The organism is Myxococcus sp. CA051A, from assembly GCF_013336705.1.
GTDB lineage: Bacteria > Myxococcota > Myxococcia > Myxococcales > Myxococcaceae > Myxococcus > Myxococcus llanfairpwllgwyngyllgogerychwyrndrobwllllantysiliogogogochensis.
The window spans coordinates 511,949-569,619 of the sequence record NZ_JABUMS010000002.1; the positions used below are offsets into that span (position 1 = coordinate 511,949).

Below are 57,671 nucleotides of genomic sequence, written 5' to 3' on the forward strand. Positions count from 1 at the left end.
TACGGCGAGGGACGCTCGGCGGAGGCCGTCGAGACGCTGACGGAGGCCCTGGCCGAGGCGCCCGCGGATTGGTCCCGTCGGGGCCGCGCGGTGGAGTCCCTGATGACGGCGATGTACGGCGCGATGCAGGTGGAGCCGTGCGCGAAGAAGGCGCTGGAGCTGTTGCCGGGCACGCCGCGCTCGCTGTCGTGGGCCAACGCCTCGATGATGGGCCTGATGTGCGCGCTGTCGATTCCGGACCAGGCCGCGAGCAAGGAGCTGCGCGTGGCCCTGGAGGCCAAGGTGGTCGAGGCCATGGGCGCTCCCATCATCGAGATGTCGGGGGATGACCGCTCCGGCCTCTACGAGATGCGGGTGGGCGCGCGAGAGCTGGAGAAGGACGAGGCGGGCGTGAAGGCGCTCGCGGGCGAGTGGCTGGCGTTCCTGGAGGCGGAGGCCGCCAAGGCGCCCAACCCCGACGCACGCTCCGTCTTTGATTCGCACCGCATGCTGGCGGCGATGAAGCTGGGCACGCCCGAGCGCGCCGTGCCCGCGCTGGAGCAGAGCGAGAAGGACCTGCCCCAGGACTACAACCCGCCCGCGCGGCTGGCCACGCTGTACCGGCTGCAGGGGCGCCTGGATGATGCGCTCGCGGCGAGTGACCGCGCGCTCGCGCGGGTGAAGGGCTCCCGCCGCATCAACGTGCTGTCCAACCGGGTCGACATCCACGTCGCGCGCAAGGACGTCGCGGGCGCCACGAAGACGGTGGAGGACGCCATCGCCTACGCCAAGACGCTGCCCGCCTCGCAGGTGTCGCCGCGCATGATGAAGGGGCTGGAGAAGAAGCTCGCCGGCCTCCAGGCGGAGGCCCAGCCCGCGCCGAAGTAGTCCTTCAGGTCAGCGCGCCGTCGCTCGTACGGCGGCGCGCAGACCCAGGTCGAACAGCTCGTACGCGTCGACGGGACAGTGGCTCATCCCGCCGTCGACGAAGACGAGCACCGCCTCCGCCGGGCCCGTCGCTGGCGGGGCACCGTGCGCGCAGTCCACCCGCGTGCCGTCCGTCACCAGGTGGCGCACCACCCCGTCGAGCGCCGTGCCCGAAGTGACGCCCATCAGCTCCCGGATGCGCTTGTCGCGGGTGTGTCCCACCACCTGGGTGAGTCCCGAGGGAAGCCGCCTGGGGTCGAAGCGCCGACGCGGCGTCTGTCGCGTGCGCTCGGCGTCCTCCGGCTTCGTGCTGGGGCGCTGGTAGAAGATGCCCGTGCCCTCGCCGCGCGCGGCGTCGCCCGGCTGGTGCAGGCCCGGCACCTCCAGCCGTCCGTGCGTCCAGGCCTCCACCGCCGCGTCCATCGTCGCGTTCAGCGCGTGGGCCACCGCGTCCGCGTCCGCGCGGCGCTCGGGGGCAAGGCCCGTCACGTCCAGGTCCTCGTGGGTGACGCCCGCATGCAGCACCAGCAGCCCGGGGCCCGCGGCGTGCGCGGTGCGAAAGCGCCGGACGCGCAAGAGGTGCTCCACCCAGGCGCGTTGGGCTTCCAGGAAGTTGCCGAAGTCGCGGGCCACCAGCTCGGCCGTGGGCACCTGGGGCCAGCGCGCCAGGAAGGCTTTCTCCCCGGCCTCATCGGTGAGGCCCTTCTGGTAGACGCGGTCCGCCTCCGCCTGGGCGACGGTGAAGCGGGCGTCGTCGAAGCCGGCCAGCTCTCCCACGCGGCCCAGGTCGTGGTTGCCCAGAATCAGGAGGACCTGGTCCGCGGGATGCGCGGCCAGCCAGGCCACCAGCGCGAGCGCGCTGTTCGCCGCGTGCAGGCGCTCCTCGGGACGACCCCAGTCGAAGTGGTCTCCCACCGAGATGAGCTGCACGTCGGGCAGGAGCCAGCCGTCCGCGCCCAGCAGTCCGTGGTGGTCGAGGATGCCCAGGACCTTGTCGAAGTCCGCCTGCGGGTCGCCCAGGGCGAGCCGTCGTCGGCGGGGGACACCGTCAGGGGGCGCGGAGCGGGGACCTGCCTCCACCGCCTGTCGGGCGCGAGCGTGGGCAGCCTGGATGCGGGTGGCTTGGGAGTCGTTCACCCGCTCATTGTAGAGTCAGGACGTCTGGAAGAAGCGGGCGATGAGCGCCGAGCGGCTCTCCACATGCGCCTTGGCCAGCAGGTGCGTGACGTGGACCTCCACGGTGCGCTCCGCGCAGCCCAGCCTGCCGGCGATGGACTTGTTCGTCTCGCCCTGGACGATGTGCGTGAGGACCTCGGACTCGCGCGCGGTGAGTGACCAGCGCGCGGCCAGGGCCTGCACGCGCGCGGCGGCGCTGGAGGCGGTGCCCGTGTCGATGGCCAGGTAGTGCGCGGGAAGCCCCGTGGTGCGCAGCGGCGTGAGCGTCAGCGGCCCCGAGCAAGGGATGCCCTGGGCGCCTCGGCGCAGCTGCTCCATCAGCTCCGGCTCGCCGCGCTCCAGCCACACCCGACCCGCGCTGTTGGCGTGAACCACCCGGCCGCTGCCGCTGACGACCCAGGCGGCGCGACCAAGCGCCTCCATCGCGACCTCCAGCGCGGTGGACATCAGGCCCGACTCGCGCAGGCGCGTCTCCATCGTCAGCCGCCGCTGCAGCGTGGGCGTCAACGCCTGGAGCACCCGCTGCTCGCGCTCGGTGAAGGGCTCCTCGCGCATCAACCCCAGCCAGCCCAGGAGCGACGGCCCCTCGCAGACCAGCGTACGAAGGAAGGCCATGCGCTCCATGCCCAATTGCCGGTACACCGCGCCGGAGCGGGTGTTGACGCGGTCTCTCTGGGCGTCCAGCTCCGCCTCGGTCAATCCCAGACGCCGCCCCACCTCATATGCGGGCAGGTCATGCAAGGGCATCTGCCGCGCCTCCGACTCCTGCAGCGAGCGGAAGTGCAGCGCCCGGTTGCGTTGGGCCGGCGCGGGACGGGCTGGATCATACCAACCCCAAAGACTCTCCCGGTCCGACAGGAAGGTCTCCAGGGCGTCGAAGACCGACTCCCCCTCCTGGGGGAAGCCCGAGTTGAAGGAATAGCTGACGTGGTAGCGGTCCGGCCCTACATCCACGCCGTAGGCCACCGCGCGCTCCGCCTTGAGCGTGTCGCGCAATGCCCCCAGAAGTGTGGGAAGGGACTCCGAACTCGGCTCCGCTTCGACGAGCAGGGCTTCCAGGTCCGCCAGGATACGCTGTTCCTCGGAATTCAAACGAATCACGATATCCTGAGTATACGCTGGCAATGAGTGACTCCCACTATCCCACCAACACGTCGAAGTTGTGAGTTGTTGAGCATTTATCGGCGACATGCCCTGGAGTCTGAGGCTTCCGGGTGGAAGCAGACATCAGGGCTTCCCCGCATGGAAATCGCAGTGCGTACCGCGCGACAATGAAGTGCAGGCCCACCGGGGGGGAGGGCCTTTCGCGGTAGGTTTCATGTGAGCGCGCGCCGGGGATCGACAGTCGATGCCCGGCGCGTCGCCCTTGTACCCCGCCCTTTCCCTACATCTGGCGCGAAGCCCGTGACGCACCCCTGGGACGTCCGCTTCGCGCTTTGATGCATGGCGTCATTCGCAAGGCCGCGAAACATCACTGTTTCGCAGCCGGCACGCCACTGGCTAACATATTCATGACAATGAATTCCTTCCGTGAGGCTGGACGGATGTCTGTCCATTGCTCGCGGCGAACGAATGCTCATTCAGGGGGAGTCTGAGATGACGATGATGCGCACCGGGAAACTTGCGTTGGGAATGGCCGTGTTGCTGGGCGTGACGGGGTGTCGGACGCCGGGGGCCACGGGGAGTGGAGGGATGAGCGCGTCGGAGGGGTCGTCCGACGGTTCGGGTTCGGGGTCGGGCTCGGGTGGCTCGTCGGACGGATCCGGGGATTCATCGAAGGGGTCCGGGGACTCGTCGAAGGGGTCCGGCGATTCGAGCAAGTCGGAGTCGGGCTCCAGCGAGAACTCGAACCACAGTTCCGAGGAGGGAGGGTCCAGCGAGTCGCGCTCCAGCAAGAGCGACACGGGGACCAGCGAGTCGGAGGGTGCAGGGGAGGGGAAGGACTCGCGCTCGGAAACGAGCAACAGCGAGAACAACGATGGGCGCGTGGTGTCGGCGACGACGGTGGCGGCCACGGTGATTGGCCTGGGGGTGGTCATCTGGCGGGTGATAGCGGCGGCCGAGCGGCGGCGTCAGGCGCCTCCTCCGCCGGAGGAGGTGGGGCGGGCCGCGCAGGTGTATCTGCGCTCCCGGACGCACCAGCTTCGGGAGGACCTGGCGCTGGGGGCGGGGCCCACGGTGGAGGACCTGGCGTCGGCGGCGAGCATCCGTCGGGAGAACCTGGGGACCTTCGGGCGGCTGCTGCGGGCGAACCGGCGCGAGCTGCTGGCGATGGCGGACACGCGCACCCTGACGCCCGAGCGGGCGCTGGCCTGGTTGGCGCGGGTGGGTGAGCTGGCGCGCACGGACCCGAGGCTCGACGAGGACCGGCGCGCCTTCCTCGCGGCCCATGGTGGGGAGGAGGCGACGGCGGAGGTGGTGGAGTGAGGCGCCGGCGGGCGGCGTGGCTGCTGAGTTTCGCGCTCACGCTGCCCGCGTGGGCGGAGCCCGGCGGCGCGCAAGTGACGGAGCAGGCCGAGCCTCCATCGCGAAGTGTGGCGATGGAGGACGAAGTGTGGCCGCGAGTGACGGACCCGGCCGAGTCTCCATCGCGAAGTGCGGCGATGGAGGACGAAGTGTCGCCGCGAGATGGCGCCCGAGTGACGGAGCAGGCCGAGCTTCCATCGAGAGGCGGGATGACGGAGGACACACGTCCCCTGAAGGAGCGCGTGTCCTCCCTGGAGCGAGCAGGCGTCCTGTTGCGAGGTGCCGCAGCGAGCGACGAGACCCTGGTGCGCGAGGTGGAAGCAGGCCTGAGTGCCCTGCCGCCCGCGATGCGCCGCTTTCCAGGAGGTCCGCTGGAGTTCGTCCTTCATCCCGAGTCCGCTCCACTGGGGCTGGGTGATGGAACAGCGGCACGTCCGGACTGGTCCGAGGAGCGCGCCCGCTTCCACCTCTACCAGTACGCACCGTCCTCGGAGCGTCGCGCGACGTTGCGACTGTCACGACTGACGGATGAGGAGTCGGCGCGGCTGTGGCGCCGCCGCGCCGTGGTGCACGCGGTGGTGCAGCGCTGGGACGACGTCTACCAGTGGAGCCGGTCCCAGAGCTGGCGCCGCCTGTCGGGCTGGATGAAGCCCTTCGAGCGCCCGTTGGTCTGGAAGGAGGAAGCGCGCCTGCACTACGCCGGAGCCTTCAGTCGCGCACTCGGACAGAAGAGCGCGTCGCAGGACCTGGTGACGTTCGCGGAAGAATACTTCGTCCCAGTGGAGTCCCTGCGCGAGGACGCGCTGTCCGTGGACGAGCAGGTGCGCTGTCAGGAGTTCTCCAAGTCGCGCGCGCTGACGGAGCTGGTGGAGGCTACGGGGCTCGGAGCGCCGCGCTCACGCGGGGACTGTCCGGCCTTCGACGCCTGGGCGGAACTCGACCTCCTGTCCCATGTCGAGGTCCTCCTGGTGGCGGCCACGGGACGTCAGCCCGAGTCTCTCTTCGGCCACCTGCTGCTGCGCCCCGTCTGGAGCGAGGGCGCCCAGGTGCGAGGCCCCTCCTTCGAGCGCGTCGTGCAACTCGTGGCGCTCACGGGACTGGAGCCCCGAGGCCTGGGCTACGTGGTGAAGGGGATGACGGGCAGCTACGACACCGTCTTCCTTACCGGGACGATGGGCGACCTCACCCACGAGTCGCTGGAGCTGGAGCAACGCACCATCCGCCGCTTCCGACTGCGCCTCACTCGCGGCGAGGAGGCGCGGATGCTGGAGCGCATCTGGGAGCTCGAGCGGCGCGGGTACATGGGCTACTACTTCTTCACCGACAACTGCGCGAGCGCGCTCCTCTTCCTCCTCAACGGAGTCCTGGAGCACGGGCGACAGGTGAGTCCCCCCGGAGCGCTGTGGGTGCTGCCCACGGCCACGTTGGACGCGCTGGCGAAGCTGGAGGTGCTGGGCAAGCAAGGCCCCGCGGGCCCTCTGCTGGAGTTGATTCCGGACGCCTTCGAGTCCACCGGAGACCGCGCCGTGCGCGCGGACGCGATACGAAGAGAGACCCTGGAGTCCCTCACGGGCCTGGTGGACACCTCCGCGCTGACGCGGCTGCTGCGCCTTCACGCCCGTCTTCAATCTCCCGAGCCCGACACGAGACGCGAGGCCTATGGAGAGCTGCCGGAGACGGTGAGCGGGGTGCTCGCCTCCGCATCGCCAAAGGCCCGGGCCTCCGTGCGCGAGACGCTGCATGCCTACGTGGCCCACGCGGTGCGGGTGGAGCGCGCGGCGTTGGACCGGCTGGAAGGAGAGCGGCTGCGAATCGAACGCCAGCGGTTGCTCGCGGTGAAGACACCCCTGAAGGGCTCCGCGGAGGCGGGAATCCGCGAGCGTCAGCGGGTCTTCGAGCGAGAGGACGCGCTGCAGCGGAAGCTGGCGGTGCTGGACCGGACGGCGCTGTTCCAGGAGGCGCTGGCCATGGCGCCGCGCCGCCCGCCGACGCCGAAGGAGCTGAAGGTCCTCGTCCGCGCGGAGCGCACCGAGGCCGCCTTCGTTCGGGCCACCGAGGCCCAGGGCGAGCTGAATGACGGCGTGCTGGCGGAGGTCGACGCGGTGGCGTTCCTGGGAGCGGACCGTCGTCGCAAGGTGGAGGCCGAGACACGCTGCGCGGCCTCGGCGCTGCGGGAGTCCGGCGCGGCGCGCACGGTGGTGAGCGTGGGCATGGACTTCCCCGACGTGGGCGCGGCGCGGCCCGTGGTGAGCGTGCGCACCGCGGGGATGGCGGAGGCGTTGGGGGACTCGCGCCTGCATGGCTTCCAGTCGAGCAGCGAGCTGCGGGTCCTGGATGGTGAGCTGTCGCTGGAGCCGCGCTGGGGTCCTCCGCGCGTGGTGTCCACGGACATGACGCTGGTGGGCTACCGCACGTTGCAGCGAGAACTGCCCCAGTTCCGCGAGTCCGCGTGGGACTCGCTCGGGTGGGGCGCGGAGGCGCGCGTGGCCTCGGACGCGGCGCGAGCGCTGCCCTACCGGGCCACCGTGCAGGCGGAGGCGCTGGTGGTGGTGGACGCGGGCGCGCGCTTCTCACGCTTCACGGCGGTGGGCGTGGGAGGACTCGCGCGGATGCACTGGAGCGAGCACGCCCTGACGCCCGCGGCGGGGCCTCGCCTGTCGCTGACACACCGCACGGGCCTGCCGGGCTCGGGGGCCAACGCCGTGCGCCTGGAAGCGGCCTATGCCCCCACCTGGCGCATGGGCGACGCCCGCCTCACGCACGAGGCGGGGGCCTGGCTCCAGGTGGAGTGGTGGCTGGGGCGCGCGGGGCCCTTCGGGGTGCTGCTCACTCCTCGCGCACAGGTTCGTTGGGAGGGCTCACTCGCTCCACAATCACTTCGCGAGTCACGGTCTCCGTCGTCGTGGTGGTCCGGTACGATGGACCGTCGGCTGGCACTGGGGTTGGAGCTGCGTTGAAGCCCTCGGTCAACAGCGGGCGACAGTAGGGGCCCGTGGCGGCGCCGATGAACGTGCCGATGACGTAGAGGGCCGTCCATCCCCAGAACCCCAGCCCGCCGAAGATGCGCAGCTGGGTGGGGCCGGCGAGGAAGGAGAAGAGCGCGATGAACACTGGCAGCGCGATGGAGCTGACGAGCGCCGCGCCGAGCGCGCGCTTCATGGTCCGCGCGTGGAACCCGCCGAACGCGCCACCAATCAGGCCGTTGAAGAGCGGCACGAAGAAGACGACGAAGCTGGTGATGAGCATCGTCGCCACGCTGACGACGAACCGGTTGTGCTTGAAGCGGATCTCCTCGGACTTCATCCCGATGCCCGCTGGAAGCTCCGAGTACCTGAGCTCGCGGTGCACATCCCGCGCATAGGGGGGAGGGTTGGTGGTTCTATCGGAGCGAATCATCTCGACCATGGCTTTCGAGCCTCCCAAGGGGCAGGTGTGGCGCTCCCGCCGTCCCTCAGGTGTGGGGTCGGCGACGGACATGTGGAAGGGCTGCTGCCCCCATCGGTGAGCGGGCCGCCCTGCGGCCCCCTGGTTCATCCCAGGGGCAAGCCGGGGAAAACGGGCCAGGCAAACCCAAGGGGGCGGGCGTGGGGCTTGGCGGCTCGCCGTCTGCGGCTATGCTGCCGCGCCCGTTAGTCCCCTCACGTCCGTACGGAATTCCCATGAGCCTCCGCCGAGCCCTGCTGACCGTCGTCCTGACCTCCACCTCGCTGCTGACCGCCTGTGCCCTGCGGCCGACCTACAAGGAGCTGGTGGCGCCGCCGACGAGCGCCGCTGGCGTCACCCCCGGGCAGACCGTGGCGCTGCGCGTGGTGGATGGCTCCGGCAAGCCCGTGGAGGGGGCCCGGGTACGCGCGGGCGAGGGCCGCACGCGCCTGAACGTCCTCAGCGACGCGGATGGTCTGGTGAAGCTGGAGGCGAACGAGGCGCTGCTGAAGGAGAACCCGCTGGTGGAGGTGGTGCTGCCCAAGGGCGTGAAGGAGTACCGCCTGCAGCTCGCGCCCTCGGGTGAGGCGCCCGCCGCTCCCGTGGAGACCGCGCCCCAGGCTCCCGCCGCGCCGGAGCAGGCTCCCGCGACGGAGACCCCGGCCACGGAGACCCCGGCCACGGAGACCCCCGCGTCCGGCACGCCGGCCACCACCCCGGAGGCGGCGCCCAGCCCCGTGCAGCAGCCGTCCGGTACGCCCGCGCCCACGCCCGGCACCTGAGCCGAGCGTCGTCCGTCCTCCGCGCGAGGCTCAGCCGAGCTTCGCGTGGAGGAAGTCCACGGTGCGCTTCCACGCCTGGCGCGCGTTCTGTTCTGCACCGGCGCGCGGATGCGCGTGACGTCCACGGTCTCCGGAGGAATCCCGTAGAAGGGGACCACGGCGTCGAGCCCCGGGTCATTGACTCCCGCCAGCAGGGTCAGCGCGCCTCCCATGCAGAAGCCCAGGACGGCGACCTTGGTGCCCGGCCCGCCGCGCTCGCGCAACGCATCCGTGGCGGCGCGCAGCTCCTCGCCGGCCTTGCCCCAGTCCAGTTGCGCCAGCAGCCTGTCCGCCTCCGCGGCGTCCTTCGTCGTGCGGCCGTGGTAGAGGTCCACCGCGAACACGGTGAAGCCCTCCTTCGCGAGCCGGTCGGCGACGCCCTGGATGTGCGCGTTCAGGCCCCACCACGAGAGCCCGCCAGTTCCTGGCCCTGCTTGCCAGTCAGCCTTGCCTGCCCTGCCATGCGCGCACCCCTTGAGTGATGGAGGAAGCGGCGTAGCTTGATCTCGGGGCCTTGAAGTGCCTCGGCTCGTGGAGGCGGGAATGTCGAAGGCGTTCACGAAGGAAGACTCGGGTGGAGACGAGGCGCTGGTGCCGCCGCGCCCGAGGTCCGCTTCGGGAGACAAGCGCTACATCACGCCCGAGGGCTACCGCGCGCTGCAGGACGAACTGGCGTCCATGCAGGGCCCGGACACGGGTGCGCAAGGGCTGACGCCGCTGGAGGCCGGGGTGCGGCGTCAGGAGCGAGAGCGAAGAGCGCGTCACCTCGCGGCGACGTTGGAGGAAGTGCGGGTGGTGGAGCCGGACGCGGCGCAGGCGGGACGTGTCTTCTTCGGCGCCTGGGTGGAGCTGGAGGACGAAGAGGGCGAGCGGGTGCGTTACCGCATCGTCGGCCTGGATGAAGCGGACGTGAAGGCCGGGAGGCTCAGCGTGGAGTCGCCGCTGGCCAGGGCGCTGCTGGGCAAGGAAGTGGGGGAGTCCGTGCAGGTGGAGCGACCCCGAGGCGCGGTGGAGTACACGGTGGTCGCGGTGGACTATGGTGCCTCTCCGTTTCCCGCACCTCTGTCCTTGTGAGTCCCCGACATGCGAAGCCTCCTGGCGGTCCTGGTCGCGATTCCTTCGCTGGCCCTGGCGCAGTTGAAGGATGTGGAGAAGGTCTCTGTGACGAGCAGTCCCGTCGCGGGCAACGTGCACATGTTGGTGGGCGCGGGCGGGAACATCGGCGTCTCGGTGGGACCGGATGGCCTGCTCATCGTCGATGACCAGTTCGAGCCCCTGGCGCCCAAGATTCACAAGGCCTTGGACAAGCTGAGCAAGGCGAAGATCGCTTATGTGCTGAACACGCACTGGCACGGCGACCACACGGGCGGCAACGCCGTCTTCGGCCGCGAGGGCCGCATCGTGGCGCATCGCGAGGTGCGCACGCGGCTGGTGGTCGGGCAGGACAGGGGGGACCGCGGAGTCGTCCCTCCGGCGAAGAAGGAGGCGCTGCCGGTCATCACCTACGACACGGGCATGTCGCTGTACTTCAACGGCGAGGAGATTCGCCTGACGCACCTGCCGGCGGGCCACACGGACGGCGACACGCTGGTGCACTTCACGGGCTCCAACGTGATGCACACGGGTGACCAGTTCTTCGTGGACGCCTTCCCGTTCATCGACGTGAACAGCGGCGGCTCGGTGGAAGGGTACGTGCGCAACGTGGAGAAGCTGCTCCAGACGCTCCCAGCGGACGTGAAAATCATTCCGGGCCACGGGCCGCTGACGGACCGCGCGGGCCTGGAGCGCTTCGTGGGGGCGCTGCGCGAGTCGGTGGCCCTGGTGCGCACCCGGCGTGAGGCCGGCAAGACGCTGGAGCAGGTGAAGGCGGAGGGCGTGCCGGAGCACCTCAAGTCCTTCGGCGAGGGCTACATCAAGACGGACGTGTGGCTGGAGACGGTGTACCGCGGCCTGGAGAAGGGCGCGGCGAAGGCGACGGACGGCAAGTAGTCAGCGCTTCGTCGCGATGACGGTGGCCAGGGGCGTGAAGGGCTCGGGGAGGATGCTGTCGCGAACCTCGACGGTGAACCCCTGGGCCTCCAGCAGTGCCCTGGCGCGAGGCACCAGGAACGTCAGGTAGTACATGACGAAGGGTGGCTTCCAGAGGGCGTTGCGCACGCGCATGGCGGCGTTGAAGCCTCGGGCCACCCAGTAGCCTGGACGCAGCATCGACGGTGGATGCCCGGTGACGAAGAGGAACCGGCCACCGGGACGCAGGGCGCGATGGATGCCTTGCAGCAGGCGCGGCTCGTCCGACTCGAGGATGTGACCGAAGGCGCCGAAGCAGGTGACGACGTCGAACTCGGCGTCGAAGGTCATCTCCAGCGCGTCACCCCGGACGAACTGGAAGGCGGCGGTGCCCGGAGCGCCGGAGAGGCGGCGGTCGGCTTCCTCGAGCATGCCCTGGCTCAGGTCGATGCCGACGACGCGCTCCCGGGCGAGTGGCCGCAGGTGGCGCATGGCGGCGCCGGTGCCACAGCACACGTCCAGGGCGGTGTCGACTGAGCCGGCAGGGCCCAGGGCGTCGATGGCGGCCTGGATCACGGGGTCTGGCGTGCGGAAGGGTGTGTAGTCGAACTTGGGGGCGAGCAGGTCGTAGCCGTGTTCGACGGAGGTCATGGCCTGCTCGGCCAGCTCGAGGAGGGTGGGCCCTTGGCGGTGGAACATGGTGAGGTTGGGTGTACCGCACCCGGGGCCGCGCCAGGACTGCTTCTGGCTGTCCATGTGCGCCATGAACGCTCGGCGGGACGGCCTGCTCGATTCCCGAGGAGCGGTGGTAATAGGCTGCTCGCTCATGCGCCGTGCAGCCGCCGTCGCCTTCCTGGCGCTCCTGGTCGTCGATTGTCGAGACGAGCGGCTCGTGCCCTCGCTTCCCGCTGGCTATCACGTCGACACGTACGCGCAGCGCCCTGCCCCCGCGGTGGATGTCCTGTGGGTGGTGGACGATTCGGCCTCCATGGCACCGCGTCAGGAGTCGCTCGCGCGCAACTTCCAGGCCTTCATCTCGCTGTTCCGCGAGGGGCGCGTCGACTACCGGATGGGCGTGGCGACGACGGACACCTTCACGCGGCCGGGGGCCCTGGTGGGCACGCCGCGAATCCTGAGGCCGGACACACCTGAGCTGGAGCAGGCCTTCGCGAACAGCGTGCGCGTGGGGACGCAGGGAAGTGCGTACGAGGCGGGCCTGGAGGCCGCGAACCTCGTGCTGGAGCAGGTGGCTCGGGAGAACGCACCGGTGCTGGAGGCCCGCGCGGCCTGTGTGGCGCGCTGCTCCACACAACCCTGCCGCGACGGTTGCGCGCTGGAGCACGCCGTGGACTTCCTGCGTCCGGGAGCGTGGCTCTATCTGGCCTTCGTGACGGATGAGGACGACCGCTCGCCGCATGACGTGCGCATGTATTGGCGCGCGTTCGAGCAGGCGAAGGGGCTGGGAAATGACGGGACGGTGGTGGCCTCCGCCATCATCGGGGACGTGCCCGCGAATGGCTGTGGCGCGGAGCCGGGGACTCGGTACGCGGAGCTGGTGACGCTGATGGGTGGGGAGCTGGGGAGCATCTGTGACCAGGACTTCGCGCGAGCGCTCCGCACGCTGGCGACGAGCGCGGTGGGCTTGCGGCGCACGTTCGCGCTGGAGCGTGTCCCTCGTGTGGACTCGTTGCGGGTCCGGGTGCGGTATCCCTGTGGTGCGACGCAGGACGCGCTGAGCGCTTGTGACGCGGTGGACCGAGAGGCGTGCGCGGGTCAGCCAGCCGAAGCGCTGGATGCCGTCTGCACACCCAGGGCCGGAGCCGTGGATGGCTGGGTGTACCAGCCCGAGCGAAGGACGGTGTTCTTCGCGGGGGACTCGGTGCCCGGGCTCGGGTCAAGGGTGGAGCTGGAGTACGTGGAAGAGGACGCGTCGTGAGGACGTGGGCGGCTCGCGGAGGGTGGTGGCTCGTCGTGGGCTGCTTGCTGACGGGAGGCTGCGGGAAGGATGTGCCTTCGCTGCCGGTGGTGCCTCGCTGGGTGGCGCCCGAATCCACGCTCGATTTCGGAGAGGTGCCCGCGCTGAACGAGCGCACGGTGTCCCTTCCGCTGGTGAACGCGGGGCGTGCTCCGCTGCGCGTGGTGGGTGTCTCGGTGCGGGAGGCGGACAGTCCGTTTCGAATCATCTCCGCGCCAGTGGAAGTCCCCGCGCAGGCGGAGTCCCCCGTGCTGTTGGCCTTCGTCCCTCCGCGCGAGTCTCCGTACACGGCGACCTTGGAGCTGCACACGGATGACCCGAGTCGTCCGTCGCTCGACGTGTCATTGCGAGGAGAGGGGCGTACCTCGGCGATTCTGGAGTTGGACGCGGAGCGGATCGAGTTCGGACGTGTCGCTGAAGGTGCCGCCGTGGTGCGTTCCTTCAAGGTGCGCTCGCGGGGCAACGCGCCGCTGGTGCTCGAATCACTGACCCTTGTCGGTGACTCGATACCGTCGGCCTTTCAGCTCGTGGGCTCCACGAAGACCCCGGCGGTCCTGGATGTGTCGAGCGAGGTGGAGCTGTCGGTCCGCTATGCGGTGCCTCTGGGTGCTGCCTCCGAGGAGGTGAGCGGAGGACTCCTGCTGCGGACCACGGACCCTGACCACCGAGAGGCGCGAGTGGCGCTGCACGGCGGGGTGAATCTGGCGCCGGTGCCTGTCATGGGTGCGATGGGAGACAGCGTACCTGGAGGAGAGGTGGTGCTGGACGCAACGGCCTCGACGGACGCGGATGGGGATGGGCCGCTCACGTACGAATGGGTGCTGCGGGAGAGACCGGTGGGTGCGCGGGCTCAGGTGATGGAGCCGGGGGCGGCCCGCACGGTGTTGCGGTTGGACCCGGTGGTGCCGGGGGCGTACGTGGTGGAACTCGCGGTGACGGATGCCGCCGGCGCTCGAAGTCCTCGTCCCGCGAGCGCGCGTGTCCTGGCGGTGCCCGCGCAGCGACTGTTGGTGGACGTGTCCTGGGACCACGCGGAGACGGACCTGGACCTGCATGTGTCGCGGGGCGTGGACGCGGTGCCGGGATCCGTGGACGACTGTCACTACGCGAATCCGCGTCCGGACTGGGGTGCGCCCGGCCTCGCGGAGGACCCGGAGTTGTTGAGAGACCGGCTGACGGGCTACGGCCCGGAGGTGTTCGGTTACGAGAACCCGGTGGCGGGGACCTTCCGGGTGGCGGTGGTGCTGGCGCGCGCGAATGGAGCAGTGGACCCGCGCAGCGAGGCGACGGTGCGCGTGTATGACCGGGGTGTGCTGAAGGGCGAGTTCCGTCGCACCCTGGCGAGTCAGGGTGAGGTGTGGACGGCGGCGGACGTGCAGTGGCCCTCGGGCGTGGTCACGGAGGTGCCGTGACGATGCGGTGGTGGCTCCTCGTGGTGGCGTGCTGTGTGCTCGCCTGTTCCTCCAAGGAGACAGTGCCACCCGTGCCGGATGCGGGGCCGAGCCCGACGTCCTGTGCGCGGCGCGAGGACTGCGAGGGAGGACAGGTCTGCACGCTCGCGGGTGTCTGCGGTGCCTGTGAGTCGAGCGGCCAGTGTCGGCTCAAGGAACGCTGCGACGATGAAGCGCGGGCCTGTGTGCTTCGTGAGGGCTGGGGCACGGACTGCGCGACGAACGAGGCGTGTGCATTCGGGCTGTGGTGCCGACAGGGACTCTGTCTCGGGAGGACGCAGGTGGTGCTCTGTCCCTCGGGAGCGAGGGGCGAGTGTCCCACCGGGCAACGATGCAACGGGTCCACGCTCGTTTGCGAGGAGGACCTGGGATGTGTCGAGGATGCGGACTGTGGTGCCGAGGAGCGCTGCAACGCGGGGCTGCATGCCTGTGTGGCCCGTTGCACCGAGGCCACCTCGTGCGGGGAAGGGGAGCACTGCGCGGAGGGGCTCTGCGTCCAATGTGACGCCGACACCGACTGCGCGGTGGGCTTCATGTGTGACGCGGCGGGACGGTGTTCATCGACACCGCGTTGCTATTCGGACCGGGACTGCGAGGTGCCTCGGGTGTGCCATCTGGCGAGCGGGGCGTGCCTGCCGGGTCTTCCACCGTGTGGCTCGGATGATGACTGCGCGATGGACCAGCTTTGCGACCTCGGCACGGGAACCTGTGAGCCCCGGGCTTGTCAGCCGGATGCGCTGGAGCCCAACGACATGGTGTCCACGGCGTTCCCCGTGAGCGCGAGTCGCTACGTGAAGTTGACGCTGTGCCCGGATGACGTGGACCACTACTCGCTCACCTTGGAGCGAGGGGACCAGCTCGGCGTGAACGTGGACGCGGAGGTGTTCGCGGAGTCGGTGTTCTCCACAACCCTTCAAGACGCGAGGGGCCGGGTGCTGGCGACGGGACGTTTCCGTATGTCCCATGTCGTGGCGGAGCGAGGCACGTATACGGTGCGCGTCGCCTCTCGTGACACGCTGCCGCGAGCCTATGACGTCGGCTTTCTCCTCTCGCGAGGCACGCCCTGTGATGACGATGTCCACGAGCCCAACGACACCGTCGATACGGCCACGGACCTGCCGGAGCGCCTGTCGCTGGAGGGGATGGTCTGCCCGGGAGAGCAGGACCATGTTCGATTCACTGTGCCCGCGGCCCAAGGCGTGAAGGTGTCGCTGTCGGGCTACGCGGCGGACCGTGGCTTGCTGCGCCTGTGTCTCTTGGGAGAGAGCGGAGGCGTGGAACTGGGCTGCTCGCAAGACGCGGAGGGCGCCATTGTGTCGCTGCCGGCTCCGACCGTGGCGGGCCAGCGGCTCACCGCGAGAGTCCTGGGTGATGACGCGCGCACGACGAATGGCTACACGCTCCAGGTGGAGTGGCTCCCATGAGGAGTTCCTCCTGGCCCGTCGTCGCACGTTGGTGCCGACGCCGAACGACCACCTGTCTCTGGGCGCACGGGCATGAATGACTACACGCTCCAGGAGGAGTGGCACCCATGAGGAACTCCTCATGGCCCAGCCGTCGCACGTCGGTGCCGACGCGAGCGACCACCTGCCTGGGGCACGGGCATGAATGGCTACACGCTCCAGGAGGAGTGGCACCCATGAGGAGTTCCTTATGGCCTGGTCGCCGCATGGCGGTGCCGACGGCGAACAACCACCAGCCTCCGGGCTCGCGGGAATCACGCGCGCCAAGCCCGGATGGCTTCGCGATGAGGGCTCCGGCCCGAGCGAGCACCCGCTTCTTCATCGCGCACGTCACCCGGGTGCGTATTGGCTTGGGGCGCGCTGCCAGGTGCTGCCACTTCTGGCCTGTCGAGCGACCTCTGCGTGGGTTCGTGCTGGGTCTGTTGGTCCTTGTCCTCGCGGCCTGCGGAGGCTCGTCCCGACCACCGGGCGACCTGCCGGACGCGGGTTCACGTGATGCGGGTGCGGAGGACGCAGGCCGCACGGACGCGGGGACTCAGGTCGATGCGGGGGCATCGGCCGCGCCCGTCATCCACTCGGCGCTGCCCACGCGGGGAGAGAGTGGGGGTAGAACCTGGGTGAGGTTGAAGGGCCGTGGCTTCGTGGAAGGGGTGGCCGCGACGCCCTCGGAAGCCGCGCTGCGCACGGAGGTGCGGATCGGCTCGCGCGCGGTTCGGGACTTCCAGCTCATCGATGACACCACGCTCGACCTGCGCACGCCTCCTGGCATCGAAGGTACGGCAGACGTCTCGGTGACGAACCCGAACGGCACGACGGTCTGCGCGGCGTGCTTCACGTACTTCGATGTCTTCGACTTCCGCGCTGTCTCGCCCGATATGGGGGCGCAAGGGGGCGGTGACACCGTGGCGCTGGTGGGCGCGGGCTTCCCTTCGAGCACGGGGCTCCAGGTCCTCTTCGGAGGCACGGCGAGTCCCTCCGTCACGCGCGTGTCCTCCTCGGAGCTTCGAGTCGTCGTTCCCCGGAGCACCACTGTCGGCTCCGTCGACGTGCGGGTGCAGGGCGCCGGCGTGGGTGACGTGCTGAGGCGTGCGTACCGCTACATCGCGGACACTCGAGTCACCGACATCGAGCCGCTCACGGGGACGATGTTCGGGGGCACGTCCGTCGTCTTCACGGGACAGGGCTTCGAGGGCACGACGGAGGTCTTCTTCGGAGACACGTCCGCGCCCTCCTTCCGCGTGGAGTCACCCACGCGCCTCGTGGTGGCCTCGCCACGGCACATGGACATGGAGACAGTCCCCGTGCGCATCGTCACCCCGCGAGGTGCCTGGACGGTGCGCCAGGGATTCACGTACGCGGACAGTCCGCAGGGCACCGTGTTCGGCGTGTTGGGAGTCTTTCCACGCGTGGGGACGCGAGAGGACGGCACGGTGACGCTGACAGGACTGGCGTTCGACTTTCCGGACCTCTCCGTCACTTTCGATGAAACGCCCGTCCAGATTGTCGCGGCGACCCGGTTCACGCTCACGGTCCGCGTTCCGCCGCGAGGCACGCTTCCGCGCACAGTCCCCGTGACGGTCAGCGCGGCCTCGCTGCGCAGTCACCTCCCAGGGGGCTACACCTATCGGCTCGCGCTCACGCGGGTGACGCCTGGAACGGGCCCCTCGGGAGGAGGAAGTCAGGTCCTCCTCGAAGGAGACGCACTGCCTCCGGATGCCGTGGTGCGAGTCGGCGCGCTTTTTTCTCCAGATGTGACGGTGCTGGGAACGACGGAGCTCCGCCTCACCACGCCGCCAGGTGGCGCGGGAGCGCACTCGCTCCATGTCTCCTCGGCGAGCGACCCGGAGAACGAAGCCCTGCTCCCGAACGCCTTCACCTACGAGCCCGCGCTCGTGCTCTCCCAGGTGGAGCCCGCGCGCGGTGCCATCGCGGGAGGCTCGCGAGTGACGGTGCGAGGGACCGGCTTCGTTGAAGGCATCCGCGTCACCTTTGGCGGAGAGCCCGCGAGCGACGTGCACGTGGTGGACGCCCACACCCTCACATGTCGAACTCCCGTGTCGCGGAGCCAGGGGCCCGTGGAGGTGGCCGTCATCCAGGGAGCCGTGCGCTCGGCGCTCTCCGAGGCCTTCACCTACTTCGACCCGCGAGGCCCTGGAGGTCTCTCGGGTGCACTGCTCACGGGAACGTTGAATGTCACGGTGCTCGACACTTCCTCGGGGACCTACGGGCAGCCCGTCGTGGGCGCGAAGGTCCTGCTCGGCACGGGCTCGCCGGCACTCCTCCAGGGTGAGACGGATGCACGCGGACAGTTGACGCTGTCCGACTCACGGATGGTGGGCGCGCAGAGCGTCACCGTCTTCAAGGCGGGCCACGACGTGGTGACGGTGGCGGGTATCCGCTCGGAGAACCTGACGGTGTACCTGCGCCGTCTCGACAGCGAAGGCAACCCGGGCAATCCGCCCGTGCCCGCGAGTGCTCGAATCACGGGTCGGGTGCGAGGCTTCAAGCCGCCCAGGCCGCTCCAGACTGGAGAGGTGTTGGAGGCTCGCGTCTTCGTGGCGCAGTTGAGCCCCGCGTCGGGCCCTCCTTTCGCGGGGCCCGGAGACCGTCGCGCGGAGACGTGGCGGATTCGCGAAGAGGGTGGCGCCTACGTCGTGCAGGCGCAGCCCGGCTTGCGCGCGGTGTATGCGGTGCTCGGCGTGCTGAAGGACGAGGTCGACTTCGAGCCCTACCTGCTCGGCGTGCGTCGCGGCATCGCGGCCTCGGGCACGCGGGTGTCCGAAGGACAGGACGTGGTGTTCGACGTGCATCTGGACGTCGCCGCGCCCCTCTCCGTGGCGGGGCCCGTCATCATCGCGGGCGAGGAAGCCCTGCATCAGGTCTACGCGTGGCTGGACCTGGGCGCGGAGGGACTGGTTCCTCATCCGCACAACTGGGGCACGGGCTCGCGCTTCTTCTCCTCTGTCGAAGGGCCCGGTCCGCTGCTCATGTTCCCCCAGCTTCCTCGAGTGGACGGGGCGAGCCTTCTCTTCCTCGACCTGCTTCGAGGCACCACGGCCTATCCCCAGAGCGTGCTGTATCACCGTCAGCCAGGAGCCCTGGAGGCGGGCGTGACGCTCCCGCCGATACTCCCGCTCCCTGTCTTCACCGAGCCCGCGCGGGATGCCCGCTTCACGGGAGCGGTGGCCTGGACTCCATCGTCCTCCGGTGCCACCCCGGACGTGCAGGTCCTCACCCTGATGGCGCCTGGTACGACAGGCGGCATCCGCTGGACCGCCGTGCTTCCGGGCGGCGAGACGCGGGCGACGCTCCCTGAGGCCGCGTTGCAGTCGCTGCGCGCGGAGCTGCCCGAAGGCGCGCGACTTCGCGCGGACCTCTCCGTCGCGCGAGTCCCTCGCTTCGAGTATTCGCAGTGGACCTACGACACGCTGTCCACCGCGACCTGGACGGCCTACGTCCTGGGGCGCTCGGAGGTCTTCGACCCGTGATGCGCCGCTGGCTTCCCCTCGCCGTGCCGCTGCTGCTCCTCCTCGCCGCCTGTCGCGGTGACGCTCCCGTGGGCGATGAGGGCTGTCGCGTGGACTCGGACTGCGGCACGCCGTCGGAGGCGTATCGGTGTGACACAGAGACGTCGGCCTGTCGGTGTCGCACGGACGGCGCCTGTGCGCCGGGAGAGCTGTGCAACGAAGCGGGCTTCTGCCAGGACCGCGCGGGCTGCGAGTCGAACGCGGACTGCGGCGAGGACTCTCTCTTCTGCGACACCAGCACCGGCACCTGCCTCACGCGTGGCCGTTGCGCCACGGACCTGCACTGCCCGCTGGGCGAAGTCTGTGACCTCGCGCGGACCACGTGCGTTGCGGGCTGTCGGACGTCCGGAGACTGCGCGGGTACGGCCTGCCGCTGCGGCGACGCGCCGTGTCTCTGCGATGCCACCACGCCAGAAGGGCGCGCCGCGTGTGCCCTGGGTGTCTGCGACGCGAGCTTCTGCGCGGACGCGCGCGACTGCGCCTTCGGTGAGTCCTGCGGCACGCCGTCGGGCGCGGAAGCGGGGACATGTTTCAGCGACTTCGACCCGGTGAGACGTCCCTACTGCGCCAGCTGCACCTACGGTGGTGGCCTCCAGGTCTGCGGTCGCGGCGCGAACTTCTGTCTGCGCGAGACAGCGAGCCCGGGGACTGCCTTCTGCGGCGCGGACTGCTCGGAGGGGCAGGGCTGCCCTCATGGCTACCAGTGCTCGGACGTGGTGGTGGTCGCCAGTCGTGCGCGCTGTCGCTCGGATGCGCAGTGCGCGCCGTCGCCCTCGTTGCCGTGCCGCGAGGACTCGCACTGTGGACGCGGCGGGCGTTGCGTGAAGTCGGACGGACAGCCCGAGGGCGCGTGCGCGGGACGTTGCTCGATTGCGGAGGGGGACGTGGAGGGCTTCTGCTCATGCCAGCAGGACACCGACTGCGTGCAGGATGCTTGCAGCCAGGGCACGTGCACGGTGAGTCGTCGCTCGTGCGTGGGTGACGCGGACTGCCGGCCCATCCGCTGCGTGGACCATGAAGGCGCGGGAGGCTGTTTCGTGGGGCGCAACTGCGCTCCCGAGGAGGGCCTCACCTGCGCGGAGGTCGCACCTCGCTTCGCCCGGTAAGTCCCTGGTTCCACGGGGGTTTGAGCGCCTTGCCTACATCCGCGCTCGATGTCCGCGAGGAAGGGTGGTGCCCGATGGTGAATGTTCCGGAGGGTGCCCCGTCAGAAGTAGCAACACGACGGAGGACGGACACCATGGCTTTCAAGACTGCTCTCACCACCCTGGCTCTCGGCACCCTGTTCCTTGGTTCCTCGACGGCGATGGCGGAGGACGGCAGCGTGCGCGACTGGGCGACTCAGCAGGCCCGCCGCGGCGATGACCGAAACCATGACCGGGACAACGACCGTGACGACAACCGGGGCCACCAGGACCGGGACAACCGCCGGGGCCACCACCCGGACCGCTATGAGGCCCATATCCACACCGGCGGCTGCCACCACGCTCCGGCGCCCCGTCCTCCTTCCCGGGCTCGCGGCCGCTACGAGATGCAGACCGTGAACCGCTGGGTCGAGGGCCGCTACGAGAAGGTGTGGGTGCCCGAGGTGTGCGAGGAGCGTCGTGGCCGTCGGCACCGCGTCTCCCGCTGCTCGGGTGGCTTCTATGAGAACCGGTGGGTGGAAGGCGGTTACGTGCAGACCACGGAGTGGGTCTGGGTGTCCTACGAGCGCGGCAATGGCTGGAGCTCGAACCGCACGCACCCGGCCAGCTACTACCCGTAGTCATCGCTGAGAAAAAACAGGGGGTCGAGGGGCGGTGCCGGATACGGGGGTATCCAGCACCGCCCTTCGTGTTTTCAGGTCCCCGGTGCCTTTCCCCGTGCGGCCTGTTAGTCAGTGCGCCGCATGGGGACCGCCTTCATCACGGGAGCAGGCATCCGCGTCGGGAGCGCCGTGGCGAGGGCGCTGGCTCGCGCGGGTTATGACCTGGCGCTGCATGCGAACCGCTCCATGGATGCGCTGGCCTCGCTGGCGGACGAGCTCCGGGCGCAGGGTCGCCGCGTCACCCTTCATGCCGCCGACCTGAGTCAGGCCGACGCGGTCGACGACCTGGCCGCAAGCGTGCGCGAGGCCTGGCCCGCGTTGGACGTGGTGGTCCACAACGCTGGCCTCTACGAGCGGGTCGACTTCGCGGACATCTCGCGCGAGCGGTACCGCACCATGCTCGCCGTCAACCTGGACGCGCCCTTCTTCCTCACCCAGGCGCTCTTGCCCGCGCTGCTCGCGGGGAAAGACCCGCTGGTGGTGCACGTCGGCGACATCGCCGGTGAGCGTCCGGAGAGCCACTTCGCGCACTACTCGGTGAGCAAGGCGGGCCTGTTGATGCTGACGCGCGCGCTGGCGGTGGAGCTGGCGCCGCACGTGCGCGTCAATGCCGTGTCGCCCGGCGTGGCCGCGTTCCCGGAGAGCTTCGACGCCGCCGCGCGCGAAGAGGTGTTGCGACACATTCCCATGGGACGCGAGGGCAGCGTGGAGGACGTGGCTCGCACCATCGTCTTCCTCGCGCGCGAAGCGCCCTATGTCACCGGACAGGTCATCGCCGTCGACGGCGGCAGGAGCGCGAGACTATGAGCGCGGAGCTGGCTTTCCATCCTCCCGTGGTCAATGACAGCAAGGGCCGTCCGCTGGACGTCATCGAGCTGCGCGGACTCACGGTGGACTGCATCGTGGGCGTGTACAACCGCGAGCGCGTCTCGGCGCAGCCGCTCCGGCTGGACGTGGCGCTCTTCCTGGACACGCGCAACGCGGCGACGGGCGGCCGGCTGGCGCACACGGTGAACTATGGGCGGCTGGCCGGAGAGCTGCGCTTCCTGCTGGAGGCGTGTCGTTTCGAGCTGCTGGAATCCGCCGTCGAGGCGGTGAGTCGCTACCTGCTCGCCACCCCCACCGCGGACGTGCCGCGCGCGCAGGTCCACGCCGCCACCGTGCGTGTCATCAAGCCCCTGGCCCTGGGCGGCCTCGCGGTGCCCTCGCTCCAGGTGCACCGCACGGCGGAGGAGATGAGCTACGCGTCGGAGGAGCGGTCCTTCGGTCGCCTGGACGTCATCCACGAGGGCGCGGGATACGGCGTGTATCGCCTGCGCGTGAAGCCCGGTGGCACCGTCCCCGCCAGCTCGAATCCAGGCATGGAGGAGAGCGAGCTGGTGCTGGGGCAGGGGCTGATGTCGCAGGGGCACCCCGTCGAGCGGGGCATGGCCTTCCACTGGCCCCGGGGCTTTCCGCGTCGCTACGACAACCCCTCCGCGCAGGAGCAGACGGTGCTGAGCGTGTATCGGCCCCGCTTCCTGGAGCCGGAGCCCCAGGCGGTGGAGCCGCGTGCGCCCGCGTCGGCGCTCCTGTCCATCACCGGCACGTCCTATTACCCCCATGACGAGCCCGCGGCGCCCGGTGTGTCCGCGGACAAGCAGCCCTGAGGACGGGGACGCACTCTCGGTGAGGGGACTGTTTCCGAGGACGCGAGACACGGTATGACGCGACTTCGGAGCCCAGAGGAAACAACGGCATGAACCTCGACAGGCGGATGCAGCTCTTCGTGGTGCTGGCGGCGGTGTTCGTCACGTCGCTGGTGGTGGGAGACCTCATCGGCGTGAAGCTGTTCGAGGTCAACCTGGGCTTCGTGGTGGCGGTCATGTCCATTGGCATGCTGCCGTTCCCGGTGACGTTCCTGCTCACCGACATCCTCAACGAGTTCTACGGCAAGAAGGCCGCCCGCTTCGTCACGTGGGTGGGCTTCAGCATGGCCATCTTCGCCTTCACGGTGATTGCCATCGCGGTGGAGGTGCCCTTCGCTCCGCTGACGCGCGCACCGGATTTCACGGGGACGGTGGAGGGCTCGTTCAACAACGTCTTCAGTGGCTCGCAGCGCATCCTGCTGGCGTCGATGATTGCCTATCTGGTGGGCCAGTTCTGCGACATCTCCATCTTCAACCTGCTCAAGCGCGTCACGAACAACAAGATGCTGTGGCTGCGCGCGACGGGCTCCACGCTGGTCTCCCAGCTCATCGACACGGCGGTGGTCCAGTTCGTCGCGTGGACGGGCGTGCTGCCCACCGCGGTCATCTTCAACATCATCGCCACGTCGTACGTCGTGAAGCTGCTCGTCGCGGTGAGCCTGACGCCCTTCATCTACCTGGGGCATGCCCTGGTGGAGCGCAAGCTGGGCATCAAGCCCGTGGTGCTCGGCGCGGACGGTGAGCCGCTCCCCGAGCCCGTGGCGGAGGTGGCCGTCCCCGCTGAGACGCGCGCCGCCTGAGGGGCGACGCGGGCCTCACGGCACCAGGCGTTGAAGGAAGACGTCCGTGTCGTCGGAGGTGAAGGACTCCGTGCCGCCCAGCGCGCGAGTACCGGAGAACGTGCCCGTACCCAGGACGTCTCCGCCCGACAGGAAGGTGAGGTCTCGCAGGTGGAGGCTCTCGTCACACGGCTGGGTGACATAGGGCGCCTGCCACGACAGCTCACCCAGGGGTGACAGCCGCGCCAGCTCCGAGCCGCAGCCATGCTTCCAGAGCACCGCCGCGCCTCCCTCCTCATCCGCCGCCAGTCGCGCGCCACGGGCTTCCCCTGGCGACGGGCTGGTCAGCGCATGTCCCCACAGCGGACGTCCCGCCGCATCGGCCGCGAGCACGAAGGCGGCGCGAGCGCAGCCCTCCGCGACACATGACGGCATGAGCACGGCGCCTCCCCAGTGGAGCGTGCCCTGGAAGTCGCCCGTGAGTCGCAGCCCGCCATCGGCCGCGAAAATCACCTGCGTGAAGGAGGGTGCGTCCGGTCCCACCTCCAGCTCCCAGTACACCTCACCGACGGGCGACAGCCGCGCGATGAACCCGATGCTCTCGAAAGGGGCCAGCGGGCGCTGCCCCGCGAGCACCGCGCCGCCATCCGAGTCCAGCGCCACGACGGACGCGGAGGCCAGCGCGGGCATCTCCTGGGACCAGCGCGCCGTGCCTCGGGTGTCGTAGCGCGTCACCAGCCGGCCGTGCGCCACCACGACTTCCCCTTCGATGTCCGCTGTCAGCGCCTTCACGGTGCCTGTCGCGCGAGCCCACAGCGGCGTGCCGTCCGAGGCCAGCTTCGCTACGAAGTGGCTGTCGGTGATGAGCGTCTCACCGAGGCGCAGCCGGCCCTCCAGCTTGCCAGCGACGAAGAGCTCTCCCCCGGAGGAGACGGCGAGGAACTGCGCGTGGGCCTGGGCCGCTCCGCTCTCGGACGGCTCGGGCATGAAGCTCCGCATCCAGAGCACCTGTCCCGCGCCATCATGGTGGGCGAGGGTGAGAGCCGTGCCGCCGCCATCCGTCGAGGACGCATCCGGTGTGCCCGTCGCGCCGTGGGTGGTGCCCAGCAGCACGCTGCCGCCCAGGCCGTCCGAGGCCACGGCCACTGCGTCCTGTCGCCCCAGGGTTCGCGAGTGAACGGTCCACCGCGCATCCCCCGGCTCCAGCGTCGGAGGCTTGGGGGGTTGTGGCGTGGAGCCTGGGTCTTCTTCCTCGGGGAGAGGGGCCTCCGTGGACGCGCCGCTCCCACCACAGCCGAGTGCTGTCCACACGCTCAGCACCAGCCCCGCAGTGCCTGCCCGCCACCGTCCCATGTTCATTCTCCGCGAGTCCGCTCACCCTCCGGCCGGAGGCGAAGCTGGGGTGTGGTGCTCCCGGAGGCAAGGCCCGCGTCGGACACTGAACGTTGTCAGGTGCTTCGCGGCGGTGGCTGAGCGAGTCCCGTCAGCTCACACCAGCGGGCGACGGTCAGCGCGGTGTAGTGCTCCGGCTCCAGTCCATACGCGCCCAGCGAGAAGCCGTCATTCCACTCCACCAGCGCTGTTTCACCGGTGGACAGCACGCCGAAGTCGACGGAGTAGCCCGCGGTCGCTTCCCCGGAGGACTCCAGGAGGCGGAGCGCTTCGTGGACTCGCGCCTCGTCGAGGGGCACCGTTGCGTCTCCCGCATAGTGACGCGTGCCCACGGGCCTTCCGTGCACGATGAAGACGCGGTACTCGCTCAGCCACCGCACCACCTCCGAGCAGATGAGCGGCGTGCCCTGTGACGCCCGCTCCAGGAAGAGGAGGTCGCTGGCGCTCTGGAAGACCTGGCCCGTGAAACGTTTCCTGCGTCCCTGGGGCTTGGCGAACACGGGCGGACTCGCGACGTCGTGCAGGTGCGAGGTGAGCTGTCGCACGGTGCTCGTCCAGAGTCGGCGGTGGAGGAAGGGCGTGAGGCTGGGCGGGTAGTCGTTCGTTGGAGGTGGCTCGATGCCCAACTGCTTCAGCGCGCCCAGCACCGTGGGCACGTAGCCCGCGACCAGCGTGTCCGACGTCAGCGGGAGCTGGCGCCGCTCCAGGCGCTTGGCGGTGAAGCACTCGGTGGGGACGCCCTTCGCGCGCAGGCCCTCCAGGAGCAGCCGCATCTCCGGCTCCATCCGCCCGTGTGCCTCCTCCTCGATGAAGGCCCGAGAGGGCCACCGCCCATCCTGGCTCACGAGCCCCGCCGTGCCAGCGGAGCGAGGATGTCGCGCCAGTGCGAGTAGAGGGAGAAGTGTCCGCCCCCGGAGAGGAAGTGGGGCACGGTGCGCGGGATTCGCGAGGCGAGATAGCGCCCCATCTGCGGCGGGACGATGCTGTCGCCGTCCCAGTACCAGAGGTCCATCTCTCCTCGAATCTCCTCCAGCGCGAAGTCCCAGGGCGATGCCAGGATGTGGGCTTCGCGGCGCATGCCCGCCACGCCTCGGCGCGTGGCCTCGCGTCGCCAGCCCTGCACCTGCGCGGCGATGTGCGGGTCAGACAGCACGAGCCGGTCATCCTCCGACGCATGCGCCAGCAGCGCCGCCAGGGCTCGCTCTGGATTCGAGCGCACCTGCCTGTCATGCATCGCCATCAGCGGATGCAGCAGCCACTCTGGCCACGCGGCCATGGCGTAGGCGTTGCGGTAGTCGCGGTTGACGCCCTCCATGCCACCGGGCCGCTTCAGCGGCGAGGCGCCGGAGACGATGGCGGAGCGGATGATTCGTTCGCCCAGTCGCCACACGGAGGCGGCGACATAGGGGCCGCCCGCGGATACACCGAAGAGGGAGAAGCGGCCTATCTTGAGGGCGTTGGCGAGCTGCTCAAGGTCGTCCGGGAAGTCCAGCAGCGTGCGGTCGGACTGGTAGTCGGACAGCCCATAGCCGGGCCGGTCCGGGGTGATGAGGCGCACGCCGAGGCCATGGGTGAGCCGGTCATCCGGATGCCGCATGTAGCGCGAGCCCGGGTTGCCGTGGACGAAGAACACCGGGACTCCGTCCAGGTTTCCCGACTCCACGTACGCGAGCCGCCGTCCATCCTTCAGCCGAAGCACGCCCTCACGGACCTGCACGCCCGAGCCCGAGGTGGTTTCCGAGACGGAGTGCATCAGGGCTCCATTGCTTGTGAGCGCGTGGCAATCCACTCGGAGATGGAGGGCCAGACATGGGTGGGGCCCTTGCTGGAGGCGGACAGCCCGATGTGGCCCACCGGATAGCGCCGCGTCTGGGCGTCCTTCGTGCCCACCAGGTCAACGAGCGGCTCGCTCATGGCGGGAAAGGCGATGGTGTCGTGCTCGGCGATGACGTTGAGCACGGAGGCCTGGATGCGTCCCAGGTCCACGGCCTCTCCGCCGACCTTCATGCGTCCCTGGTGGAAGAGGTTCTGCTGGTAGCAGTCCTTGATGTACTGGCGATACACCTCACCGGGGAAGGGCACGGGGTCCGAGCCCCAGCGCTCCATGGCGAGGAACGTGCTGACGAAGTCCGGGTCGTCGATGCGGCGGCACACCTCCAGCCAGCGCGTGAGGCGCTGCACGGGCGCCACCATGAGGAAGCCGCTCTCCAGCACGGGCGTGGGCACGTTGCCGTAGGCATCCACGAGCGAGTCCACGTCGAAGTGATTGGCGGCGGTCCACAGCGTGTAGACACCGCCCTTGCTGAAGTCCACGGGCGTGGCCTGCGCGACGAGGTTGCGAACGCCCTCGGGATGCAGCGACGTGTAGGCCAGCGCGAGCGTGCCGCCCATGCAGTAGCCGTAGAGCGTGAGGTCCCGGCTCTTGCTGACCCGCAGCGTCCAGCGCACCGCCGTCTGGATGAGCCCTCCGAGCAGGTCCGACCAGGTGAGGCGCTCCTCGTCCTGGCCCGGCACGCCCCAGTCGATGGCGTACACGTCGAAGCCCTCCTGCGTGAGGTGCTCGATGAGGCTGCGGCCCGGCAGGAAGTCGAGGATGTACCAGCGATTGATGAGCGAGTAGACGAACAGGATGGGCGTGCGGTGGCGCCGACGGGGCGCCGCGTAGCGCAACAGCCGCATGCTGCCCCGCGTGTACACGACGGTGTGGGGCGTGGCGCTGATGGGCGGCTCGCGCACACCGGAGGCCCGCTCGATGAAGGGCTTGAGGTACGGGTAGGGATTGAAGGGACGGGCCTTGAGCGCGTGAGCGACAGCGCGCGTGAGCTCGAACTGGCCGGTGACGAAGGAGCGCAGCCGCTGGGTGGACGCGGTCATGTTCAGGCGCCGGGCTTGGTGGGAGGGCTGTCGGACTCCTGGCGATGGAGCAGGTCCACCACCACCTCGAGCTGGGAGCCGAGCGCCTCGACCTGGTCATTCACGCGGCGCAGCTGGTCGCGGAGGCTCTCCACCTCGGACGTCGTGGGCAGGCGCAGCGTGTGCAGCGCGCTCTCCACGAAGCTGTTGCGGCGGATGCGGGCGTTGAGGCCCTGGCGCAGCACGGTGCCGCTGGCGCGCAGGTAGGTGGGGCTCTCGGAGACGCGGGTGAGGACACGGGTGAGGCGCTGCTCGGCGCGGGTGAACACCTGGCCCGTTCGAGTCTCCGGATGGGTGAGGTGGCCCAGGAGCTTCAATCCCCGGGCGAGGAGTCCCCTGGGTGGAGGCGGGCGGTCCGAGTCGCTCATGCCCGCGACGTTAACCCAAGCCGCGCCGGGGACGCAGGGGACCCTGTCCAAAAAGTGAATGACGGTTCATGTTTGAGGCGGGCGGGGAAGCACCGCGTCACGTGGCGCCCGCTACTTCGTGGAGGCGTAGCCCTCGAAGGTCCGGGGGATGCCCTTGTCCTCGTCCACGTTGTTGAAGGTGACGGGGATGCTGTCGCCGCCCTTCTCCACATCGAAGTGGATGTGGCCGGTGAGGCTGTTGCCCACGTTGCCCACCTCCGCGAGCTGCTGTCCCTGGCTCACCGTGTCGCCCACGCCCACCTTCGCGGTGCCCTTCGAGATGTGGAAGTAGCGGCCCACCGTGCCGTCGCCGTGTTCGACTTCGATGCGGTTGTTCGGCTTGTCGCCGCCGTTGCCGCTGTTCGTGTCCACCACGCGCGACACCGTGCCCGCGCGCGCCGCCAGCACCGGGGTGCCGCACTGTCGACGGAAGTCCCAGGCGTATTCCTCGTCGTCGTTGTGGTTCAGGTGGGAGTTGTTGCCCTGGATGACCCAGGAGCGGTCTCCCTCGGGGTAGGGCAGCCGGTAGGGCGAACTCGTCGAGCTGGGGTACTCGCCGGAGTCGATGGAGCCGCGCAGCACCAACCACGCGCCGAGCCAGAACACTCCGATGAGGCCGTAGACGACGGCGCCCGTGAGCACGATGTTGCGCACCCGGTGCAACTCCACCTTCGCCGCGCGCTCCTCGAGCATGCCGCGCGCGATGTGCGGGAAGGCGAACCAGAAGGCGAAGGCGGCGATGCTGCCGACAATCCCGCCCCAGTGGTAGAGGTTCGCCAGGAACGTGGGGCCGCACGCGGCGAACGCTCCCGGCGCGAGCGCGACGGCGGTGAAGAGCGATGCGATGGCCGCCGCCAGCAAGGTCCGGGATGTCCAGCGCAGGCTCTCGTCGACCTTGTCGTCGCTCCCCTTGGCCACGGGCAGCGTGAAGCGCAACGCGTGGATGACCAGGGCCACGAAGGCGGCCCAGACGAGCAGGCCCAGCACCGAGGAGAGCACCATGGGTGTCTCTCCCGTCAGGCCCGCGAAGGACACCCCGAACATCACCAGCCCATACACGCCGAAGACCGCGAGGATGATGGACCAGGTCGTGCCGTAGCGCTTCATCGCGCTTCCCCCTGCCTCGCGAACATCGGCCCGCCGGGACTCCGGCGGGGAGCGCGAGGCTTCTCCCTCCTTGGAGTTGCGGTGGGCCGGGGTGTGACGCCACCAGGCAGTGGAGCGGGCGGGCACCCCGTCGGGTGCCCACCGTGTGGCTCACTCAGCCCTGTCGCTTCACCGCGAGCGGCCCGAAGGCCTGGGTCACCGGCATCAGTGACATGACGTTGATGTTCACGTGCGCCGGTCGCGACACCACCCAGTGCACCGCGTCCGCGATGTCCTCGGGCGTCAGCGGCTGCGTGTTGGCGTAGGGGGCCGCGGCCCGAGCGGCGTCGCCCTTGAACCGGATGTTGGAGAACTCCGTGCCGCCCACGAGCCCTGGCTCGATGTCCGTCACGCGCACGGCCGTGCCCAGCAGGTCCGCGCGCAGGTTGAGGCTGAACTGCTGCACGAAGGCCTTCGTCGCGCCGTACACGTTGCCACCCGGGTACGGATAGTCCGCCGCCACCGAGCCCATGTTGATGATGTGGCCCCGGTTGCGCGCCACCATGCCGGGCAGCACCGCGTGCGTGCAGTACATGAGCCCCTTCACGTTCGTGTCGACCATCACCTCCCAGTCGTCGAGGTGCGCCGACTGCGCCGCTTCCAACCCCAGCGCCAGCCCCGCGTTGTTGACCAGCACGTCCACCTCGGCGAAGTCCGCCGGCAGCGCGCCGAGCACCCGCGCCATCGCCTCGCGCTCCGTCACGTCGAGCGTCACCGGCAGCAGCCGCTCACCCAGCTCCGCGCGCAGCTTCTCCAGCAGCTCCGTCCTCCGCCCGGTGGCGATGACCCGCGCACCCTCCTGGATGAAGCGGCGCGCGATGGCCAGGCCGAACCCGGCCGTGGCTCCCGTAACCAGCACGTTCATGGCGTTCCCTTTGGATGCGATGCCTCGCGCGCTAAATGGCACGAGGCCCCGGCCCGCGCACGGGGAAAGGCCCTCGCCGCGCGGTGCCCCCAGAGCCGACCCGACAGTCCACAGCTCGTCGGAGACGCCTTCTCGGCGCGCCCCCGTCCGCATGCTCCCGCTCGGAGTGACCTTCTCTCCGAGTGAAGTCCCGCCCACCCGCGTCGGGAATGAAACCGCCTTCATCCGCACACCTGTACAGGCAGCAGGGCGAATGAGCGGGACCGCGCGCATCAGCCTGACTTCTTCGCGCTCAACGTAACCGCGCGAAATCCCATTTCCTGCCTTCTTGCCCTGCGGCCTGGCGAGTCTGGGTTGCCATCGGGTCGGGGAATGAACAGGACGCGCGCCCCGATTGGCGGCCGTCCTCGCGAGCGCCCCATACGCCGCGACCCATACATGGAGTCTGACAGGATGCGCCAACGCTCACCGCTGCTGACGGCCTACTGCTCCGCTGCCTTGCTTGCCCTGCTTGCCTGCAATGGCACGAGCGAGCTGACCCAGACCACGGGCTCACGTCCGTCCACCGATGAGGCGCCCTCGACGGGCAACCCGCCCGCGCCATCCCCCACGACACCCACGACTCCCGCGCCGACACCGACGGAGCCGGATGAATCCGAGCAGCCCTCGGAGCCCACGCCGACGCCCGACCCGGAGCCCACCCCCACTCCGGAACCCGAGCCCGAGCCCGAGCCTGTTCCGGAGCCGCCGAAGCCGACCTACACGCGCATCCTCTGGGTGGCGCCGTCGGGCAGTGACAGCGCCTCCGGCACGGAGAGCTCGCCGCTGCGCACGGTGACGCGGGCGCTGACGCTCATCGCGCCGGGCGAGGCCATCTATCTGAAGACGGGCACGTACGCGGAGCGCCTCAAGCTGGAGGAGCGCGGTGGCACGGAGGCGAAGCCGCTCACGGTGAAGGCCGCGCCGGGCAGCGCGCCCGTGGTGAAGCCTGGCGGCGAGTCCGCGCTGGTGGACGTGCGCGGCGCGTACTGGCGCGTCGAGGGGCTCACGCTGGATGCCGCGGGCTCCGCTGCCTTCGCGGTGCTGTGGCGAGGCACCGCCGCGCACCACGGCGTGCTGCGCGACTGCGTGGCGAAGAATGGCACGGCGGGCGCGGGGCTCAACGTGTCGGAGAAGGCCCACGACATCCTCATCGAGGGCAACACGATTTCGAACTTCAGCCGGGGCGGCAGCGACAGCCACGGCATCATCGTGCAGACCACGTCGAAGAACGTGGTGGTGCGCGGCAATGACATCCATCACAACTCTGGCGACGCGGTGCAGTGCATCGGCCCGGAGGCCGGAGCCACCGTGTCCGGCACGCCCTTCGACAACCTGCTCGTGGAGGACAACGAGCTGCACGAGAACCGGGAGAACGGCGTGGATGTGAAGACCTGCACGCACGTCACCCTTCGCGGCAACATCATCTGGGGCCACAAGGCCACGTCCACGTCGCGCGGCGAGGGGGTCGTCGTCCACCTGTCCGCGTCGGATGTCACCCTGGAGGACAACGTCTTCTACGGGAACGGCCGGGCCATCAACATCGGTGGCAACCGGGTGAACGGGCCGCCCACCCGCATCATCATCCGTCGCAACCTCATCCGGGATGGCCTGGGTGGGAGCGAGGACGGCGGTGGCATCCGCGTGGACACGTCCACCGACGTGAAGGTGCAGCACAACACGGTGTGGAACATGCCCGGGCCCTGTCTCACCTTCGGCCACGGCGACACGGGGCCGAGCGCCGGCCTGGACGTGCGCAACAACGTCTTCGCCGGCTGTGGCGTCTCCGCGCGCGCGGGGGCTGCTCGCTCCGGCACGGTGATGGATGGCAACCTCTTGTTCCGCTCCTCCGGTTCCATCTCCTTCTTGCTGAATGGAGAGAGCGTGAACCTCACGGAGTGGCGCTCTCGCAGCGGGCTGGACAAACGCTCGTTGGAGAAGTCGCCGGGGTTCGTCAACATCGACACCGGGGACTTCAGGCTGGGGTCGGGCTCCGCGGGTCGCAACGCGGGCCTGGGGTTGGGACTGACCTTCTGCGGCGCGGCCCCGGACCTGGGGGCATTCGAGTCGGACTGCCCCTGAGGCGGCGGGGCGTGTAGAGTGGGCTCCGCTCCCCCCTTCCGCCCCGACCCTCCACGTGCCGTCTTCGCTGGAATTCGCTCTCGGCATCACCCTGGTGCCTCCGGCCTCACCCGCACGTGAGCTGCTCGCGGCCGCTGCCGCGCGTGCGGGTCTCCGCGTGGTGGATGGCGTGGAGGGGGCCGCGCTGGCGCTGGTGGACCTCACCTCGCCAGACAGTGGCCCCGCGCTTCGCACCCTGCTCGACTCACCTCGCGCCTCGCACATCACGCTGGTGGCGCTGGTGGAACCGACCGAGCAGGGCTTCTCCGCCGCGGAGCCCCTGAGGCCCGCGGACGTGCTCACCATCCCGGTGTCGCCGCACGAGCTGGTCTTCCGGCTCCACCGCGCCGCCGGGCGTCACCTGGAGCGCGAGGGACAGGAGCGCGGTCAGGAAGACCTGGCGCTCCTCCTGGAGCTGACGGCGGACTACGCGGAGACGTCCGACGTGGAGGCGCTGCTGCACGGTGTCACCCGCCGGCTGGCGGAGAAGCTGGACATCGCGCGCGCCACGCTGGTGATGCTCGGTCGCAACGCGGATGAGGGCGTCATCGTCGCGGCCAGCGATGACCCGACGCTCAAGGACCTGCGCATCGAGCTGTCGCGCTACCCGGAGATCCGCGAAGTCATGCGCACGGGTCGTCCGGTGGTGATGGAGGAGGCACCCACGCATCCGCTGCTGGGCGACGTGGAGCGCAGGGCCGTGGCGGCGCGCGGCATCCACGCCATCGCCGCGCTGCCCCTGCCCATCCGGGGGCAGGTGCGAGGCGTGCTGCTGCTGCGCGCGGCGGGGCGTCGTCGCACGTTCACCTCGCGGGAAATCGACTTCCTCACCACGGTGGCGCATGCCACGGCGGTGGCGCTGCGCAACGCCTCGGTGCTCCAGTCGGTGAGGGGGCAGACGGAGGCGGAGAAGACGGCGCGTCTGGCCGCCGAGGAGCAGGCGGCCTCCTTCAAGCCCTACCAGCTCTTCTTCGCGCACGTCAGCGAGGGCGTGGCCATCCTCGACGACAAGGCGAGCGTGCTGTCCCTGAATCCTTCCGGCGCGGCGATGCTGGACCTGCCGGCGCCCGAGGCTCGGGGGCGGCATCTGCATCAGGTGACGCAGCCGGTGGATGACGGCGTGCTGATGGAGCTGGTGACGGCGGCGTCGCGAGGCGAGGCGCGCTCGGGCGTGGACGTGGAGGTGCGCACGGCGACGGGGCGGCGGCTGACGCTGTCCATGTCCGCCGCGCCGCTGCGTGACGAGGACGCGGCCACCATCCTGTCGTTCCGCGACGTCACCGACGCGCGGCGGCTGGAGGACGAGCTGCGCCAGACGAAGGACTTCCTGGAGCGGCTCATCGACTCGTCGGTGGACGCCATCATCGCCGCCGACCTGAAGGGGCGCATCATCCTCTTCAACAAGGGCGCGGAGGCACTGGTGGGCTACACCGCGCAGGAGGCGATGGCGGGCGTCACCGTGGAGCAGCTCTATCCCCAGGGCGTCGCGCGGCGAATCATGTCCACGCTCCGAGGGCCGGAGCACGGTGGCAAGGGTCGCATGTCGCTCACGCGCGAGGAGCTGGTGAACCGCGCCGGAGAGCGGGTGCCGGTCAACATGACGGCGTCGCTCGTGTACGAGGGCGGGCGCGAGGTCTTCAGCGTCGGCATCTTCACGGACATGCGCGACCGGATGAAGCTGGAGCGCAAGCTGTCGGACGCGGAGACGCGGCTGGAGGAGAGCGAGAAGAGCGCCGTCATCGTCGCGCTCGCCGGCACCGCGGCGCATGAGCTCAACCAGCCCCTCACGTCGGTGATGGGCTACGCGGAGCTGCTCAAGCGCAAGCTGAAGGAAGAGGACTTCGCCTGGAAGCCGGTGGACATCATCTACCGCGAGGCGGAGCGCATGGCGGAGATCGTCCGGAAGATTGGGAAGATCACCCGCTACGAGACGAAGGCGTACATGGGGGAGCAGCAGATTCTCGACCTGGACAAGGCGACCTCCCATGAAGACTGACACCCGCGCCGTGCGAATCCCCGGCGGCCCGGGCCCCGAGTCGTTCCAGGCCTTCTTCGAGGCGCTCGACGCCCCCGCGGCCCTGTGTGACCCGATGCTGCGGCTGGTGGCGGTCAACGAGGCCTTCCATCGCTTCTGCGCGGACCACCAGGCGACGGTGGAGGATGTCGCGCGCGCGTTGGCGGTGGCGGCCGTGCCCGTGGATGGCTCCAGCTGCGACATGGAGCTGCCGCTCGCGGGCAAGCCGGGCGCCGTGCTGACGATGTCGCGCCGGGGTGACGTGGTGGCCGTACGGGCCCGGAACGACCCGGAGCTGGCGCGCAGCCGGCTGGTGATGGCGGAGCGGGCGCTGCTGGAGCAGGCGCGCACCGAAGGCGTGCTGCTGGATTTGGGCCGCAGCGTGGCGGAGGTCGGCGGCGAGGAGGAGCTGGTGGCGGCGGTGGCGCGCGGGGTGAAGGAGCTGTTCCCCGGGCGCTCGTTCTGCATCCGCATCACCGACTCGCGCACCGGCGGGCTGACGTCGCTCTACGCGGAAGGCCGGATGAAGGAAGGCGCGCACGAGCCGCTGGTGCTGTTGCAGCGCGCGGTGGAGAAGCTGAACCTGGGACGCTCGACGCTGCCGACGACGGGCCGGGTGACGGTGCTGAGCGAGGTGCCGCTCCTGTTCCTGGGCAGCACGCACGGCGTGAGCGCGCCGCTGGTGGCGAGCGGGCAGCTCTTCGGCGCCATCAACATGGAGTATCCGGAGGGGCTGGACGCGGACATCCAGCACGACGAGCGCGTGTTGCTCCAGCTCGCCAGCCAGGTGGCGGTGGCGGTGAAGAACGCGAAGCTCATCGACGAGCTGACGTTCGTGCGCAAGTACCTGGAGGACCTGCTGGAGAAGGCGAACGCGCTCATCCTCGTCGCCAACCGGGAGCAGCAGGTGGTGGTGTTCAACCAGGCGCTCAGCGCGCTGACGGGCTTCCGGAAGGAAGACGTGCTGGGCAAGGACCTCTTCTGGCTGGTGCCGGAGAACGAGCACCTGCGGCTGTCCCAGGTCATCGCCGCCGCGCTTCGCGGTGAGTCGGTGAACAGCTTCGAGACGCGGCTGCTGTCGCGCGACGGCAACGAGGTGCGGGTGTCGTTCGCCACGTCCTCGAGGCTTGCGCACCATGGCGAGGTGGACGGCGTCATCGCCATCGGCCAGGACATCACGGTGGTGAAGGAGCTGGAGAAGCGCATCATCCACGCGGAGAAGCTCGCGTCCATCGGTCAGCTCGCGGCCAGCGTGGTGCATGAAATCAACAACCCGATGACGGCGGTGGCCACGTACGCGGACGCGCTGCTCCAGCGCTCGCGGACGACGCCGGGGGCGAATCCCGCGGACCAGGAGAAGCTGCGGAAGATTCTGGAGAGCAGCCACCGCATCCTTCGCTTCACCAGGGATTTGGTCAGCTACGCGCGGCCGGCGCAGGACAGGCCGGAGCGGGTACAGCTCAACGCCGTGGTGGACATGGCGGTGGGCTTCTGTGAGCACGTGGTGGCGCAGGCGCGCGTCAGCGTGCACCGGGAGTACACGGAGCTGCCGCCGCTGTCGGCCGTGCGCGCCAACCTGGTGCAGGTGTTCGTCAACCTCATCACCAACGCGTGCCATGCGATGCAGCCGGGCGGCGCGGTGTTCCTGACGACGCGGCGCGAGGGTCAGGAGGCGGTGGTGTCGGTGAGGGACTCGGGGACGGGAATCGACCCCAAGCACCTCCAGCGCATCTTCGAGCCCTTCTTCACCACGAAGCCGGAGGGCAAGGGCACGGGCCTGGGGCTCTCCATCTGCCAGGGCATCGTGGAGAACCACGGCGGCCGACTCACGGTGACGAGCACCGTGGGCGCGGGCACCACCTTCTCCGTGCGACTGCCGCTGTCGGTGGACTGACAGCGGCGAGGCGTCCGGTCAGTCCCATCCCCGGAGCTGCACGCGCACCCTTCGCATGAGCAGGTCCCATTCCTGGCGCTTCAGGGTCGTCAGGACGCGCCCGCCGATGACGGTGAGGCCGGTGAGCGTCATCACCAGGAATCCGATGCGGTGGTCCCTCAGGCCCGCGTCGAGCAGGTTGGCCACCACGTCCAGCGTGAGGAACAGCGTGCCCAGCGCGAGGTACGCGCGAATCTGCAACGCCATCCCCACCGCGACGCCCAGCAGGCAGACGCCGCCGAAGATGAGCGCATACGTGCCGTCCGGTGACTCGCCCACCCGCATCGCCAGCTTCGCCGCCGCGGGCACGTACAGCAGCAGGCCTCCCAGAATCCGCACCGTGTTGCGCGCCGCGTGCGGCAGGCTCCCCGTGAAGAGCTGTCCCAGCATCAGCAGCAACAAGCCCAGCGGCGCCAGATAGATTTCCAGCCCCTCCAGCCCGAAGGCCAGCGCGGCGATGAGCAGCGCCAGGTTGCACGCCGCCGCCGCGAAGGCGCCGAACATCCGGCTGCGCTCCACCGCCCCCAGCGCCGCGTACAGGAGCCCCGAGCCACCCGCGAGCAACGCCGCCTCCTGCGTCGCCTCGCCCGGCAGCACGAACGCCATTCCAATGGGCAGCAGCGCCGCGAAGCGACGGGTCGCCGCCTCCACCGGACGCACCCCCGCCCGTCGCGCCATCACCGTCACCCCGACGAGCGTGAAGCCCAGCGCCAGCGCGAAGAGGGCGTCATGCTCGGCCTTCAGGCCCGGTGCATACAGGCTGCGCACCAGCGCGTAGACGCCCACCACCGCGAGCTGCACGAAGTACACGTGCCGTCCGGTGTGCTCCACCCAGGCGCAGTGCAGCGCCACCAGCACCGCCAGCCCGATGGCCGCGATGGCCGTCGTCAGCGACTCCTGCGGCGCATTGCCGCTCACCGCCAGCGCGGCGAGCATCACCCCCGTCGCCACGAGCCACGCGTCCCGCCCCCACGTCATCCCCACCGCGACGTCCGCCCGGCGCGCTCGCGTCCACCGCTGCGCGGTCTGCAGGGCCACCACGGCCCCCGCGGACGCCAGGGCCAGCACCGCGCCGTGGACGATGAAGAGGTCCCCATAGCGCAGCCAGGGGCCGTTGAGGCTCGCGCGAATCGTGAACCCGGCCATGAACGAAGCCAGCACCGCGCTGCCCGCCACCCAGGTGCCGGCTGACGCCATGAGCGACGCGAACGCTCCCTTCCACCGGAACGCCGCCACCAGCAGCGAGGCGGCGATGAGCCACAGCGTCACCGGGAAGGCTGGCGACACCATCCAGTTGCCACCCAGCCCGATGAACATCTCCCCGAGCAGGTTGAGCGCCGCGAGCGTCGACGACGTGGTGCCGTTCACCGCCAGCGCGTACACCGTCGCGGCGATGAGATAGACGGCCATCGCCTGCTGGATGCGGACGCGCGTCGCGCCCTCGGACAGGCCGCGCTTGTGCGCAATCCACGGGCCCACCGCCACCACCGCGAGCCCCACCAGCGCGAGCACGGGGCCCGGCCACACCTCGAAGACTTCCACCCGGTGCGCCAACGCATGCACCAAGAGGAGGATGCTCGCGCCCAGCACACCGCGCCCCTGCGCTCGGGCTCCACCGACGAACAACACCACCCCCGTCGCGCAGACGAGGCCCGCCGCGGTGAGCCCGGGCTGGAAGAGCGCCGCGAGCCCCACCAGCCACACCGCCGTGACGGAGCGACGATGCAGCAGGTGTCGGAACTGCTCGGGCAGACCCCTGAGCGACGCCACGGCATAGACGAGCCCCGCGGCGGCGATGCCCGCGAAGGCTCGCTGCCACAGGAGGAATACGCTGTCGCCGGGCGCGAGCCACGCCGCTTCCGTGAGCCAGTGATAGCCCTCGGCGCCCACGCGCACCCACTCGCCATCGGGCGGCGCCAGCGCGACGAGCGAAGGCCCGAGCAGCGACTGTCTCGCGGCCCAGAGCGCGGCACCAGCCAGCCCCAGGTACAACCCCAGGTTCGCGAGCAACACCGCGCGGAACGAGGTCGCGAGCAGCAGCACCAGCACCGTCGCGCCGAGCACCAGCAGCGGAGGCGTGATTCCCAGCGCGTGTGACGCGGACGGCAGGCCGACCAGGACAGCGCCCTTCAAGAGCACGAGCGCCAGCGCCGCCACGCCCACGTGGGGCACCGCGTGGTACAGCGGGCCGTGCGAGGGTCGCTCCAGCCGCTTCGCCAGCCACGGGCCGAAGCGCCTCGTCGCCAGTGCGATGCCCCAGACCGCGATGCCGATGAGCGGAAGCCGCCGCGCCACGACATCCGGCGGCAAGGGATGGCCCGCGCGATTGATGATGGCCGTCAGCGCGATGAACCCGCCCATCGCCGCGAGCGTCACCACCGAGCCTCGCAACTCCCAGTCCTTGAAGCCGCGCGACCCGAACGCCAGGAGCGCGGTCAGGATGAGCAGTCCGCCCGCGAGCAGGCACGTGCCGCGCTCGGCATCGGCGGGGAAGGGGAGCCACTGGACCAGGGTGACGGTCGCGATGATGGCCTGCACCAGCGCGGCCGTGGCGAAGCCATCCGTGTAGAGCGAAAGCCCGCGAGCACCGAGCGGCAACCGGACGAGGGCGAACACCCCCCGACCCCAGAAGTCGCGAAGCGCGCCAGGAGCCGCCGCCGGGTCGACGACGGGAGGACGCGGGCGCAGCGTCGCGAAGAGCGCGAAGCCGAATGCCACGGCCGCCGAGCCCAGCGCGGAACGCGCCGATGCGAAGTCGAAGACGGTGCCCAGCACCTGGGACACGACGAGCGCCACGCCCGTGGCCGCGATGATGCTCACGATGCGGGTGCCGTCACGGCGTGCTCTCAGCAACAACTCCAGCGAGACCAGCGCCGTGGGAAGCGCGATGAGCACCCCACCCGGCAACGCGGCGACGGACATCAGCAGGTCCGGCGGCACGGGCGCGACGCCGATGGCGAGGAACACTCCCGCCGAGGCCATCACCAGCGACACGTCGTCCAGTGGCAACAGCGCATCATGGGGCGACGACGGCTGGGCCCACGCGTACTGCACGAGCCCCGCGACACCGTACAGCGCGCTCACGAGCGCGAAGACCGCGAGGCGACTCCAGTCACCCGAGAGCCACGAGGTTCCATCGACGAAGGCCAGTGCGCCGAACAGCGCGGCGGCTCCGCCCAGGTAGTGCAGCCCCCGCCAGCGCCAACCTCCCGCCAGGTGCGCGGCCACGGCGATGACCAGGCCCGTGAAGACTCGGGGCCACGGTGAGCTTTCGCCCTCGCCCTCCATCCAGGACACGAGCGGCAGCGACACCAGCGTGCTGACGATGCTCCACGTCAGCAGCCGGATGCTCAGCATCGAGGACTGGCTTCGTCGCGCCGAGAGCATCAGCGCCGAAGCCGCCGCGGCGCCTCCGAACACCCACCAGCCCGGCTCTCCCGGAGCCAGGGTCCGCGCGAGCAGTGCTCCCGCGAGGAGCGTGGCCATGACGCCGGGATGCACCAGGGCCCGACGCCGCGACTCCAGCAGGAAGAAGACCCCGGCGGCGAGTACCGGCGCGAGCGCCGAAGCGCCATCGACCTGGAGGTCTTCACCGGTCCCCACGGAGAAGGCGGTGATGGCTCCCGCGAGCGCGCCCGCGGCCAGCACCGCATGCGCCACGGTCTCCAGCACCGCGCTCGCACGGGGAAGGGCCTCGCGTGCGAAGTGTGTGGTCGCCGCCACCGCGATGACCGTGGCGATGGCCTGCGCCCAGAGCGTCATCCCCGCGAACAACGCGCCGCCCGGCTGCAGGTCATCGAACCCCGAGGGGCCGCTCGACACGGCGAAGACCGCGAGCCAGAGCGCGCCATAGAGCGCCGCGCTCGCGCTGACGAGCAACGTGTTCGCGGACGTCTCCTTTCGCGAACGCCACAGCGTGGCCCCGAGCGCCACCACGCCCGTGGAGGCGCAGAGCACACGCAGCCACGGTGCCTCGTCGAGTCCCATCAGCGGCAGGCCCGCGAGCAGCGAGGGGAACAGGGCCACCGCGAGCGCGGTCGCGGACGTGCCATGCAACAGCCTCCCCGCGGACCTCAACGGCACCATCCCCAGCGCGGCGACCCCGAGCGCGACGGGAAGGCCCAGGAGCGGTGACAGCGCCACCAGCGAGGACAGCGCGATGAACGCCACGGGGAGCAACGCCAGACCGATGCCCGACAGGACGCGGCCCACGGGCATCGAGCGCCGCGACAGGAACACGCCGAGCCCGATGAAGCCCGCGTGGTAACCCCACAACGCACCCGTCACCAGGAGCTGTCGAGGCACGCCACCCAGCGCCCGCCACGCCTCGCGGACGCCCATGAGCGAGCCGCCGAGCACCAGCACCGCGCCGAGGAACCACCAGATGAAATCGTTCAGCCGGGGCGTGTTCTCCGATTGCGCGTCGAGCGCGACGACGGCTTCCAGTCCGCCACCGAGCGCACCCGAGGCGTCCCGGGCGAAGAGGGACTGTCCGGAGCCCAGCGCCGAGCCGAGGTCGTCCTCGCTCGCGTCCCTGTCTCCTCGCGGCCCCCGCGCCGCCTGCGCTCGCTCCTCCTTTGCGGCCTCATCCAACGAGCGCGCGAGCGCCGCGCCCCAGCCGAAGAAGCTCCAGCCTCCCGCGCGTTGCGCCGATGCGGCGACGCCATCCGCCCAGGCCTCCACGCGCGCGGCGGAGTCCAGTGGTTGCGCCTCCGCCACGACGGTGTCGTGTCCGACGGCCTGCACGCCCACGGCGACAACGGCCGCGGAAGAGGGTGCATCGAAGGGCGTCGCCATCGCGTCGAGCGACTGCTCCAGTCGGAGCGCCGTCGACTCATCGAGGAGTGCGTCGCTTCGCCAGTCCTGGATGCGTCGCCAGAGGGCCTTCTTGACGAGTGCATCGAAGTGCGGCTCGGTGACGGGCTGGAGGGTGGCTCCACACTCCGGACACTCGCCCCCCGATGCCTTGTCGCGGAACCGCGCGCAGACTGGGCAGATCATCCGCGCAGCATAGCCGCACTCCCACATCACCTGCCTTGAGTCAGCATCACCCCGTGCGCGGAGTGCCTCGGAGACACGCCTGTCGCCCCGACTCGGTGTCGCGAGTCGGGTCCCTCCACGCGCTTTCCCCGGGATACGAGACTTGTATCACTCGGCCGGGGCCCCTGTTTCTCAGTCCCTCATGTAATGGCAGGTGTATCCGCCTGGATTCTTCACGAGGTAGTCCTGGTGGTAGCTCTCGGCGGGCGTGAACTCGCCTGCTTGAACCACCTGGGTGACGACAGGGCGCTTCCACTTCCCGGAGGCGTTGACGCGGGTCTTCACTTCCTCGGCGACGCGGCGCTGCTCGTCGGACAGCACGAAGATGGCCGAGCGATATTGCGTGCCCACGTCGTTGCCCTGGCGGTTGAGCGTCGTCGGGTCGTGCATGCGGAAGAACCAGTCCTCCAGCAGCGTGGCGAAGCTCAACACCTTCGGGTCGAACACGACGCGCACCGACTCCGCGTGTCCCGTCCGTCCCGAGCTCACGTCTTGATACGTCGGCTTCTCCAGGCCGCCGCCCGTGTAGCCGACGTCTGTCTGGAGCACGCCCGGAATCTTGCGGAGCAGGTCCTCCATCCCCCAGAAACAACCTCCCGCCAGCAGCGCCGTCTCCGTCACCCCCGACGCGGCGAGCGCCTTGTTCAGGTCGACCTTCGCGGGCGTCGCGCTCACCGGCTTGCGGCCGAACAGCGTCAACCACTCGCCGTACCCTTGTTTCTCCAGGTCGTTCACCGGCACGAAGCGCAGGGACGCGGAGTTGATGCAGTAGCGCTGCCCCGTGGGCTGGGGACCGTCGTCGAACAGGTGGCCCAGGTGGGAATCCCCCGCCTTCGAGCGGACCTCGACGCGCGCCATGCCCAGGCTCGAGTCCCGCTTCTCCACCACGTGGGCCGCGTCAATCGGACGCGTGAAGCTGGGCCAGCCCGTGCCGGAGTCAAACTTGTCCTTCGAGGAGAACAACGGCTCGCCGGTGACGACGTCGACGTAGAGCCCCTCTTCGTGGTGGTTCCAGTACGCGTTGCGGAACGGTGGCTCGGTCGCCTCCTTCTGCGTCACTTCGTACGCAGTCGGGGAGAGGGTGCGTCGCAGCTCCGCGTCGGCGGGCTTCTCGTAGCGGCGGGAATCCCCCGCCGTGGAGCGCGTCCCTGCTTCGAGCGTGCCCGCGCCGCCAGTGGCCGCACCGCTCGCCTGGGTGCATGCCGCGAGCACCGCGAAGGCCATGGATAACAGCAGGCGCCCTGGCGCGCCCCAGGAACGGGAACGGGAAGAGCGTGAGGTGACGATGACGGACGACATGGGCTGGAGCCTCTCCGGACACGCCCGCCGCGCGGGGGTTCTCCCTCCCTTACGCGCCAGCCCCGAAGTCGGTTTCAGCCCACGACACCCACGCCCCCGAATACCCCAGGCGAGCCGGCGGACGACCGAGCCCGCCGTGTCACGCCAGCACCCAGGGCACGAGCGACGCGGTTCAGCCGCCCTTGTCCTCGCCCTCGTCGTCCAGCTCGCGGCTGAACTCCTCGTTCGACAGCAGCCCCTTGCGCGCCATGATGCGCATCAGCGCCCAGAACTTGCGCTCCAGCTCCTCCACGCGGTCCGGGTCCTCGCGGGCCTGCCCGAAGAGGTAGTCCAGGTCGTCGAGCACCCCGCCACCCGACGCGGGCTTGGGCTTCGCCGCGGCCTGCTCGCGCTTCTGCTTGCGCTGCTCCTCCCGCGTGCGGATCAACTCCGCGAGCGAGGTGCGCTGGGTCGTCTCACCGGGCGGCAGCTCCTCGCCGACGATGACCTCATCCTCGTCCTCGCCAGGCTCGCCAGGCGGCGGAGCCGATGCAGCGGGCTTCACCGCGGGCGCGGCGATGGGGCGCGCGCGTGCGGACGGCGCGGGCTTCGCGGCCGTGCCACTCGCCGGAGCCACGGGGACCTTGTGGTAGTAGCGCAGGATGGCGCCCCGCACGGCGGACAGCGCCGCCACGCGCACGCTCACCTTGAGTCCGGTGGTGAACTCGATCTCCTCCACCGCCGGTACGTTGAGTGGATCACTCATCGCGACGACGAGCTGCCGCCGCCCGCCCACGCTCTCCAGTGCGATGGGGAACAGGTCGTGCTGCTCGCAGAAGCGGGGGCGCAGCATGTGCACCGCCGCCCACTCCGGAGTCACCGCCGCCAGGTCCACCTGCGGCATCCCGAGCGCCTGACTCAGCGCGCTCGAAAGCGTCGCCTCGGTGATCGCTCCCTGGGCGATGAGTGTCGCCCCCAACCGCTGCCCTGACTTCCGGTGGGCCGCGAGCCCCGCCTCGAGCTGGGCGACGCTGATCGCCCGCTGCTCCAGCAGCAGCTCGCCAATGCGCTTCCTCGCCATGCGCCGGCATTAGCATGCGTTCCCTGGGCTCGGAAGCGCGCGCTGACACAACGCCCCCTTCTTGGGAAGCCCCCCAAAAGGCCCGTACTGCTGCCTGGAGTCCATGCTGGCAAGGGGTACTCCAGCGCAAAATTCCTGTGAGATTTCAGCACTTAACGCCAGGGCCCCTGCCTTGACACCCCAGACAGCCATTCCTAAAGTCGGCACCACCGTTTTCAACATCCATTCCTGCCGCCCATACATCTGGGGCGCACGCCCGGGGGGGCGACAGGTTCTGGAAGGTCCGGAGCGCCGGGCCAAGCCGCCGTGGAGGCAAGACGCGATGAACCTGGGGTTTTTGACGAATCTGGCCGTGCTCGCGAACGCTGGTGGTCCCGAGCGGGGCTTCTTCGAAGAGGTCGCCAGGCGCTGGGAGGCCGGTCAGTGGGGTATGTATCCCATCGCCGCTTGTCTCGTGGTGGCCCTGTCCATCATGGTCGAGCGCACGATCATTCTCTTCGGCAAGGCGTCCATCAACAAGGAAGCCTTCCTCCGTGGACTCAAGAAGCACATCTACGCGGGTGACCTGGACAAGGCCATCAACTACGTGGCGGGCCAGAAGTCGACGCCGCTGACGAGCGTCATCAAGGCCGGCCTGATGAACGTCCCCAAGGGCCAGGACGAAGTGCAGGCGGCGCTGGACGAGGCCACCCTGCGCGAGACGCCCCGCCTGGAGGCCCGCAGTGGCTACCTGGCGATGCTCGGCAACGCGGCCATGCTCGCCGGTCTGCTCGGCACCGTGTCGGGTCTCATCTCCTGCTTCGAGGCCGTGGCGAACGTGAACCCGGCCGACAAGGCGACCATTCTCGCCAACGGTATTTCCGAAGCCATGAACTGCACGGGCTTCGGGCTGGTGACGGCCATTCCGTGCCTCATCGCCTTCTCCGTGCTGATGGGCCGCACCCAGTCGCTGGTGAACGACATCAACGAGACCAGCGTCTCCGTGCTGAACCTCATCGTGGCGAACAAGGACAAGTTCAAGAACCTGAACGTCCCCGCCGCTCGGGACCACCACGACGACTGAGTCGGGCTCCCTGGAGGGAACCCGGAACCCGGGCGCGCTGTCCTGTCCCCCACATAGCGTGGGGACAACGGCGCGCCCCTTTCAGTCTCTTGCCGCGCTTCACCGCGCGGGGCCGTAGGAGGAGAACGCCATGGCCGGCGGAATGGACACAGGGCAAGGTGGTAAGGGTGGCAAGAAGCCGCTCGATACCGCCATCAACCTGACCGCATTCATCGACCTGATGGCAGTGACCATCAGCTTCCTCATCATGACGGCGGTCTGGACTCAGATTGGCCGACTTCAAGTTTCCCAGGCGGGAGGTCCCTCCACGGAGGAGGAGCAGCCGCCGACGGAGACCAAGACGGTTCAACTGACGCTGCTCATCACCCCGTCGGAGCTTCGGCTGTCGGCGGACCAGAGCACGTTCGACCCCATCCCCCTCACCAAGGACGGCAAGGGCAAGACGGACCTGTCCAAGCTGGTGGCGCGCTTCAAGGAGTTGAAGGCGCAGCTTCCGGACCAGACAGCCATCACCCTTCAGCCCGAAGACAAGGTCCGTTACGAGGACCTGGTCCGCATCATCGACGAGTGCATCGGCTCTGGGTTGCCCCAGGTGTCGGTGTCCGCGGCGATGGGCTAGCCGAGCACGGAGCCACTCTCAGTCATGGCCATCAAGGTTCCAGGCAAGCGGTTTGGCAAGCGCCTCCAGCACTCCAAGGTGTTCGGGCACGGCGTCCACGGGAAGCGCAACGGCTACGCCGACCTGCTCATCACCCCGCTGGTCGACATGTTCGTCATCATCGTGCTCTTCCTCATCGCGAACTTCTCCGCGACGGGTGAGGTGCTGATGATGACCAAGGACATCCAGCTTCCCGAGGCGGTCCACGTCCAGGAAGTGGAGATGCACCCGGTCGTCATGGTGTCCGGCGAGCAGGTGAGCGTGTCCGGCACCATCGTCGGTCGCGTGGAGGACTTCTCCAAGGACGAGTACCTCAACATCCCCGCGCTGGAAGAGAAGCTGCGGGACATGAAGAAGCAGTTCGAGGACCTGCACGCGATGGCGAACGACGACGCCAACACGTTCAAGGGCGACATCAACATCCAGGCGCACAAGGATGTGGAGTACGCCATCATCAAGCGGGTGATGTTCAGCTGCGCCACGGCCGGCTACAACAACATCAACTTCGCGGTGATGACCGTCGCCGGACCGGACGACGCCACCACCGCGGCCGTCACGCCCTGAGCGATTGCTGAACGGGCCTCGAAGCCCTGAACGCCCTGGCCCTTTCGGCCGGGGCGTTTTTGTTTTTTCCGGAGACCTCATCTCATGCAGCTTCGTGCCGTCTTCTTCGACCTCGATGGGACCTTGGTGGATTCGCTGGGGGACATCGCCGACGCGATGAACCACGCGCTGGCGCACCACGGCCTGCCCACGCATCCAGAGTCCGCCTATCGCCGCTTCGTCGGTGAGGGAGTCAGGGAGCTGGCGCGCAGGGCGGTGCCCGCGGGCCGCGAGGACCTGGCCGCGCCGGTGCTGGAGACGTATCGCGCGTACTACGACGAGCACCTCTTCGATAGGACGGCGTCCTACCCCGGCATCCCCGCGCTGCTGGCGACGCTCGCGGAAGAGGGCGTGGTGATGGGCGTGCTGAGCAACAAGTCGGACAGCTTCGTGAAGCGACTGGTGGAGCGGCTGTTGCCGGGTGTGGCCTTCGCGCGGGTGTACGGCGAGCGGCCGGGCGTGCCTCGCAAGCCGGACCCGACGGCGGTGCTGGGGATGGCGGCGGAGCTGGAGCTGGCCCCTGGCGTGTGCGGCTTCGTGGGCGACACGGCCGTGGACATGGACACTGCGCGCGCGGCGGGCATGTACGGCGTGGGCGTGACGTGGGGCTTCCGGGACGCGGAGGAGCTGCATGCGCACGGTGCGCGCGCGGTGGCCACGACGGCCCAGGAGCTGCTCACGGCGCTTCGCTCGGCGAGCGTCTGAGCGGGGCTGTGTGTCTCGGGCGGCGGGGACACGACCAGCACGGGCGGGGTGTGCTCGCGAACAATGAGCGCAAGAATGAGCAAGACGACCCGGCCGTCGATGCCTAGGGTCCACTCGACTTCGGCGAGGCGCCGACGCTCTTCTTCCGCGAGCACTCCTCATGACCTTTCCCCTGGGCGATGCGAACTTGGACTCGAAGCGGCGGTGTCTTCGCGCGTGGCAATGGACGCGCCAGGACCAGCCCGGGAGCGAGTACTGCGAGCTGCGTGAACTCGACGGTGGCTGGGAGCTTGCGGGCTCTGTGGTGGTCGCGGAGGAGGCGGCGCCCTTCCTCGCGGAGTACTCCGTCGCGTGCGACTCACGATGGCTGACCCGGGAGGCGCGCATCCTGCTGCGCCGGGGCGGCACGTCACAGTCGCTCGTTCTCCGTGCGGACGAGCAGCGACGCTGGTGGCGCGGCGACGAGGAGGTCCCCCAGTTTCGGGGCTGCACGGACGTGGACCTGGGTTTCACGCCCTCGACGAACACGTTGCCCATCCGTCGGCTGTCGTTGGAAGTGGGGCAGTCGAGCGACGTGACAGCCGCATGGGTGCGCATGCCGGACCTGGCGCTGTTGCCGCTGCCGCAGCGCTACACGCGGCTGTCGCCCACGCGCTTCCGGTACGAGAGCCGGGGCGGCAGCTTCGTCGCCGAGCTGGAGACGGATGAGCTGGGCCTGGTGACGCGCTACCCGCCCGCATGGGAGCGCGTCGCCGTCACGTCGCGTTGAGGCGCCTGGGTTCTAGCCCTGCGTCGACGGCTGGACGGAAGAGTGCATCGGAATCGGTGCGTCCCGGGCCCCGAGCCGTGTGCACGGGCCGTGGCTTTCACCCGTCGCCCCCGGCCCTTACGATGGGGCCGTGAGGTGCATCACTTGAACACCCAGGGCCCTCCGCCCGGTGCGAATGTCCTGCTGAGTTTGTCGAAGTTCCGCCTCGGCCGGATGCTGCTGTGGATCGCCGCGGTGTGGCTCGGGCTGATGGCGCTCGTTCCGGGCCCCGGGCAGAAGGAGCTGGTGACAGCAGCCCTGTTTCCCGCCGTGCTCGCGGCCTCGGGGAGCTGGAATGCCTGGTGGGCGGAGCGTGAGTCCCCACGGCCCGGGACGATGGCGTGGCTGTTGCCCCGGCTCATGCTGGGCGCGGTTCTCCTGGGAGGCGCGGCGCTCCTGCTGTGGTGGCGCAGGCGGCGGGACGTGAAGGTGCCACTGCCACCGGCTCCGTCGCCGGAGGACGTGGACCGGTGGGCCCTGGCGGAGCTGAGCGCGGACACGTCGCCGAGAGAGCGTGTGGCGTGAGCGTGTCCGCGAAAACGAACACGGGCTCTCAGGCTCCGACGATGCAGTCCGCACCGTCGGGAGTGCCAGGCGCGGAAGAGGCCGCCGTGAATGCGGTGTCGATGGAGCGGAGTCCCTTCGGACAGCTCGACACGGCGCTTCCGTCCAGTGATTCGATGCTGGCGGTGAGCACCACGGCCGAGCCGCTGGACGCGGTGTCGACGTCGTCCGAGCCGGACCCAATGACCGAGGCCCCTCCCACGAACCAGCGCCGCGTCATGGCGGTGTCGACGTCGTCCGAGCCGGACCCAATGACCGAGGCCCGTCCCACGAACCAGCGCCGCGTCATGAAGGACGTGGCGCGCGCGGGACTGCGGATGCTCGTGGGCGTGGTGCCCGCGTTGCTGGGCTCGGGCCTGTGGGGCGCGGTGAAGGGCTTCTTCCTCTTCGGCGCCTTCGGGCTCGCCCTGGCGGGGACCTTCGTCCTGGCGCCGCGCTGGCTCGGCATGCCGCCGACACCTGGCTGGCTGGAAGCCCTCAGCCTGGGGCTCACGCCGTTCGCGCTGGCCCTGGCGGGCGGGTACGCCCTGATGCTCAACGGGGTCGGCTCGCGGCTCGCCCAGGAGGCACAGGAGCGAGGGTGGATGGGGTACGCCTACGCGGTGCTCAAGCCCGCGGCGCTCCATGTCGCCCGGCGTTTGCGAAGCACGGGGCCGCTCGGTCGCAAGGAGCTGATCCAATCCATCGAGCACTCCGTGGCCGAGCAACTGCGCGAGCTTCCCGAGGAGCGCACCGGGCCGCCCTCCCGCACGGAGCGCCTGGAGCGCTTCCTCATGGAGCAGTCCTACCGTGTCCTGGGCGCCGTCGCCCTGCGCACGGTGCTCACCGCGCCCGACACCGCGACGGCGGTGCGAGGACTGGAGACGCTCGCCGTGGACCGGCTGGAGGGCGCGCTGGTGGAGACGCTGGAGGACGTGTTCTTCGTGCAGCAGGTGCTCGCGCTCATCGCGGGGGTGCTGGTCGCCGCGATACCCACGTTCATCCTGCTGTTCTCTCGCTGAGCGGAAGAAAAAAGCGCGGGCCGACCACCCCTGTGAGCCGCCCCGCGCCCCGCGAGCCTCGTCGCTAGACGATGGTCACGCGGTATTTCTCTTTGTCCTCCGCCCGGTTGTGCGCGGTGGCGGCGGAAATGATGTGGCACACCCAGCCCAGGCACCCTCCGGTGCCAATCCAGAAGCCCGGGGTGACGATGAGCCAGAAGACACCGCGCAGAATGTCGCCGTTGTAGATCTGCCCCACACCGGGGATCAGAAAGGACAGCAGGGCTGCGATTCCGGGTCGCGACATCGTCTAGGTACCTCCTCCTTGTTCTTCCCTACGCACCCCCGCCGAAGTGATTGCATCCGCCGGAGCTTCCGACCTATCGGCTCCTGGACGCTTGCCTGCCCTGCGCGACGGGGGGAAGGTGCAATACCGGGCCTGGCCCGCTACCATGCACTCCACTTTGTGAACCCGCCGGGTCGGCGGACGGGTCTACCGGGGGGACGGTCATCATCATCGGGCTGATTCGAGCCAGCGCACGCGCGCTTCGCGGACGGCATCTCTTGGAGATGCTTGTCCTGGCGGGCGTTTATCTCGCCGTCGCCCGGCTCGGCCTGTCCCTGTCCACCGTGGGAGGAAATGTCAGCCCTGTCTGGCCGCCCACGGGGGTGGCGCTGGCGGCGCTGATTCTGCGCGGTCCCCTGCTGTGGCCCGGCATCTTCATCGGCGCGTTCCTGGCGACCGCGTCCACGGGGGTGCCGCTGTCGGTGGCCCTGGGGGTGGCGGCGGGGAACACGCTGGCCACCGTGCTGGGGGCGGCGCTGACGCGGCGTCTGCGCATGGGCTCGGACCTGTCACGCATCCGTGACGTCGTCGTGCTCTGCGTGGGCGCGGGTGCGGTCTGTACCGGTGTGAGCTCGCTGGTGGGGCCGCTGTGCCTGCTGTTGGGTGGCGCGCTGCCGTGGGAGCTGTTGGGCCGCGCGGTCTGGGTGTGGTGGGTGGGGGACTTGATGGGCGTGCTCGTCGTGGCGCCGCCGCTCTTGTTGCTGAGCCGCCCCACCTGGCCGCACCGGCTGGGCGAGGCGGTGGCGCTGGCGGGGCTGACCACCGTGCTGGGCGCGAGCGTCTTCCTCTTCCGGAACGCGCAGCCCGGCTTCGCGCACGCGGCCAGCTTCCTGCTCTTCCCGATGTCGGCGATGGCGGCGTTGCGCTTCGGGCCTCGGGGCGCGGCGGCGGCGACCCTGGCCATCTCCACGGTCGCCATCTTCGGCACGGTGCGAGGGCAGGGGCCGTTCTCCTCGGGCAACGTGGCGCAGGACCTGCTCGTGCTCCAGCTCTTCGTCGTCGTCAACGCGGTGACGGGGCAGTTGCTGGCGGCGGCGAGCGAGGAGCGACGGCGCGCGGTGGAGAAGCTCCAACTGCTCGCCACCACCGTGAGGGGTGTACACGAGGGGGTCTTCATCGCGGAGGTGGAGGGCCCCGGCAGGCTGCGGACCGTGTTCGCCAACGAGGCGCTGAGCCTGCTGCTGGGCCGGCCTCCGGAAGAACTGGTGGAGCAGGACCCGTGCAAGATGTATGGGGACCAGGACCCCCGGCTGTGTCAGCGCCTGAACGCGGCGCTGCTGGCGGGCGAGTCGCTCTGCGTGGAGGTGACGGTGCCGCGCAAGGATGGCCGCCTCGTCTCGACGGAGGTGCTGCTGTCGCCGGTGCGCGCCACGGGCGGAGACGTGTCGCACTTCGTGGCGACCCACCGGGACATCACCGCCACCAAGGAACTCCAGGCGCGACTGGTGGCGGCCGAGCGTGTCGCCGCGGTGGGGACGCTCGCGGCCGGAGTGGGGCACGAAATCAACAACCCGCTGGCCTACCTGGTTTTGAACCTGGAAGCCGCCACGCGCGCGCTGTCGGAAGGCGGGATGCTGGGGCAGCGGGACGCGCAGTCGAGCGTGCGCGGCGCGCTGGAGGGCGCCGAGCGCATCCGCCTCATCGTCCGCGACCTGCAGGTGTTCAGCCGTCAGGGAGACCAGGACCGGACGCTGGTGGACCTCAACGCGCTGGTGCCTCCGGCGGTGCGAATCATCAGCCATGCGCTGCGCCACCGCGCGCGGCTGGTGGAGGAGTTCGGCCCGGTGCCGAAGGTGCTGGGCAGCGAGGCGCGGCTGGGGCAGGTGCTGCTCAACCTGCTCGTCAACGCGATGCAGGCGGTGCCCGAGGGCAATCCGACGCTGCACGAGGTACGCGTGCGCACCAGCACGGACGCATCGGGCCGGGCCCGCGTGGACGTGGTGGACACGGGCATGGGCATCTCCGCGCAGGTGATGGCGCGCATCTTCGAGCCCTTCTTCACCACCAAACCCACCGGGGAAGGCACCGGGTTGGGCCTGGCCATCTGTCAGCAGATTGTCCGCACGCATGGCGGCGAGCTGGAGGTGCGCAGCGAGGAGGGCAAGGGCTCCGTTTTCACCGTGCTGCTGCCCGCGGCGCCGGTGCAGATGGAGGTGCCACCCCGGCCCGTGGCGCGTGGAAAGCCCGCGGTGCCCTCCACGGGCCGACGTGGGCGCGTGCTGGTGGTGGATGACGAGCCCCGGCTGGCGCAGTCGATGCGGCTGTTGCTCGAGCCCTACCACGACGTCGTGATGACGACGCGAGGCAGCGAGGCCCTGGCGCTGGTGTCGGCGGGGCATCGCTACGACGTCATCCTGTGTGACTTGCAGATGCCGGAGGTCGATGGCGCCACGCTCTACCGACGGCTGGGCGTGGTGGCGCCGGAGCTGACTCGGCGGATGGTGTTCATCTCCGGCGGGGCGTACACGGCGGAGACGCGGGACTTCATCGAGACGGTGCCGAACCTCGTGCTGGAGAAGCCCGTGCGGCCGGAGGTGCTGATGGCCTCGGTGGATGCGGCGCTGGACACGCTCGCCGCTCAAGACGAGGACGACGGGCCCGTGGTCGCCCGCGCGGGCGGCGCACGCCACTGAGGGCGGCGCCACCCGGCGGAAGCGGTTACTGCCGGTTGCTGATGCGCTGCTGGAAGAGCCAGGTCCAGAGGGCGGGCGTCGCGTAGGCGTTCTGCCACAGCGTGTTCGAGTGGCCCACGCCGGGATAGACGGTGGGGCTGAGCATCGCGCTGGTGGTGCCTCCGCACTGCGTCTCCAGCATCGTCTTCAGGCCCGTCGACTTGTCCGCTCCACCCTGGGAGTCCGAGCCCCCATGGAAGGGCCAGGTGGGCAGGGTGCGCAGGTTGCAGATGTTGGCGACGTTCGTGGGCGTGCTCGTGACGGCGATGGGGACGAAGGCGGCGACCTTCGACATGTAGACGGGAAGGCCGGCGGAGTCGTAGAGGACGTTGGCGCCGCCGCTGAAGCCGGTGAAGTACACGCGGTCCGTGTCCACCAGGTAGTCCCGCTTCAGGTCCTCGAGTATCGCCATGAGCGTGCTCACGGTGAAGTAGGCCTTCTCGTTGCCGATGGGGCCTTCCTTCCAGTAGTGGAGGGACGCGGCGATGGCACCGAAGCCCGCGCGGTAGGTGCTGGAGTTCAGACTCCAGGCGAGGCCCTCCGCGTTGCTGGAGACCGACAGGTGGTCATTCGCGAGCATCACGCCGCCGGTCCCAGGCAGCGAGATGATGAGGGGCCAGCGAGCGTTCCGGTCCGCGTTGTAGCCAGCGGGGAGGAACAGCGCGTACGAGTAGCGCGAGTCGCGCACGGCGATCTGCTCTCCGGCGGTGCATGACAGGGGGCCCGTAGACGTGGTGGCGGGCTTGCCCATGACCTTCAGTTCCCGCACGAGGCAGGGCTCGTTTTCGTCCCCATCGCTGTCCAGGCAGAGCAGGCGAACCTTGCTGGCGATGACGGGTGCGGTGAAGGTCACGTTCTTGAGGGTGGTGGCCCCCGGATTGTTCCGCACGGAGGAGCCGGGAATGGTCTTCCAGCAGCCACCGTCCCATGCCTGGAGGTCGAAGTTGGTCATCGCGGCGGAGGAGTCCGTGGAGAAGGACAGATGCACCTCCGCGCTGTGGATTTCGTAGGCACCCTGGAGGTCGACGTCGAGATAGGTGCCTGGCTTGTTGGCGTAGACGGACTCCCAGCGGGTGGAGAGGTTGTCATCGGTGGCGCGCGCCGCGACGTTCGAGCCGCTGGTGTGCATGGCGACAGCCGGCTTGAGTCGCGCCACGTTGGTGAGGGTGCTGGCGTTCGTGACGGTCACCGTCGCGGTGTCCGCGTGAGTCGCGCCATCGTCATCGGTGACGGTGAGGCGGAAGACCAGCGTGCCGACGGCGAGCCCGCTGACGGAGAGTGATGGGGTGTTCGCGCCACTCAGTGAGGCCGTGGGGCCGCTCACCTGGGTCCACGAATAGGACGCGATGTTGCCATCCGAGTCCGTGCCCGAGCCCGTGAGGGTGATGCCCGCGTTGGGCAGCACCACGGTGCGGTCCGCGCCCGCGTTGGCCACGGGCGCCTGGTTTGGCGGGGCGTTGGTGACAGTCACAGTCACGTCGTCGGAGTGGGTCGCTCCGTCGTCGTCCGTGACAGTGAGGCGGAAGACGAACGTCCCCGCCGAAAGCCCACTGACGGCCAGCGTGGCGGTGCTCGCGCCGCTCAGGGTCGCGGTGGTGCCGCTGACCTGGGTCCACGCGTAGGAAGCGATGGTGCCATCCGCATCCGTACCGGTTCCGGTGAGCGTGAGGCTGGACGTGGGAAGCACCAGGCTCCGGTCCGCGCCCGCGTTGGCCACGGGCGCTTGATTGGCGCCAGGGGTGGCGGGCGCACCGAAGACCCAGACCTCCTTCACGCGGCAGTTCGAGGTGCCGGGCTCGTTGCAGAGGAAGCGGACCTTCTGACCGCGCACCACCTGGGTGAACGTCGTGGAGACCGCCACGCTGGTGTTGCCCGTCCTGGCCGCGCCAGGGATGGGCTGCCAGGACGTCCCGTCATGGTAGAGCAGGTCGAAGTTCGCGATGGGCTTCGTGCTCTGGTAGCCCGTGTAGACCTCCGCGCGGTGCAGGTCGAACGTCCCCTGCAGGTCGATGTCGAGATATCGCGGCGCGTAGATGTACTCACCCGTGCACCATCGCGAGTCGTCCGACGTGATGTTTCCATCCACCGCGTACTGTGGAAGGAAATGCTGAGGGTCCAACTGGGTATGGGACGCCGTCGTGGGCTTGTTCAAGGTGACATTGACGAGCCCATCGTCCAGCGCCGAGGCCCTCGAGGACACCTCGGCCGCACCCGGTGCTTCGCCGCAAGCCGACAGCACCAGGGCGCCGATACAGCTCCCCCACATGATGAACTTCTTGTTCAAGGTGAGACCTCCCAGACAGGAATACAAATCCTGTTTAATCTAGGAGTGAGTGCGAGGTACACTGGCAGTCGCGATGTTCTAGTTTCTGTGATACCGTATTGAGTCGGGCCCTGGTGCGGGCCTGGACGCTCAGTCGATGCGGATGACGACCTTGCCGGTGGTGCTCCGCTCCGCCATCGCCCGATGTGCCTGGGCGACTGCTTCGAGCGGGAAGGTCTGTCCGATGACCGCCTGGAGCTGACCTCGCTCGACGAGCGAGAGCGCTTCACGGAGCGCCGCCTGCCTCAGTTCGAAGGGAAGGGTGAAGGTGGCGAAGCCGATGATGGCCTGGTTCTGGGCCAGCATTCCGGTCATCTGTTCCCGGCTCCACTGCGTGTCGAACATGCTCTCCGCGCCGAACAGCACCAGCCGTCCCCGGAAGGCGAGGGCCTGAAGGCTCCTGCCGGGAAGCTCTCCGCCGCCCGCCACGAAGACGATGTCCGCGCCGAGTCCACCCGTGGCCTCGCGGACCCGGGCGGGCCAGTCCGGCTGGGACGTGTCCACGACCGCGTCCGCTCCCAGACGCAGGACGACGTCCCGCTTGGCGTCCTGGCTCACGCCACCGATGATGCGTGCCGCTCCCATCCGCTTCGCGAACTGCACGAGGAACGTCCCCACTCCTCCCGCGGCCGACGGGATGTAGACGGACTCGCCCTCACGCAGCCGCGCACCCTCCCTCAGTCCGAGCAGCGCGGTGGGGGCCTGCGCGGGCAGGCAGACCGCCTGCTCGAAGGAGACCGCGTCGGGAAGGGCGAGCACGGTCGCCGTCGGCGCGATGGCGTATCCCGCGAAGGCCCCTTGATTGGGGAGGACGGCGACGACGCGCGTTCCTTTCGTGAGGCCCTGGACGCCAGGTCCCACGGCATCCACGACTCCAGCGGCCTCCAGGCCCGGGACGAAGGGCAGCGGCGGCGTACCGGGCATGCGGCCCTCCCGCTGGCCCATGTCGGTGAAGTTGAGTCCCGCGGCGTGCACGCGGATGCGCACCTCGCCCTCTCCTGGGGTGGGGGTGGGCACGTCGTCGAGGCGCAACTCCTCGGGTCCGCCGAACTTGTGCAGGCGAATGGCTCTCATGAGGTCTGTCTCCTGGACGGCAGGCCGTGGGGTAGGGAGGCTCGTGCTTCCTCGCCCGCCGCGTGAGTGGACCTATAGTCCTGGGTGAAAGGACGAACATGCGCCAGAAGTCCGTTTCTCTCGTCCAACCGTCCGGCGAAAAGCCCGGGCTCGATGTCCTCGCGGACGTGCTCCAGGGCGTGCACCTGCGCAGCCGTGTGCACGCGCGCTACGAGCTGACGGCCCCGTGGGGCATGCGCATCGACGGCTCTCCGCTCCCGCTCTTCTACGCGGTGATGCGCGGCAGCTGCCTGCTGTCCACGGACGAGCGGGAGCTGTCACTCGCGGGCGGAGACTTCGTCTTCGTCCCCGCCAACGTGAAGTTCACCTTGAAGGACCGCCGTGGCACGCGCGTGCTTCCCATCGCGGAGGTCTATGCGACGCGAACGCCCATTCGCTGCGGAGGCCTGTTGCACTACGGCGGGGGCGGCGAGGCGGTGACGCTGGTGGTGGGCTCCTTCACCTTCGAGGGCGAGACACTCAGCCCGCTGGTAAGGCACCTGCCGACGCTGCTCCACGTCCGGGCGGATGACCCCAAGTCCCCGAGGTGGCTGGAGTCGACGCTGCGCTTCGTGGCCTCCGAAATCGAGGCCAGGCAGCCTGGACATGAGACGGTGGTGAGCCGACTCGCGGATGTCCTCTTCGTGCAGGCCTTGCGAGCGCACCTGGAGTCGTCCTCTGGGGAGGGCGGCTGGCTGCGAGCGCTCGTCGACCCGCGCATCGGCGCGGTGCTCCAGCGCGTCCACGAGAATCCCGAGGCCCCGTGGACGCTGGAGGGGCTCGCCCGGCTCGCTGGCATGTCGCGCTCGGTGTTCGCGGAGCGCTTCAAGTCGCTCGTGGGTGAAGCGCCGCTGGCGTACATCGGCCGGTGGCGAATGCACCGGGCCATGGTGCTGATGCGCGGCCGGGACGTCGCGATGGCGGAGGTGGCTCGTGCCGTGGGCTACGAGACGGAGAGCTCCTTCGGCAAGGCGTTCCGGCGCTGGGTGGGCATGACACCGGGCGCGTTTCGCCGACAGGCCTGAAGGAGCGTCCGTCCCCAACTCAGGGCTTCTTCGAGGGAGCCTTGTCGGCTGCGTACACCGCATCACGAACGGCGCCGGGGAACCCGCCCGACATGCCCTCCAGCGCGGTGTTGGTCAGCGCCACCACCGTGAGTCCCCGCTGCGGGTCCACGAACCAGTTGTGTCCGTACGCACCACCCCACTGCCACGTCCCCGCCGACTGGGGGCTGTGGGTCGGGGACGGGTCGATGAGCACCGCCGAGGCGAGTCCCCAGCCCCAACCCGGTCCCTGCGGTTGCGACTCCGGGCCCACGTGGACGGAGCCCAGTTGCTCGACGGTGGTCTGCTTCAACACCGGCGCCCCGCCCTTGCGCAGGGCCTCCAGGAACTTCACGTAGTCGCTCGCCGTCCCCACCATGCCCGCGCCCCCGGAAGGGAAGGCACGCGCGTCCAGGGCCCGGCTCGGGGTGTAGTGGACCACGCCCGCGCCAAAGGGGATGTCGAAGGTCTTGCCCATGCGCACGGGGACAGGCTTTCCGTCCGCGTACGGCGTCGCGAGCCGCGAGACGTCACTGACGCGGAAGCCCGTGTCCTTCAAGCCGAGTGGCTGCGTGACGAGCCGTGAGACGACCTGGGGCAGCGGCGCGCCTCCCGCGCTCGCGACGACGGCGCCCAGGACGTCCGTGGCCAACGAGTAGGCCCACTTCTCCCCAGGCTCCGAGGCCAGCGGGGCGGTGGCGAGGCGACGCAGGTTCTCCTCCAGCGTGAGCCCGGGAGGATTGTCGAGCCCGTCGGAGACCTGGGCCTTTTGATAGGCCCCCTGTGCTGGCTGGTTGAAGCCGTAGGTCAGTCCCGCCGTGTGCGTCAGCAGGTGCCGCACGGTGATGACGGGCTCACGTCCATCCGGAAGCCTGGGGCGGAACGTGGGCAGCCACTTCGTGACGGGGTCCTCCAGGGACAGCTTGCCCTGGTCGATGAGGGCGAGCGCCGCGACGGAGACGAGCGGCTTCGTCATGGACGCCAGTCGGAACACCGCGTCCTCTCGCAGGGGCTTCTTCGCCTCGCGGTCCTCGAAGCCCGCGGCGCGCCGGTAGATGACCTCTCCGTCCTTCGC

General features: G+C 69.7%; 45 protein-coding genes and 1 pseudogene (2 of these 46 running past the window's edge). 27 read left to right on the plus strand and 19 right to left on the minus strand.

Going from position 1 to position 57,671, the window contains the following annotated elements; translation table 11 throughout:
- Nucleotides 1–867: the 3' portion of a thioredoxin family protein gene (locus HUA74_RS07530; RefSeq protein WP_174453986.1), read on the plus strand. It extends 501 nt beyond the left edge of the window; 867 of the gene's 1,368 nt are visible here — the last part of the coding sequence; its start codon lies beyond the left edge, outside the window; the stop codon is at nucleotides 865–867.
- 9 nt (nucleotides 868–876) lie between these two features.
- On the opposite strand, the gene HUA74_RS07535 is transcribed toward HUA74_RS07530, so the two are convergent.
- The 3 genes from HUA74_RS07535 to HUA74_RS07545 form a co-directional block, all read right to left on the minus strand.
- Nucleotides 877–2,043: a metallophosphoesterase gene (locus HUA74_RS07535; protein ID WP_174453987.1), complete on the minus strand. Its 1,167-nt coding sequence runs from the start codon at nucleotides 2,041–2,043 to the stop codon at nucleotides 877–879.
- 15 nt (nucleotides 2,044–2,058) lie between these two features.
- The gene (locus HUA74_RS07540; RefSeq protein ID WP_141643653.1) at nucleotides 2,059–3,183 is read right to left on the minus strand and encodes a helix-turn-helix transcriptional regulator; all 1,125 of its coding nucleotides are present in this window, start codon (nucleotides 3,181–3,183) and stop codon (nucleotides 2,059–2,061) included.
- 479 nt (nucleotides 3,184–3,662) lie between these two features.
- Nucleotides 3,663–4,097 carry a hypothetical protein gene (locus HUA74_RS07545; protein WP_174453988.1) on the minus strand — a complete coding sequence of 145 codons (435 nt, stop codon included), beginning with the start codon at nucleotides 4,095–4,097 and terminating at the stop codon, nucleotides 3,663–3,665.
- On the opposite strand from HUA74_RS07545, the gene HUA74_RS07550 reads away from it, so the two are divergent.
- The 3 genes from HUA74_RS07550 (at nucleotide 4,072) to HUA74_RS07560 (ending at nucleotide 8,753) form a co-directional block, all read left to right on the plus strand.
- Nucleotides 4,072–4,509, plus strand: coding sequence for a hypothetical protein (locus HUA74_RS07550; protein WP_246137259.1), 438 nt, complete (start codon nucleotides 4,072–4,074; stop codon nucleotides 4,507–4,509). The two genes, HUA74_RS07545 and HUA74_RS07550, sit on opposite strands and share 26 nt — an antisense overlap.
- Complete coding sequence (locus tag HUA74_RS07555; protein WP_371817208.1) at nucleotides 4,506–7,505, plus strand: DUF4105 domain-containing protein; 3,000 nt, start codon at nucleotides 4,506–4,508, stop codon at nucleotides 7,503–7,505. Before HUA74_RS07550 ends, HUA74_RS07555 begins: the two co-directional genes overlap by 4 nt.
- A 702-nt stretch (nucleotides 7,506–8,207) precedes the next feature.
- A complete protein-coding gene (locus tag HUA74_RS07560) occupies nucleotides 8,208–8,753 on the plus strand; it encodes a hypothetical protein (RefSeq protein WP_174453989.1) in 546 nt (181 codons plus the stop codon).
- A 152-nt stretch (nucleotides 8,754–8,905) separates the two neighbouring features.
- On the opposite strand, the pseudogene HUA74_RS07565 reads toward HUA74_RS07560, so the two are convergent.
- Nucleotides 8,906–9,352, minus strand: a pseudogene (locus tag HUA74_RS07565) (dienelactone hydrolase family protein); the annotation flags it as partial.
- Here HUA74_RS07565 and HUA74_RS07570 point away from each other — a divergent pair.
- Nucleotides 9,336–9,866, plus strand: coding sequence for a GreA/GreB family elongation factor (locus tag HUA74_RS07570; protein WP_174453990.1), 531 nt, complete (start codon nucleotides 9,336–9,338; stop codon nucleotides 9,864–9,866). The pseudogene HUA74_RS07565 and the gene HUA74_RS07570 overlap by 17 nt on opposite strands.
- Before the next feature lie 9 nt (nucleotides 9,867–9,875).
- Nucleotides 9,876–10,781, plus strand: a complete 906-nt coding sequence (locus HUA74_RS07575) for an MBL fold metallo-hydrolase (protein WP_174453991.1) — start codon at nucleotides 9,876–9,878, stop codon at nucleotides 10,779–10,781.
- Here the strand turns inward: HUA74_RS07575 and HUA74_RS07580 are convergent, their stop codons facing one another.
- A complete protein-coding gene (locus tag HUA74_RS07580; RefSeq protein WP_174454355.1) occupies nucleotides 10,782–11,498 on the minus strand; it encodes a class I SAM-dependent methyltransferase in 717 nt (238 codons plus the stop codon).
- Between the two features lie 127 nt (nucleotides 11,499–11,625).
- On the opposite strand from HUA74_RS07580, the gene HUA74_RS07585 reads away from it, so the two are divergent.
- The 9 genes from HUA74_RS07585 (at nucleotide 11,626) to HUA74_RS07625 (ending at nucleotide 23,510) form a co-directional block, all read left to right on the plus strand.
- A complete protein-coding gene (locus HUA74_RS07585) occupies nucleotides 11,626–12,735 on the plus strand; it encodes a vWA domain-containing protein (protein ID WP_174453692.1) in 1,110 nt (369 codons plus the stop codon).
- Complete coding sequence (locus HUA74_RS46605) at nucleotides 12,732–14,186, plus strand: choice-of-anchor D domain-containing protein (protein WP_174453992.1); 1,455 nt, start codon at nucleotides 12,732–12,734, stop codon at nucleotides 14,184–14,186. Before HUA74_RS07585 ends, HUA74_RS46605 begins: the two co-directional genes overlap by 4 nt.
- A 2-nt stretch (nucleotides 14,187–14,188) precedes the next feature.
- The gene (locus tag HUA74_RS07595; protein WP_174453993.1) at nucleotides 14,189–15,649 is read left to right on the plus strand and encodes a hypothetical protein; all 1,461 of its coding nucleotides are present in this window, start codon (nucleotides 14,189–14,191) and stop codon (nucleotides 15,647–15,649) included.
- A 215-nt stretch (nucleotides 15,650–15,864) separates the two neighbouring features.
- On the plus strand, nucleotides 15,865–19,176 hold the full coding sequence (locus HUA74_RS07600) for an IPT/TIG domain-containing protein (RefSeq protein ID WP_217443373.1): 3,312 nt from the start codon (nucleotides 15,865–15,867) through the stop codon (nucleotides 19,174–19,176).
- The gene (locus HUA74_RS07605) at nucleotides 19,176–20,321 is read left to right on the plus strand and encodes a hypothetical protein (protein ID WP_174453995.1); all 1,146 of its coding nucleotides are present in this window, start codon (nucleotides 19,176–19,178) and stop codon (nucleotides 20,319–20,321) included. The genes HUA74_RS07600 and HUA74_RS07605 overlap by 1 nt, the downstream gene beginning before the upstream one ends.
- A 134-nt stretch (nucleotides 20,322–20,455) precedes the next feature.
- Nucleotides 20,456–20,980 (plus strand): hypothetical protein, encoded by a 525-nt coding sequence (locus tag HUA74_RS07610; RefSeq protein WP_254614127.1) that lies wholly within the window; start codon nucleotides 20,456–20,458, stop codon nucleotides 20,978–20,980.
- A gap of 123 nt (nucleotides 20,981–21,103) precedes the next feature.
- Nucleotides 21,104–21,829, plus strand: coding sequence for an SDR family NAD(P)-dependent oxidoreductase (locus tag HUA74_RS07615; protein WP_174453996.1), 726 nt, complete (start codon nucleotides 21,104–21,106; stop codon nucleotides 21,827–21,829).
- Nucleotides 21,826–22,671 (plus strand): dihydroneopterin aldolase, encoded by an 846-nt coding sequence (locus tag HUA74_RS07620; protein ID WP_141643642.1) that lies wholly within the window; start codon nucleotides 21,826–21,828, stop codon nucleotides 22,669–22,671. The genes HUA74_RS07615 and HUA74_RS07620 overlap by 4 nt, the downstream gene beginning before the upstream one ends.
- An 89-nt stretch (nucleotides 22,672–22,760) precedes the next feature.
- A complete protein-coding gene (locus HUA74_RS07625; RefSeq protein ID WP_174453997.1) occupies nucleotides 22,761–23,510 on the plus strand; it encodes a queuosine precursor transporter in 750 nt (249 codons plus the stop codon).
- 15 nt (nucleotides 23,511–23,525) lie between these two features.
- Here HUA74_RS07625 and HUA74_RS07630 read toward each other — a convergent pair whose 3' ends face one another.
- The 7 genes from HUA74_RS07630 to HUA74_RS07660 all read right to left on the minus strand — a co-directional run bounded on the left by HUA74_RS07630 (nucleotide 23,526) and on the right by HUA74_RS07660 (nucleotide 30,212).
- Nucleotides 23,526–24,842, minus strand: a complete 1,317-nt coding sequence (locus tag HUA74_RS07630; RefSeq protein WP_174453998.1) for a hypothetical protein — start codon at nucleotides 24,840–24,842, stop codon at nucleotides 23,526–23,528.
- A gap of 95 nt (nucleotides 24,843–24,937) precedes the next feature.
- On the minus strand, nucleotides 24,938–25,726 hold the full coding sequence (locus tag HUA74_RS07635) for an ATP-grasp domain-containing protein (protein WP_371817209.1): 789 nt from the start codon (nucleotides 25,724–25,726) through the stop codon (nucleotides 24,938–24,940).
- Nucleotides 25,723–26,634: an alpha/beta fold hydrolase gene (locus tag HUA74_RS07640; RefSeq protein WP_174453999.1), complete on the minus strand. Its 912-nt coding sequence runs from the start codon at nucleotides 26,632–26,634 to the stop codon at nucleotides 25,723–25,725. Before HUA74_RS07640 ends, HUA74_RS07635 begins: the two co-directional genes overlap by 4 nt.
- Complete coding sequence (locus HUA74_RS07645) at nucleotides 26,634–27,755, minus strand: alpha/beta fold hydrolase (protein ID WP_174454000.1); 1,122 nt, start codon at nucleotides 27,753–27,755, stop codon at nucleotides 26,634–26,636. Before HUA74_RS07645 ends, HUA74_RS07640 begins: the two co-directional genes overlap by 1 nt.
- Before the next feature lie 2 nt (nucleotides 27,756–27,757).
- Nucleotides 27,758–28,162, minus strand: a complete 405-nt coding sequence (locus tag HUA74_RS07650; RefSeq protein WP_141643637.1) for a hypothetical protein — start codon at nucleotides 28,160–28,162, stop codon at nucleotides 27,758–27,760.
- A 111-nt stretch (nucleotides 28,163–28,273) separates the two neighbouring features.
- Complete coding sequence (locus HUA74_RS07655) at nucleotides 28,274–29,308, minus strand: M23 family metallopeptidase (RefSeq protein WP_174454001.1); 1,035 nt, start codon at nucleotides 29,306–29,308, stop codon at nucleotides 28,274–28,276.
- Nucleotides 29,309–29,462: 154 nt separating this feature from the next.
- Nucleotides 29,463–30,212, minus strand: coding sequence for an SDR family NAD(P)-dependent oxidoreductase (locus tag HUA74_RS07660; protein WP_174454002.1), 750 nt, complete (start codon nucleotides 30,210–30,212; stop codon nucleotides 29,463–29,465).
- Between the two features lie 453 nt (nucleotides 30,213–30,665).
- On the opposite strand from HUA74_RS07660, the gene HUA74_RS07665 reads away from it, so the two are divergent.
- Genes HUA74_RS07665 through HUA74_RS07675 form a run of 3 tightly spaced genes read left to right on the plus strand, consistent with a single transcriptional unit; the run spans nucleotide 30,666 to nucleotide 36,280 of the window.
- Nucleotides 30,666–32,333, plus strand: coding sequence for a nitrous oxide reductase family maturation protein NosD (locus tag HUA74_RS07665; RefSeq protein ID WP_174454003.1), 1,668 nt, complete (start codon nucleotides 30,666–30,668; stop codon nucleotides 32,331–32,333).
- A 55-nt stretch (nucleotides 32,334–32,388) separates the two neighbouring features.
- Nucleotides 32,389–34,368 (plus strand): PAS domain S-box protein, encoded by a 1,980-nt coding sequence (locus tag HUA74_RS07670; RefSeq protein WP_141642178.1) that lies wholly within the window; start codon nucleotides 32,389–32,391, stop codon nucleotides 34,366–34,368.
- Nucleotides 34,358–36,280: an ATP-binding protein gene (locus tag HUA74_RS07675; RefSeq protein WP_174454004.1), complete on the plus strand. Its 1,923-nt coding sequence runs from the start codon at nucleotides 34,358–34,360 to the stop codon at nucleotides 36,278–36,280. Before HUA74_RS07670 ends, HUA74_RS07675 begins: the two co-directional genes overlap by 11 nt.
- Before the next feature lie 18 nt (nucleotides 36,281–36,298).
- Here HUA74_RS07675 and HUA74_RS07680 read toward each other — a convergent pair whose 3' ends face one another.
- The 3 genes from HUA74_RS07680 to HUA74_RS07690 form a co-directional block, all read right to left on the minus strand.
- Complete coding sequence (locus tag HUA74_RS07680; protein ID WP_174454005.1) at nucleotides 36,299–41,320, minus strand: hypothetical protein; 5,022 nt, start codon at nucleotides 41,318–41,320, stop codon at nucleotides 36,299–36,301.
- Nucleotides 41,321–41,491: 171 nt separating this feature from the next.
- On the minus strand, nucleotides 41,492–42,658 hold the full coding sequence (locus HUA74_RS07685; RefSeq protein WP_371817210.1) for a bifunctional methionine sulfoxide reductase B/A protein: 1,167 nt from the start codon (nucleotides 42,656–42,658) through the stop codon (nucleotides 41,492–41,494).
- Nucleotides 42,659–42,830: 172 nt separating this feature from the next.
- Nucleotides 42,831–43,718: a general secretion pathway protein GspE gene (locus HUA74_RS07690; RefSeq protein ID WP_174454006.1), complete on the minus strand. Its 888-nt coding sequence runs from the start codon at nucleotides 43,716–43,718 to the stop codon at nucleotides 42,831–42,833.
- A gap of 322 nt (nucleotides 43,719–44,040) precedes the next feature.
- On the opposite strand from HUA74_RS07690, the gene HUA74_RS07695 reads away from it, so the two are divergent.
- The 7 genes from HUA74_RS07695 (at nucleotide 44,041) to HUA74_RS07725 (ending at nucleotide 49,120) form a co-directional block, all read left to right on the plus strand.
- Nucleotides 44,041–44,781 (plus strand): MotA/TolQ/ExbB proton channel family protein, encoded by a 741-nt coding sequence (locus HUA74_RS07695; RefSeq protein WP_141642173.1) that lies wholly within the window; start codon nucleotides 44,041–44,043, stop codon nucleotides 44,779–44,781.
- A 130-nt stretch (nucleotides 44,782–44,911) separates the two neighbouring features.
- Entirely contained in the window at nucleotides 44,912–45,400 is a 489-nt protein-coding gene (locus HUA74_RS07700; RefSeq protein ID WP_141642172.1) for a biopolymer transporter ExbD, read from the plus strand.
- Nucleotides 45,401–45,424: 24 nt separating this feature from the next.
- Nucleotides 45,425–46,003, plus strand: coding sequence for a biopolymer transporter ExbD (locus HUA74_RS07705; RefSeq protein ID WP_141642171.1), 579 nt, complete (start codon nucleotides 45,425–45,427; stop codon nucleotides 46,001–46,003).
- An 84-nt stretch (nucleotides 46,004–46,087) separates the two neighbouring features.
- Complete coding sequence (locus HUA74_RS07710) at nucleotides 46,088–46,747, plus strand: HAD family hydrolase (RefSeq protein ID WP_141642170.1); 660 nt, start codon at nucleotides 46,088–46,090, stop codon at nucleotides 46,745–46,747.
- A 160-nt stretch (nucleotides 46,748–46,907) separates the two neighbouring features.
- Nucleotides 46,908–47,516 (plus strand): putative glycolipid-binding domain-containing protein, encoded by a 609-nt coding sequence (locus tag HUA74_RS07715; protein ID WP_174454007.1) that lies wholly within the window; start codon nucleotides 46,908–46,910, stop codon nucleotides 47,514–47,516.
- Between the two features lie 144 nt (nucleotides 47,517–47,660).
- Nucleotides 47,661–48,080 (plus strand): hypothetical protein, encoded by a 420-nt coding sequence (locus HUA74_RS07720; RefSeq protein ID WP_141642168.1) that lies wholly within the window; start codon nucleotides 47,661–47,663, stop codon nucleotides 48,078–48,080.
- A 2-nt stretch (nucleotides 48,081–48,082) separates the two neighbouring features.
- On the plus strand, nucleotides 48,083–49,120 hold the full coding sequence (locus tag HUA74_RS07725; protein WP_254624962.1) for a hypothetical protein: 1,038 nt from the start codon (nucleotides 48,083–48,085) through the stop codon (nucleotides 49,118–49,120).
- Nucleotides 49,121–49,184: 64 nt separating this feature from the next.
- Here HUA74_RS07725 and HUA74_RS07730 read toward each other — a convergent pair whose 3' ends face one another.
- Nucleotides 49,185–49,406: a hypothetical protein gene (locus tag HUA74_RS07730; protein ID WP_141642167.1), complete on the minus strand. Its 222-nt coding sequence runs from the start codon at nucleotides 49,404–49,406 to the stop codon at nucleotides 49,185–49,187.
- Nucleotides 49,407–49,669: 263 nt separating this feature from the next.
- Between HUA74_RS07730 and HUA74_RS07735 the strand changes: the two genes are divergently transcribed.
- Nucleotides 49,670–52,078 carry an MASE1 domain-containing protein gene (locus HUA74_RS07735; RefSeq protein ID WP_174454358.1) on the plus strand — a complete coding sequence of 803 codons (2,409 nt, stop codon included), beginning with the start codon at nucleotides 49,670–49,672 and terminating at the stop codon, nucleotides 52,076–52,078.
- Between the two features lie 25 nt (nucleotides 52,079–52,103).
- Here the strand turns inward: HUA74_RS07735 and HUA74_RS07740 are convergent, their stop codons facing one another.
- Entirely contained in the window at nucleotides 52,104–54,401 is a 2,298-nt protein-coding gene (locus HUA74_RS07740; RefSeq protein WP_174454008.1) for a discoidin domain-containing protein, read from the minus strand.
- 129 nt (nucleotides 54,402–54,530) lie between these two features.
- Complete coding sequence (locus tag HUA74_RS07745) at nucleotides 54,531–55,514, minus strand: NADPH:quinone oxidoreductase family protein (RefSeq protein WP_141642165.1); 984 nt, start codon at nucleotides 55,512–55,514, stop codon at nucleotides 54,531–54,533.
- A gap of 98 nt (nucleotides 55,515–55,612) precedes the next feature.
- On the opposite strand from HUA74_RS07745, the gene HUA74_RS07750 reads away from it, so the two are divergent.
- Nucleotides 55,613–56,578, plus strand: coding sequence for an AraC family transcriptional regulator (locus HUA74_RS07750; RefSeq protein WP_141642164.1), 966 nt, complete (start codon nucleotides 55,613–55,615; stop codon nucleotides 56,576–56,578).
- 19 nt (nucleotides 56,579–56,597) lie between these two features.
- On the opposite strand, the gene HUA74_RS07755 is transcribed toward HUA74_RS07750, so the two are convergent.
- Nucleotides 56,598–57,671 carry the 3' portion of a serine hydrolase gene (locus HUA74_RS07755; RefSeq protein ID WP_174454009.1) on the minus strand. Its footprint extends 213 nt past the window's final position, so only the last 1,074 of its 1,287 coding nucleotides appear in the window; its start codon lies beyond the right edge, outside the window; the stop codon is at nucleotides 56,598–56,600.

Excerpts from the sequence above, each read along its gene's own strand:
- HUA74_RS07735 (WP_174454358.1), top strand. The coding sequence starts at position 49,670 with ATGCTTGTCCTGGCGGGCGTTTATCTCGCCGTCGCCCGGCTCGGCCTG.
- HUA74_RS07680 (WP_174454005.1), bottom strand. The coding sequence starts at position 41,320 with ATGATCTGCCCAGTCTGCGCGCGGTTCCGCGACAAGGCATCGGGGGGC.
- HUA74_RS07625 (WP_174453997.1), top strand. The coding sequence starts at position 22,761 with ATGAACCTCGACAGGCGGATGCAGCTCTTCGTGGTGCTGGCGGCGGTG.
- HUA74_RS07615 (WP_174453996.1), top strand. The coding sequence starts at position 21,104 with ATGGGGACCGCCTTCATCACGGGAGCAGGCATCCGCGTCGGGAGCGCC.
- HUA74_RS07715 (WP_174454007.1), top strand. The coding sequence starts at position 46,908 with ATGACCTTTCCCCTGGGCGATGCGAACTTGGACTCGAAGCGGCGGTGT.
- HUA74_RS07730 (WP_141642167.1), bottom strand. The coding sequence starts at position 49,406 with ATGTCGCGACCCGGAATCGCAGCCCTGCTGTCCTTTCTGATCCCCGGT.
- HUA74_RS07655 (WP_174454001.1), bottom strand. The coding sequence starts at position 29,308 with ATGAAGCGCTACGGCACGACCTGGTCCATCATCCTCGCGGTCTTCGGC.
- HUA74_RS07640 (WP_174453999.1), bottom strand. The coding sequence starts at position 26,634 with ATGCACTCCGTCTCGGAAACCACCTCGGGCTCGGGCGTGCAGGTCCGT.
- HUA74_RS07620 (WP_141643642.1), top strand. The coding sequence starts at position 21,826 with ATGAGCGCGGAGCTGGCTTTCCATCCTCCCGTGGTCAATGACAGCAAG.
- HUA74_RS07585 (WP_174453692.1), top strand. The coding sequence starts at position 11,626 with ATGCGCCGTGCAGCCGCCGTCGCCTTCCTGGCGCTCCTGGTCGTCGAT.
- HUA74_RS07610 (WP_254614127.1), top strand. The coding sequence starts at position 20,456 with ATGGCTTTCAAGACTGCTCTCACCACCCTGGCTCTCGGCACCCTGTTC.
- HUA74_RS07690 (WP_174454006.1), bottom strand. The coding sequence starts at position 43,718 with ATGGCGAGGAAGCGCATTGGCGAGCTGCTGCTGGAGCAGCGGGCGATC.
- HUA74_RS07660 (WP_174454002.1), bottom strand. The coding sequence starts at position 30,212 with ATGAACGTGCTGGTTACGGGAGCCACGGCCGGGTTCGGCCTGGCCATC.
- HUA74_RS07675 (WP_174454004.1), top strand. The coding sequence starts at position 34,358 with ATGAAGACTGACACCCGCGCCGTGCGAATCCCCGGCGGCCCGGGCCCC.
- HUA74_RS07685 (WP_371817210.1), bottom strand. The coding sequence starts at position 42,658 with ATGTCGTCCGTCATCGTCACCTCACGCTCTTCCCGTTCCCGTTCCTGG.
- HUA74_RS07645 (WP_174454000.1), bottom strand. The coding sequence starts at position 27,755 with ATGACCGCGTCCACCCAGCGGCTGCGCTCCTTCGTCACCGGCCAGTTC.
- HUA74_RS07650 (WP_141643637.1), bottom strand. The coding sequence starts at position 28,162 with ATGAGCGACTCGGACCGCCCGCCTCCACCCAGGGGACTCCTCGCCCGG.
- HUA74_RS07570 (WP_174453990.1), top strand. The coding sequence starts at position 9,336 with ATGTCGAAGGCGTTCACGAAGGAAGACTCGGGTGGAGACGAGGCGCTG.
- HUA74_RS07745 (WP_141642165.1), bottom strand. The coding sequence starts at position 55,514 with ATGAGAGCCATTCGCCTGCACAAGTTCGGCGGACCCGAGGAGTTGCGC.
- HUA74_RS07700 (WP_141642172.1), top strand. The coding sequence starts at position 44,912 with ATGGCCGGCGGAATGGACACAGGGCAAGGTGGTAAGGGTGGCAAGAAG.
- HUA74_RS07665 (WP_174454003.1), top strand. The coding sequence starts at position 30,666 with ATGCGCCAACGCTCACCGCTGCTGACGGCCTACTGCTCCGCTGCCTTG.
- HUA74_RS07695 (WP_141642173.1), top strand. The coding sequence starts at position 44,041 with ATGAACCTGGGGTTTTTGACGAATCTGGCCGTGCTCGCGAACGCTGGT.
- HUA74_RS07705 (WP_141642171.1), top strand. The coding sequence starts at position 45,425 with ATGGCCATCAAGGTTCCAGGCAAGCGGTTTGGCAAGCGCCTCCAGCAC.
- HUA74_RS07630 (WP_174453998.1), bottom strand. The coding sequence starts at position 24,842 with ATGGGACGGTGGCGGGCAGGCACTGCGGGGCTGGTGCTGAGCGTGTGG.
- HUA74_RS07605 (WP_174453995.1), top strand. The coding sequence starts at position 19,176 with ATGCGCCGCTGGCTTCCCCTCGCCGTGCCGCTGCTGCTCCTCCTCGCC.
- HUA74_RS07600 (WP_217443373.1), top strand. The coding sequence starts at position 15,865 with ATGAGGAGTTCCTTATGGCCTGGTCGCCGCATGGCGGTGCCGACGGCG.
- HUA74_RS07560 (WP_174453989.1), top strand. The coding sequence starts at position 8,208 with ATGAGCCTCCGCCGAGCCCTGCTGACCGTCGTCCTGACCTCCACCTCG.
- HUA74_RS07580 (WP_174454355.1), bottom strand. The coding sequence starts at position 11,498 with ATGTTCCACCGCCAAGGGCCCACCCTCCTCGAGCTGGCCGAGCAGGCC.
- HUA74_RS07750 (WP_141642164.1), top strand. The coding sequence starts at position 55,613 with ATGCGCCAGAAGTCCGTTTCTCTCGTCCAACCGTCCGGCGAAAAGCCC.
- HUA74_RS07575 (WP_174453991.1), top strand. The coding sequence starts at position 9,876 with ATGCGAAGCCTCCTGGCGGTCCTGGTCGCGATTCCTTCGCTGGCCCTG.
- HUA74_RS07710 (WP_141642170.1), top strand. The coding sequence starts at position 46,088 with ATGCAGCTTCGTGCCGTCTTCTTCGACCTCGATGGGACCTTGGTGGAT.
- HUA74_RS07595 (WP_174453993.1), top strand. The coding sequence starts at position 14,189 with ATGCGGTGGTGGCTCCTCGTGGTGGCGTGCTGTGTGCTCGCCTGTTCC.